Origin of the sequence: Glaciibacter superstes DSM 21135, from assembly GCF_000421145.1 — a bacterium.
GTDB classification, from domain to species: Bacteria; Actinomycetota; Actinomycetes; order Actinomycetales; family Microbacteriaceae; genus Cryobacterium; species Cryobacterium superstes.
This window is the reverse complement of sequence record NZ_ATWH01000002.1, coordinates 283,828-341,138: the sequence shown is the minus strand read 5'-3', so window position 1 is coordinate 341,138 and position 57,311 is coordinate 283,828. Positions and strand designations below refer to the sequence as shown.

55 protein-coding genes (2 of these 55 only partly in view) are annotated in these 57,311 nt (G+C 64.6%); 15 read left to right on the top strand and 40 right to left on the bottom strand.

All coding sequences use genetic code 11. From position 1 onward, the window contains the following. The 4 genes from K323_RS0103865 to dusB form a co-directional block, all read right to left on the bottom strand. Positions 1-605, bottom strand: the beginning of a protein-coding gene (locus K323_RS0103865) for an ABC transporter substrate-binding protein (RefSeq protein ID WP_022883973.1). 1,030 nt of this gene lie to the left of the window's left edge; only the first 605 of its 1,635 coding nucleotides appear in the window; it begins with the start codon at positions 603-605; its stop codon lies off the left edge, out of view. A 149-nt stretch (positions 606-754) separates the two neighbouring features. Next, a complete protein-coding gene (dnaG, locus tag K323_RS0103860) occupies positions 755-2,617 on the bottom strand; it encodes a DNA primase (protein ID WP_026851194.1) in 1,863 nt (620 codons plus the stop codon). Between the two features lie 63 nt (positions 2,618-2,680). Then, on the bottom strand, positions 2,681-3,967 hold the full coding sequence (locus tag K323_RS0103855) for a deoxyguanosinetriphosphate triphosphohydrolase (RefSeq protein ID WP_026851193.1): 1,287 nt from the start codon (positions 3,965-3,967) through the stop codon (positions 2,681-2,683). A gap of 7 nt (positions 3,968-3,974) precedes the next feature. Next, positions 3,975-5,150 carry a tRNA dihydrouridine synthase DusB gene (dusB, locus tag K323_RS0103850; protein WP_022883970.1) on the bottom strand — a complete coding sequence of 392 codons (1,176 nt, stop codon included), beginning with the start codon at positions 5,148-5,150 and terminating at the stop codon, positions 3,975-3,977. A 36-nt stretch (positions 5,151-5,186) separates the two neighbouring features. Here dusB and K323_RS0103845 point away from each other — a divergent pair, with 36 nt between their 5' ends. After that, on the top strand, positions 5,187-5,681 hold the full coding sequence (locus K323_RS0103845) for an aminoacyl-tRNA deacylase (protein ID WP_022883969.1): 495 nt from the start codon (positions 5,187-5,189) through the stop codon (positions 5,679-5,681). Positions 5,682-5,811: 130 nt separating this feature from the next. Here the strand turns inward: K323_RS0103845 and K323_RS29720 are convergent, their stop codons facing one another. The 4 genes from K323_RS29720 to recO all read right to left on the bottom strand — a co-directional run bounded on the left by K323_RS29720 (position 5,812) and on the right by recO (position 8,312). Next, entirely contained in the window at positions 5,812-5,970 is a 159-nt protein-coding gene (locus K323_RS29720) for a hypothetical protein (RefSeq protein WP_022883968.1), read from the bottom strand. Then, positions 5,967-6,683, bottom strand: a complete 717-nt coding sequence (locus K323_RS24130) for a DsbA family oxidoreductase (RefSeq protein WP_022883967.1) — start codon at positions 6,681-6,683, stop codon at positions 5,967-5,969. Before K323_RS24130 ends, K323_RS29720 begins: the two co-directional genes overlap by 4 nt. 61 nt (positions 6,684-6,744) lie before the next feature. Beyond that, on the bottom strand, positions 6,745-7,593 hold the full coding sequence (locus K323_RS24125; RefSeq protein ID WP_022883966.1) for an isoprenyl transferase: 849 nt from the start codon (positions 7,591-7,593) through the stop codon (positions 6,745-6,747). Beyond that, positions 7,590-8,312, bottom strand: coding sequence for a DNA repair protein RecO (gene recO / locus K323_RS0103825; RefSeq protein ID WP_022883965.1), 723 nt, complete (start codon positions 8,310-8,312; stop codon positions 7,590-7,592). The genes K323_RS24125 and recO overlap by 4 nt, the downstream gene beginning before the upstream one ends. 161 nt (positions 8,313-8,473) lie before the next feature. Between recO and K323_RS0103820 the strand changes: the two genes are divergently transcribed. Next, positions 8,474-9,175, top strand: coding sequence for a hypothetical protein (locus K323_RS0103820; RefSeq protein WP_157509332.1), 702 nt, complete (start codon positions 8,474-8,476; stop codon positions 9,173-9,175). A gap of 34 nt (positions 9,176-9,209) precedes the next feature. On the opposite strand, the gene K323_RS0103815 is transcribed toward K323_RS0103820, so the two are convergent. From K323_RS0103815 to K323_RS24115, 7 genes are all read right to left on the bottom strand, one after another. Further along, positions 9,210-9,578: a nuclear transport factor 2 family protein gene (locus tag K323_RS0103815; RefSeq protein ID WP_022883963.1), complete on the bottom strand. Its 369-nt coding sequence runs from the start codon at positions 9,576-9,578 to the stop codon at positions 9,210-9,212. Between the two features lie 18 nt (positions 9,579-9,596). Beyond that, on the bottom strand, positions 9,597-11,366 hold the full coding sequence (gene leuA / locus K323_RS0103810) for a 2-isopropylmalate synthase (protein ID WP_022883962.1): 1,770 nt from the start codon (positions 11,364-11,366) through the stop codon (positions 9,597-9,599). Between the two features lie 311 nt (positions 11,367-11,677). After that, complete coding sequence (locus tag K323_RS0103805) at positions 11,678-13,075, bottom strand: ABC transporter permease (protein ID WP_026851190.1); 1,398 nt, start codon at positions 13,073-13,075, stop codon at positions 11,678-11,680. Continuing rightward, positions 13,072-13,833 (bottom strand): ABC transporter ATP-binding protein, encoded by a 762-nt coding sequence (locus tag K323_RS0103800; protein ID WP_022883960.1) that lies wholly within the window; start codon positions 13,831-13,833, stop codon positions 13,072-13,074. Before K323_RS0103800 ends, K323_RS0103805 begins: the two co-directional genes overlap by 4 nt. A gap of 124 nt (positions 13,834-13,957) precedes the next feature. Beyond that, positions 13,958-14,641 (bottom strand): response regulator, encoded by a 684-nt coding sequence (locus K323_RS0103795; protein WP_026851189.1) that lies wholly within the window; start codon positions 14,639-14,641, stop codon positions 13,958-13,960. 5 nt (positions 14,642-14,646) lie between these two features. Then, positions 14,647-16,512, bottom strand: coding sequence for a sensor histidine kinase (locus K323_RS28740; RefSeq protein WP_022883958.1), 1,866 nt, complete (start codon positions 16,510-16,512; stop codon positions 14,647-14,649). Between the two features lie 192 nt (positions 16,513-16,704). Beyond that, positions 16,705-17,475, bottom strand: a complete 771-nt coding sequence (locus K323_RS24115) for a lysoplasmalogenase (RefSeq protein WP_022883957.1) — start codon at positions 17,473-17,475, stop codon at positions 16,705-16,707. Between the two features lie 116 nt (positions 17,476-17,591). Between K323_RS24115 and K323_RS24110 the strand changes: the two genes are divergently transcribed. From K323_RS24110 to K323_RS0103770, 3 genes are read left to right on the top strand one after another with little or no spacing between them, the layout of a single operon-like run. After that, positions 17,592-18,821 (top strand): sensor histidine kinase, encoded by a 1,230-nt coding sequence (locus K323_RS24110; protein WP_022883956.1) that lies wholly within the window; start codon positions 17,592-17,594, stop codon positions 18,819-18,821. After that, entirely contained in the window at positions 18,809-19,468 is a 660-nt protein-coding gene (locus K323_RS0103775; RefSeq protein WP_022883955.1) for a response regulator, read from the top strand. The genes K323_RS24110 and K323_RS0103775 overlap by 13 nt, the downstream gene beginning before the upstream one ends. Before the next feature lie 53 nt (positions 19,469-19,521). Further along, positions 19,522-20,340 (top strand): DUF4097 family beta strand repeat-containing protein, encoded by an 819-nt coding sequence (locus tag K323_RS0103770; protein WP_022883954.1) that lies wholly within the window; start codon positions 19,522-19,524, stop codon positions 20,338-20,340. A 15-nt stretch (positions 20,341-20,355) separates the two neighbouring features. On the opposite strand, the gene K323_RS0103765 is transcribed toward K323_RS0103770, so the two are convergent. Beyond that, positions 20,356-21,138, bottom strand: coding sequence for an isocitrate lyase/PEP mutase family protein (locus K323_RS0103765; RefSeq protein WP_022883953.1), 783 nt, complete (start codon positions 21,136-21,138; stop codon positions 20,356-20,358). After that, positions 21,135-22,073 carry a cytochrome P450 family protein gene (locus K323_RS0103760; protein WP_022883952.1) on the bottom strand — a complete coding sequence of 313 codons (939 nt, stop codon included), beginning with the start codon at positions 22,071-22,073 and terminating at the stop codon, positions 21,135-21,137. The genes K323_RS0103765 and K323_RS0103760 overlap by 4 nt, the downstream gene beginning before the upstream one ends. 94 nt (positions 22,074-22,167) lie before the next feature. On the opposite strand from K323_RS0103760, the gene K323_RS0103755 reads away from it, so the two are divergent. Further along, complete coding sequence (locus K323_RS0103755; protein WP_022883951.1) at positions 22,168-22,884, top strand: ArsR/SmtB family transcription factor; 717 nt, start codon at positions 22,168-22,170, stop codon at positions 22,882-22,884. On the opposite strand, the gene era is transcribed toward K323_RS0103755, so the two are convergent. The 8 genes from era to hrcA all read right to left on the bottom strand — a co-directional run bounded on the left by era (position 22,881) and on the right by hrcA (position 30,041). Continuing rightward, positions 22,881-23,780, bottom strand: a complete 900-nt coding sequence (gene era / locus K323_RS0103750; RefSeq protein WP_022883950.1) for a GTPase Era — start codon at positions 23,778-23,780, stop codon at positions 22,881-22,883. The two genes, K323_RS0103755 and era, sit on opposite strands and share 4 nt — an antisense overlap. Continuing rightward, a complete protein-coding gene (locus K323_RS24105) occupies positions 23,773-25,092 on the bottom strand; it encodes a hemolysin family protein (RefSeq protein WP_022883949.1) in 1,320 nt (439 codons plus the stop codon). Before K323_RS24105 ends, era begins: the two co-directional genes overlap by 8 nt. Continuing rightward, positions 25,089-25,556: an rRNA maturation RNase YbeY gene (gene ybeY / locus K323_RS0103740; protein ID WP_022883948.1), complete on the bottom strand. Its 468-nt coding sequence runs from the start codon at positions 25,554-25,556 to the stop codon at positions 25,089-25,091. Before ybeY ends, K323_RS24105 begins: the two co-directional genes overlap by 4 nt. Then, the gene (locus K323_RS0103735; protein WP_245570920.1) at positions 25,553-26,569 is read right to left on the bottom strand and encodes a PhoH family protein; all 1,017 of its coding nucleotides are present in this window, start codon (positions 26,567-26,569) and stop codon (positions 25,553-25,555) included. Before K323_RS0103735 ends, ybeY begins: the two co-directional genes overlap by 4 nt. A 67-nt stretch (positions 26,570-26,636) precedes the next feature. Then, a complete protein-coding gene (locus K323_RS0103730) occupies positions 26,637-26,993 on the bottom strand; it encodes an HIT domain-containing protein (RefSeq protein WP_022883946.1) in 357 nt (118 codons plus the stop codon). A gap of 19 nt (positions 26,994-27,012) precedes the next feature. After that, positions 27,013-27,795, bottom strand: coding sequence for a 16S rRNA (uracil(1498)-N(3))-methyltransferase (locus K323_RS0103725; RefSeq protein WP_022883945.1), 783 nt, complete (start codon positions 27,793-27,795; stop codon positions 27,013-27,015). Between the two features lie 8 nt (positions 27,796-27,803). Next, positions 27,804-28,910 carry a molecular chaperone DnaJ gene (dnaJ, locus tag K323_RS0103720; protein WP_022883944.1) on the bottom strand — a complete coding sequence of 369 codons (1,107 nt, stop codon included), beginning with the start codon at positions 28,908-28,910 and terminating at the stop codon, positions 27,804-27,806. Between the two features lie 108 nt (positions 28,911-29,018). Beyond that, positions 29,019-30,041: a heat-inducible transcriptional repressor HrcA gene (hrcA, locus tag K323_RS0103715; RefSeq protein ID WP_022883943.1), complete on the bottom strand. Its 1,023-nt coding sequence runs from the start codon at positions 30,039-30,041 to the stop codon at positions 29,019-29,021. A 166-nt stretch (positions 30,042-30,207) separates the two neighbouring features. On the opposite strand from hrcA, the gene K323_RS0103710 reads away from it, so the two are divergent. Further along, positions 30,208-30,654, top strand: a complete 447-nt coding sequence (locus tag K323_RS0103710; protein WP_084697017.1) for a DUF4870 domain-containing protein — start codon at positions 30,208-30,210, stop codon at positions 30,652-30,654. A 140-nt stretch (positions 30,655-30,794) separates the two neighbouring features. Beyond that, complete coding sequence (locus K323_RS0103705) at positions 30,795-31,169, top strand: DUF4870 domain-containing protein (protein WP_022883941.1); 375 nt, start codon at positions 30,795-30,797, stop codon at positions 31,167-31,169. 9 nt (positions 31,170-31,178) lie between these two features. On the opposite strand, the gene hemW is transcribed toward K323_RS0103705, so the two are convergent. The 4 genes from hemW to K323_RS0103680 form a co-directional block, all read right to left on the bottom strand. Further along, complete coding sequence (hemW, locus tag K323_RS0103700) at positions 31,179-32,417, bottom strand: radical SAM family heme chaperone HemW (RefSeq protein ID WP_022883940.1); 1,239 nt, start codon at positions 32,415-32,417, stop codon at positions 31,179-31,181. 5 nt (positions 32,418-32,422) lie between these two features. Continuing rightward, positions 32,423-33,070, bottom strand: a complete 648-nt coding sequence (locus K323_RS0103695; RefSeq protein ID WP_022883939.1) for a DUF1990 domain-containing protein — start codon at positions 33,068-33,070, stop codon at positions 32,423-32,425. A 4-nt stretch (positions 33,071-33,074) separates the two neighbouring features. Beyond that, a complete protein-coding gene (gene lepA, locus K323_RS0103690; RefSeq protein WP_022883938.1) occupies positions 33,075-34,925 on the bottom strand; it encodes a translation elongation factor 4 in 1,851 nt (616 codons plus the stop codon). Between the two features lie 407 nt (positions 34,926-35,332). Next, positions 35,333-35,623 (bottom strand): hypothetical protein, encoded by a 291-nt coding sequence (locus K323_RS0103680; protein WP_022883936.1) that lies wholly within the window; start codon positions 35,621-35,623, stop codon positions 35,333-35,335. 172 nt (positions 35,624-35,795) lie between these two features. Here K323_RS0103680 and K323_RS0103675 point away from each other — a divergent pair, with 172 nt between their 5' ends. The 4 genes from K323_RS0103675 to rpsT all read left to right on the top strand — a co-directional run bounded on the left by K323_RS0103675 (position 35,796) and on the right by rpsT (position 38,852). Next, a complete protein-coding gene (locus tag K323_RS0103675) occupies positions 35,796-37,058 on the top strand; it encodes a sensor histidine kinase (protein WP_022883935.1) in 1,263 nt (420 codons plus the stop codon). Further along, positions 37,055-37,681 carry a response regulator gene (locus K323_RS0103670; RefSeq protein WP_022883934.1) on the top strand — a complete coding sequence of 209 codons (627 nt, stop codon included), beginning with the start codon at positions 37,055-37,057 and terminating at the stop codon, positions 37,679-37,681. The genes K323_RS0103675 and K323_RS0103670 overlap by 4 nt, the downstream gene beginning before the upstream one ends. 39 nt (positions 37,682-37,720) lie before the next feature. Continuing rightward, positions 37,721-38,470: an alpha/beta fold hydrolase gene (locus K323_RS24100; protein WP_033372357.1), complete on the top strand. Its 750-nt coding sequence runs from the start codon at positions 37,721-37,723 to the stop codon at positions 38,468-38,470. Between the two features lie 118 nt (positions 38,471-38,588). After that, positions 38,589-38,852: a 30S ribosomal protein S20 gene (gene rpsT / locus K323_RS0103660; RefSeq protein WP_022883932.1), complete on the top strand. Its 264-nt coding sequence runs from the start codon at positions 38,589-38,591 to the stop codon at positions 38,850-38,852. A gap of 75 nt (positions 38,853-38,927) precedes the next feature. Here rpsT and K323_RS0103655 read toward each other — a convergent pair whose 3' ends face one another. From K323_RS0103655 to pabB, 6 genes are all read right to left on the bottom strand, one after another. Further along, positions 38,928-39,614 (bottom strand): ATP-dependent endonuclease, encoded by a 687-nt coding sequence (locus tag K323_RS0103655; protein ID WP_245570911.1) that lies wholly within the window; start codon positions 39,612-39,614, stop codon positions 38,928-38,930. Between the two features lie 21 nt (positions 39,615-39,635). Beyond that, positions 39,636-40,676 (bottom strand): DNA polymerase III subunit delta, encoded by a 1,041-nt coding sequence (gene holA, locus K323_RS0103650; RefSeq protein WP_022883930.1) that lies wholly within the window; start codon positions 40,674-40,676, stop codon positions 39,636-39,638. A gap of 27 nt (positions 40,677-40,703) precedes the next feature. After that, positions 40,704-43,157 carry a ComEC/Rec2 family competence protein gene (locus K323_RS24095; protein WP_022883929.1) on the bottom strand — a complete coding sequence of 818 codons (2,454 nt, stop codon included), beginning with the start codon at positions 43,155-43,157 and terminating at the stop codon, positions 40,704-40,706. Further along, positions 43,154-43,858, bottom strand: coding sequence for a helix-hairpin-helix domain-containing protein (locus K323_RS0103640; RefSeq protein ID WP_022883928.1), 705 nt, complete (start codon positions 43,856-43,858; stop codon positions 43,154-43,156). The genes K323_RS24095 and K323_RS0103640 overlap by 4 nt, the downstream gene beginning before the upstream one ends. Positions 43,859-44,050: 192 nt before the next feature. Continuing rightward, on the bottom strand, positions 44,051-46,645 hold the full coding sequence (gene leuS / locus K323_RS0103635; protein WP_022883927.1) for a leucine--tRNA ligase: 2,595 nt from the start codon (positions 46,643-46,645) through the stop codon (positions 44,051-44,053). A 97-nt stretch (positions 46,646-46,742) separates the two neighbouring features. Continuing rightward, the gene (gene pabB, locus K323_RS0103630) at positions 46,743-48,155 is read right to left on the bottom strand and encodes an aminodeoxychorismate synthase component I (protein WP_022883926.1); all 1,413 of its coding nucleotides are present in this window, start codon (positions 48,153-48,155) and stop codon (positions 46,743-46,745) included. Positions 48,156-48,236: 81 nt separating this feature from the next. Here pabB and K323_RS0103625 point away from each other — a divergent pair, with 81 nt between their 5' ends. After that, positions 48,237-48,899 carry a DedA family protein gene (locus tag K323_RS0103625; RefSeq protein ID WP_026851182.1) on the top strand — a complete coding sequence of 221 codons (663 nt, stop codon included), beginning with the start codon at positions 48,237-48,239 and terminating at the stop codon, positions 48,897-48,899. A gap of 127 nt (positions 48,900-49,026) precedes the next feature. Here K323_RS0103625 and cydC read toward each other — a convergent pair whose 3' ends face one another. The 4 genes from cydC to K323_RS0103605 are packed head-to-tail and all read right to left on the bottom strand — an operon-like array spanning position 49,027 to position 54,851. Further along, positions 49,027-50,736, bottom strand: coding sequence for a thiol reductant ABC exporter subunit CydC (gene cydC / locus K323_RS0103620; RefSeq protein WP_026851181.1), 1,710 nt, complete (start codon positions 50,734-50,736; stop codon positions 49,027-49,029). After that, entirely contained in the window at positions 50,723-52,393 is a 1,671-nt protein-coding gene (gene cydD, locus K323_RS24090) for a thiol reductant ABC exporter subunit CydD (RefSeq protein WP_033372356.1), read from the bottom strand. The genes cydC and cydD overlap by 14 nt, the downstream gene beginning before the upstream one ends. Further along, positions 52,380-53,414, bottom strand: a complete 1,035-nt coding sequence (gene cydB / locus K323_RS0103610) for a cytochrome d ubiquinol oxidase subunit II (protein ID WP_022883925.1) — start codon at positions 53,412-53,414, stop codon at positions 52,380-52,382. The genes cydD and cydB overlap by 14 nt, the downstream gene beginning before the upstream one ends. Positions 53,415-53,438: 24 nt before the next feature. After that, on the bottom strand, positions 53,439-54,851 hold the full coding sequence (locus K323_RS0103605) for a cytochrome ubiquinol oxidase subunit I (RefSeq protein ID WP_022883924.1): 1,413 nt from the start codon (positions 54,849-54,851) through the stop codon (positions 53,439-53,441). A gap of 92 nt (positions 54,852-54,943) precedes the next feature. On the opposite strand from K323_RS0103605, the gene K323_RS0103600 reads away from it, so the two are divergent. Both K323_RS0103600 and K323_RS0103595 read left to right on the top strand, forming a co-directional pair. Beyond that, entirely contained in the window at positions 54,944-55,363 is a 420-nt protein-coding gene (locus K323_RS0103600) for a BlaI/MecI/CopY family transcriptional regulator (protein ID WP_022883923.1), read from the top strand. 28 nt (positions 55,364-55,391) lie between these two features. After that, positions 55,392-56,333, top strand: a complete 942-nt coding sequence (locus tag K323_RS0103595; RefSeq protein ID WP_026851180.1) for a M56 family metallopeptidase — start codon at positions 55,392-55,394, stop codon at positions 56,331-56,333. Positions 56,334-56,441: 108 nt separating this feature from the next. Here the strand turns inward: K323_RS0103595 and K323_RS0103590 are convergent, their stop codons facing one another. Next, on the bottom strand, positions 56,442-57,311 hold the 3' portion of the coding sequence (locus tag K323_RS0103590) for an ABC transporter substrate-binding protein (RefSeq protein WP_022883921.1). The gene runs 57 nt beyond the window's last position; the window shows 870 of its 927 coding nt (coding positions 58-927); its start codon lies off the right edge, out of view; its stop codon occupies positions 56,442-56,444.

Here is a 57,311-nt window from a genome sequence, read left to right as displayed (position 1 = left end):
AAGGCATTCGCGTCGACGATCTCGTCGTCTGGCGTGACGCTGTCGGCGGAGAAGGACTCCTCGTCGACGATCGGACCCGCGGGGCTGGAGAGCACCTGCGCGAATGTCTGGTCGTTCGGCTGTTTGAGGTGAAAGACCACCGTCGTGTCGTCTGGCGCGTCGATGGTGTCGATGTTGTAGAGCAGCGACGACGGGCCGTTCTCGTCAGCGATGGCGAGGTTACGCTCGAAGGTGAACTTCACGTCAGAGGAAGTCAGGTCGTTGCCGTTCGCCCACTTGAGGTCGGGCTTCAGGGTGACCGTATAGTCGGTCGGCGAGGTGAACTCCGCCTTGGTGGCGATGTCCGGTTCGACATCTGGGCTGCCGTACGGCGTGTTCATGAGGAACGGGAACACCTGGTTCTGCACGGCGAATGAACCGTTGTCGTACGATCCAGCCGGGTCGAGCGTGGTGACCTTGTCGGTGGTGCCAACCGTGATGGCGGCGCTGCCACCGTCGCCGCCGGTGTCTCCACCGCTGGCGCAGCCGGAAAGCACGAGCGCGGCGGCTGCGAAGGCTGCCGCGGCAGCAATGGCGCGCTTCCGGTTCGTGGATGCGGATGTCATATCCGTAAACCTCTTCCTATTGTGTCTCCTGCACTCATGCGCGCCGAGGCGCCATTCGTGCATTGGGTTATGCCTAGAACTAGCACAGATTGTTCACTTTGCCCTAGCCAAACATGGCATCTTTACCGAGCTGCAACGTTGCCGCGCGCTTATTCCTCTCGCAGGCTGCGCCGTTCGGTCTCCACCCGCACCAGTTCCCGCTGCACAGCCACGTAGATCTCCCGATTGGCCGCATCCGTGCGTTGCAGCCTTCCGAGCAGGTCGGCCTTCTGCCGAAGCAGGTCGCGGTCGACGAGGGCGACGGCGATGTCACGCACGTAGCGTCTGACGTCGCCTTCCGTGCGCTCAGGCAATGGCGCGACCGCCAGCTGTTTCACCAGGTTCGCGAGCGGTTCCGGCACGTCGGCGACCACACGGCTGATCCAGTCTGCAGCGCTGGCATGATCGGCGTTCGCTGCGACCCCGTCACGCACGATGGCGAGGGACTGGTTCGTGAAGGTCGTCTGGGCTGCCCTGGTCATCAGGTCGGCGCCGATGACATCCGGATGCTGCAGCATGGCCATCAGGCCGTCGCGTTCCAGGCGCGTGGTCGGGTCTGTCGGGAGCTCCACGATCGAGAACGGCGGTTCAGGTTGGGGCTCCGGGTTCCGGTCCCCCGACCTGCCCTGGGGCGCCGCGTCCGGCGTGCGGGAACGAGACTGCGCTGTGCGCACCGCCCTGGTGACCTCGGCGAGGTCGACGCCGAGCATGCGCGACAGCTGGTGCGTGTAGCCAGGGCGCAGCGCTGGGTCACGGATGTCGCTGACCACCGGCGCCGTCGCGCGGAGAGCTGCGACCCGACCCTCGACAGTGTCGAGGTTGTACTGGCCGAGCAGCTGCCTGATCATGAACTCGAACATGGGCTTCTTCGAATCCACCAGGCGGCGCACCGCATCGTCGCCACGTTTCAGCCGCAGGTCGCAGGGGTCGAGGCCCTCCGGAGGCACGGCAACGTAGGTCTGCGCCGCAAAACGCTGTTCCTCACCGAACGCACGTACCGCGGCCTTCTCGCCGGCGGCATCCGGGTCGAACGTGAAGATGACCTCTCCAACGCGGCTGTCGTCACCGAGAACCCGGCGCAGCACCTTGATGTGGTCGACGCCGAAAGAGGTTCCGCAGGTGGCAACGGCGGTGGTGACGCCGGCCAGGTGGCAGGCCATCACGTCGGTGTAGCCCTCGACCACCACCACCTGGTGGCTGCGGGAGATGTCGCGTTTGGCAAGGTCGAGCCCGTAGAGCACCTGGGCCTTGTGGTAGACCGGCGTCTCAGGGGTGTTCAGGTATTTCGGGCCTTTGTCGTCTTCGAGAAGCTTGCGCGCACCGAACCCGATGGTCTGGCCGGTGATGTCGCGAATCGGCCAGATCAGACGGCCGCGGAACCGGTCGTACACACCCCGGTCGCCGGCCGAGACCAGTCCAGAGACGGTGAGTTCCTCCGTGCTGAAACCCTTCGATCGCAGGTGATTGGTCAGGCTGTCCCAGCTTTTTGGAGCGAAACCGATTCCGAACCGCTCTGCCGCAATCTGGTCGAAGCCGCGCTCGCCGAGGAAGTCGCGTCCGACCTGGGCGCCAGGGCCGGCGAGCTGTTCTACGAAGAAGTCGGCAGCGGCCTGGTTCGCCGCCAGGATCCGTGCACGATTGCTGTGATCGGGGGCGGCACCCTGCCCGTCTTCGTAGTGCAGTTCGAAGCCCGCCCGGCCGGCGAGGCGCTCGACGGCCTCGGTGAAGCTCACGTGGTCCATCCGCTGCAGGAAGGAATAGACATCGCCGGACTCACCGCAGCCGAAGCAGTGATAGAAGCCCACCTGCGGCCGCACGTGGAAACTCGGACTGCGCTCATCATGGAACGGGCAGAGGCCCTTCATCGAACCGACGCCGGCAGACTTGAGGCTGACGTAGTCGCCAACGATGTCGGCGATATTCGTGCGGGCCTTGACCTCCTCGATGTCGCTCTGTCGAATCCGGCCTGCCATAGTGCGAATCCTAGCTTTCTCTGGGGTAGTCGAAGGGGCCGCGGCCGAAGTTGAGGTACCCGATCAGTCCTGTACGAGCCGTTCGTGCCAGGCCAGCGCTGACTGGTCAGTCAGGCTGGCGACCTGGTCGACGACAACACGCTTCCTGGCGGCATCGTCTGCGGCGCCGCGCCAGTCCTCGCCGAACCCGGGGTCGAGGTGCGCATCGCCGGAGTTGAAGAGAATTTCGGCCAGGTCTGTGAGCACATCGCGCTGCCGGGAGTAAATCGGTTTACGGGTATTTGTCGACATCACAAACGCGGCGACGATGCCCTTCAGCACTGCGATCTCGGCCTTGATCTCGCGTGGCACCACTACGGCACCCCCGAAACGGATGAGGTCGTCCTGTCTGAACGCAGCCCGCGTCGCCTGCACCGCTGCACCGGAAAACCGGCCGATCAGCTGGCTGGTGAGGTTCTTCAGGCGTCCCTGGTCACGCCGCCCGTCGTTCCAGTCATCGAGCCAGACATCCAATGAGTCCAGGCGGTCGAATGCGGCGATTAGTTCATCGTGGCCGATCTCGCCACCGATCCACTCGTACATCGACGACACCAGGTCGTTATGCTCGACCCGGCTGCCGAGCGCGCCGACGTCGACGTAGCCGTTGAAGACGGCGTCTTCGAAGTCGTGAACCGAATAGGCGATGTCGTCTGAGAGGTCCATGACCTGCGCTTCGATGCACAGCCGGCGCTCCGGAGCACCCTGGCGGAGCCATTCGAACGCGGCGATGTCGTCGTCATAAAAGCCGAACTTTGCCCGGCCGCTCGGGTCGGACACCGACGCGTTCTCCGGCCACGGGTACTTGCAACTCGCGTCGAGACTGGCGCGGGTGAGGTTCAGCCCGTAGCTGCGGCCGTCATCGCCGAAAACCTTCGGTTCCAGCCTGGTCAACAGCCGGAGTGTCTGGGCGTTGCCCTCGAATCCGCCGATGTCGTCTGACCAGCTGTTCAGGGCTCGTTCACCATTGTGCCCGAATGGCGGATGGCCGATGTCGTGGGCAAGGCAGGCGGTGTCGACGATGTCTGGGTCGAGCCCAAGCCGAAGAGCAAGCTCGCGGCCGATCTGAGCGACCTCGAGGGAGTGAGTGAGGCGGTTGCGGGCAAAATCGAGCCCGGCGGTCGGACTCAGAACCTGGGTCTTCGCGGCCAGCCTGCGAAGCGCGCTGGAATGCAGCAGTCGTGCGCGATCACGCGCGAAGTCGCTGCGCTGCGAATGGTGCTGCTCCCCAAGCCAGCGTTCCGCGTCGAATTCGCCGTATGCGGACGTGCCGCTCCCGGACGTCTCGGCCCGGGAAGCGTCAGTTTTGGACATCGCAGACTCAGCCACCGCTGGTATCCCCTTCGCCCTCGGTGAGGTTCACTCGCTCCGCACCCGCGAGCGTTCGCGATTGCAGCCAGTCCTCTGGGAGCGCCGGTTTCTTCGGGGTACCCGCTCGCCCGCGGGGACCTTCGGCCCCGACGCCGGGATAGGGCTGCTCCCAGTCGAGCGTGCCCAGAAGATCATCGAGCTGAGCGAGCGATTCGACGGTGGCCAGCCTGGCGCGCAGGTCTCCGCCGACCGGATAGCCCTTGAAGTACCAGGCGACATGCTTACGGATGTCGCGGCAGCCGCGTTCCTCGCTCTCGAAGAACTCCGAGAGAAGCTCTGCGTGCCGCCGGAAGGTCGCCGCAACCTGGCCGAGCCCCGGCTCAGCCTTGGCCGGTGCCCCTGGTGCTGCTGGTGCGCCGAACGCCGCTGCCAGGTCGCCGAACAGCCACGGACGGCCCAGGCAGCCGCGCCCAACGACAACACCGTCGCATCCGGTCTCTTCGACCATGCGGAGTGCATCGTCAGCCGACCAGATGTCGCCGTTGCCGAGAACAGGGGTACCGGTGATGACGTTCTTCAGCTTCTCGATGGCTGACCAGTCGGCCTGGCCCGAGTAGAACTCGGCCGCGGTACGTGCGTGCAGTGCGATCGAAGCGACACCCGCGCCCTCAGCCGCTTTGCCCGCCTCCAGGTAGGTGAGGTGGTCGGAATCGATGCCCTTGCGCATCTTGATCGTCAGCGGGATCGGCCCTGCGGCTCTGACGGCCGCCTCCACGATCTGCCGGAAAAGCTCGAGCTTCCACGGAAGGGCCGCTCCCCCGCCCTTGCGGGTGACTTTCGGCACCGGGCATCCGAAGTTCAGGTCGATGTGGTCTGCCCGGTCTTCTGCGACGAGCATGGTCACGGCTTCAGACACCGTCTTCGGGTCGACGCCGTAGAGCTGGATGGAGCGAGTGGTCTCACTCTCATGATGCGTGATCAGGCGCATGGACTCTCGCGTGCGCTCGACCAGCGCACGCGACGTGATCATTTCGCTCACGTAGAGACCGGCGCCGAACTCACGGCAGAGCAGACGGAATGCCGTGTTCGTGATGCCGGCCATCGGGGCAAGCACAACGGGCACGTCGAGGTTCAGGGGGCCGATCTTCAGCGGCGCCGCCTGGCGTATCGTGGAAGGGAAAGTCATGATTACCTCAATTCTCCCAGAAAGAGCGAGCCGAACATGGACGAGAGCCTGCAGGATGTGGAAACCACCGGACACGAGCGGGTGTTGAGGGATGCTGCGAGGCGATCACTCGAGGTTCGCATCGTCGAACGGCCCGCGGCAGGCAGTCTCCATGAGGCAGCAGAGCTGATGGGAGTCGAGCCGTCCGACATCGTGAAGACCTTGGTGGTGAAGCGGCATGACGGCGGCTACCTGTTCGCGCTGGTTCCGGGCGGACGCAAAGTCTCCTGGGCGAAACTGCGCACCGTGGTCGGGGTGAACAAGCTCTCGTTGCCTCACGAATCGCTGGCTCTCGAGGCGACCGGCCATGAGCGGGGAACGATCACCCCGCTCGGAAGCCGCGTCGCTTGGCCGGTGTTCGCCGACGCGACCCTGGTCGGGCGTGAGGTTGCCATGGGTGCCGGTGAGCACGGCTACGGCGCCTTCGTCGACGCTGATGCGCTGCTCGCCTCGTTCGAAGCCACGATCGCCGACATCAGCGACCCGGAGTAACCACCCGCATCCCGAACGTCCCTGACCATTCGACGGAGATTTCGCTCCAGCGCGGTGTTTCGAGCCGATTCGCCCCGTCTTTGGGCAGAATCTCCGTCGAACGGGTATGCGGTTGAAGGTGTGGTCGACGTTAGATCGCGCAGGAACCGCCACCGCAGCATCCGCCGGCCTCGGCCTCACCCAGCATCGCGATGATTGGGCGGCCATCTGCCGTCCGTGCGGCGTCTTGCGGGTCGGTGACGTTGATGTCGACTGTGGCAGTGTCGATGGTGCTGGTGGTCTCGCTCATGCGGTCTGCTCCTCGGTTGTGGATGTGGTTGTTGTGGTGTCGACGTCGGTGGTCTCTTCTGCCCAGACCTGCCTGAGCACGTCGGCGAACGTCTCAGGATCCTGGGCGCCCGACACGCCGTACTTGCCGTTGATGACGAAGAAGGGCACGCCGTTGATGCCGTACTCCCCCGCGAGTGCCTGGTCGGCTCGAACTGCGGCGAGGTGTTCGTCGGCGGTCAGCGAACGCACGATGTCGTCGCGATCGAGTCCGACCTCGGCTCCGAGATCGGCGAGGTCTTCGATCCGGCCGACATGCCTGCCCTCGACGAAATAGGCCTTGAGCAGCCGCTCAACCGCCTCGAGCTGAACGCCGTGCGCCTTCGCGTAGTGCAAAAGCTGGTGTGCCTTGACGGTGTTGGTGTGTTGGAGGGCGTCGTAGTCGTAGTTGAGGCCGACGTCGGCGGCGATGCCGGTGACGCGGTCGAGCATCCCCTGCACCTGGTCGGCCGGCATCCCCTTGTGCTTGGCGAGGAAGTCGATCTCGCTGCCGTCGAAGTCGACAGGGGTATCGGGCGAAAGCTCGTAGCTGTGGTACTCGATGACCACGTCTGGCGCGCCATCACCCGTTGCGGCGCCGAAAGACGCTGCGCCGCTTTCGAACTTGCGCTTGCCGATGTAGCACCACGGGCACGCGATATCAGACCAGATGTCTACTTTGATGGTTTCCGTCATTGTCTTTTCACTCACTCTGGTGCCAACGCGAAGCATCCGCTCCGGTATTCCCGCCGCACGATCAGGTGGTCTGTGTGTCCGTCGGGGCATCGGCAGCGCCACCGAAGCGGCGGGTGCGGGAGGCGTAGAGGTCGATGGCGTGCCAGAGGTCGACTCGGCTGAAGTCCGGCCACAGGGTGTCGAGGAACACCATCTCGGCATAGGCGCTCTGCCAGAGCAAGAAGTTGCTGGTGCGCTGCTCCCCCGAGCTCCGCACGAACAGGTCGACATCGGGCAGGTCGGGCGTATAGAGGTGTCGCTGGATCGACTTCTCAGTGATTCCTGACGGTTTCAACCGACCGGCCGCCACCTCTTCTGCCAACTGGCGCACGGCATCCGTTATCTCGTTACGCCCTCCGTAGTTCACGCACATGGTCAGGGTGAGAACGTTATTGCCGACGGTCAGGCGTTCCGCGAACTGCAATTCTTTGACAACGGATGCCCACAGCCGCGGCTTTCGCCCTGCCCACCGCACCCGCACGCCCCACTCGTTCAGCTGGTCTCGGCGCCGGTGCAGCACGTCGCGGTTGTATCCCATCAGGAAGCGCACCTCAGACGGCGACCGTTTCCAGTTCTCGGTGGAGAAGGCGTACACGCTGAGGTGCTTCACGCCGGCCTGGATGGCACCGGCGACGACGTCGAGCAGCACCTCCTCGCCGGCCTTGTGGCCCTCGATGCGGGTGAGTCCCCTCGCGTTGGCCCAGCGGCCGTTGCCGTCCATCACGATGGCGACGTGCTCTGGCACCGACTTCGCCGGGAGGTCAGGCGGGTAGAGACCGGTCCAGTCCAGCGGCCGGAAAGCGACGGCGTCGCGGTGTGTGTATGGCTTCTGCGTGGCGTTCCTTCCCGATCCGGAGTTCTTCCCGCTCATCGGCTGACGTGCTCCAGCGAACGGAGGCTGCGTTCCAGGTGCCACTGCGTGTAGGCGGAGACGATGCCGGTCGCCTGTGCCTTGGTGCGCTCTTCCGCCGCCTCTGCATACACCCAGTCGCCGGTGAGGAGCGCGCTCAGGAGAGTGATGGCCTCCGTTCCCAGACGCGGCGAACCGGGAGGGGCGCAATCGTCGCAGACGATGCCACCGAGCTGCACGACGACCGCTGAGTGATCCCCGACGGCAGCGCAGCGCGAACAGTCCTGAAAGCTCGGGGCCCAGCCTGCCATCGACAGCGCGCGCAGAAGGTAGGAATCCAGGGTCAGGCTGGTGCCGTGCTCTCGACGAGACAGTGAGCGGAGCGCGCCGACCAGCAGGAGGTACTGCTGGAGCGACCCTTCCGCCTCTGTGAGCTTGTCGGCCGTCTCCACCATGGCGCTTGCCGCGGTGTAGCTGCCGTAGTCGGCGGTGATCTGTGCTCCATAGGAGCCGATGGACTCCGCCTGGGTGACGATGTCGAGGCTGCGGCCCTCGTACAACTGCACGTCGGCGACCATGAACGGTTCGAGGCGTGCACCGAACTTCGAAGCGGTGCGGCGAACGCCCTTGGCAACTGCGCGCACCTTGCCGTGCTGCCTGGTGAGCATGGTGACGATCCGGTCGGCTTCGCCCAGTTTGTGGGTTCGCAGCACGACGGCTTCATCACGGTAGACAGGCACCTCTCCATTATCGGTCCCCACCCTGCGATTGCAGTGTGCCGACAGGCATGTGAGAGGAAGTGTCGTGACCGCAGCGCTTTTCACCAATCCGCGATACCTCTGGCCTTTCCGTTGAACCGGGAGGAAACTGGACAGAAGCAGATGATTATGTGGAGGTCTCGATGAAACCGGCACGGAAATCACAACAGGTGCACACTGATACCCCGTGGCTGATGCCCGTGCTCTCCAGGGGCAAGCACCGCACAGCGCGATCTGGCGGATGCTTCATGGAATTCGCCTCCTACCTCGCTGGCGAATCGTGGAGCGACCATCCGGCCTGCACCCATCCGACACTCGCGTCCCTGGCCAGAATGGTGAACGACTGCACCACCGACAAGGCCAGGTCACGGCTCACCGGCCTGATCCCCTCGGTGATCGGGTTGAACGGCGACGATCCACGCATCAAGCTGCTGGTCGCACTGCGCGCCGCCACGGCGGCATTGCCCGTCGCCAACGGGGAGCGCCAACGGGGACTCGCCGTCGGCATCCTGAGTTGTGAACGGCAACTGACGCTCACCGGCGGCACTGACCCGGGCACCGACGTCATGATCCGCACCGCGTTCAGTCAGGCGCCTGACACCCTGAAATGGGCCCACGAGTTCATCGAATCGTTCGGCAACTGGTCGCACACCAAGTTCACCGAACGAGAGGCGGAATCGGTTCTCCGGGTGGCGGTGCAGGGCATCGCAGAGGCCTGCATCGACAACCCGGATGAGCGCCTCTTCGACCTGCTCTCCGGTGCGATCGACGACGTCGCGAGGGCCATCCCCGTGGCAACAACGGTCGAAGCAGTGACCGAGTGGCGGATGCCGGTGCTCCGCTGACGCCTGCCACGACACCTGTCGCGACACCCACAAATCAGGCTTCGGGGTCTGGCTCGGTCATCCACCACTCGGTGAAACTGGTGGCGCGCCCGTCGTCGGCGAAACGGATGACCCAGAGGTTGCGGTAGTTCGCGCCGCCGCTGTACACCGCCCTTCCTTCGATGACGGTGACCTCAGCCGTCACCCCGAGAAGAGACCAGTCGAACGTGGTCTCCCCCGGGTCGTCTGCCGCGGAGAGCCAGCCGGCGACGATCTCGTCGTGGCCGATCCAGGGCTCGGCATACGGTTCGGTGCGGTACTGCGCATCCTCTGTGAACAGTGAACGGATGTCGTCGGGTTTGTTTGATTCCCAGGCGACACGGTAACGGTCGACCCACGCTTCCACGGACTCGAACTGCACCATCACGCTTTGCCCTCTCGCCTACACTGCTGCGGCCAGTTCCCGATCTCCGGAAGCAACGCGGATGCCGCGGTTGACGGCGGAGACGACAGCCTTCAGCGAGGCGGTGGAGATGTCGGCATCAATTCCGACTCCCCAGTAGCGGGTGCCGTTGACGTCGAGTTCGACGTAGGCGGCTGCAAGTGCGTCACCTCCGGCCGACATCGCGTGCTCCACGTAGTCGTACAGCGTGATGTCAATGCCCCGCGCGGCCAGAACGCCGATGAATGCGGCAATCGGGCCATTGCCAGAACCGGTGGCATTGGCCACGTCGTCGACATCGCGCAGGTCGACTGTCAATTCGACCGATCCAGACAGGTCGCTCGCGGTGCGGGTCGAATAGAGTTCGAAACGCCCCCACTTCGACTCGGCCTCTGTGTGCCTGGCGGGCAGGTACTCGTCGGTGAAGATCTCCCAGATCTGCTCACTGGTGACCTCACCGCCTTCCGCGTCGGTCTTCGCCTGCACGACGCCGGAGAACTCGATCTGAAGCTTCCGCGGCAGGTCGAGGGAGTGATCGGTCTTCAGCAGGTAGGCGACGCCACCCTTGCCGGACTGCGAGTTCACCCGGATCACGGCTTCGTAGCTGCGACCGAGGTCCTTCGGATCGATGGGCAGATACGGAACCGCCCACTCCAGTTCGTCGACGGTGCGGCCGCTTGCCGCGGCATCCGTCGCCATCGCTTCGAAGCCCTTCTTGATGGCGTCCTGGTGCGAACCGCTGAAGGCGGTGAAGACCAGGTCGCCGGCCCAGGGGCTGCGTTCGTGCACCGGCAGCTGGTTGCAGTGCTCAGCGGTGCGCTTGACCTCGTCGATGTTGCTGAAGTCGATCTGCGGATCGATGCCCTGGGTGAACAGGTTGATCCCCAGGGCGACCAGGTCGACGTTGCCGGTGCGCTCGCCATTGCCGAACAGGCAACCCTCGATGCGGTCTGCACCGGCCAGGTACCCCAGTTCGGCGGCGGCGATTGCCGTTCCGCGGTCGTTGTGCGGGTGCAGCGAGAGGATGATGTTCTCGCGGTGCGCGAGCCTGCGGCTCATCCATTCGATCGAGTCTGCGTAGACGTTCGGCGTGGCCATTTCGACGGTGGACGGCAGGTTGATGATGACGTTGCGCTCTGCGGAAGGCTCGAACACCTCGATGACCTGATTGCAGATGTCGAGGGCGAATTCCAGCTCGGTGCCCGTGTAGCTCTCCGGCGAGTACTCGTAGTAGACGGTGGTGCCTGGGACCGTTTCTTCCATTGCCCGGCAGATGCGGGCACCGTTCAGGGCGATGTCGATGATGCCCTGCTTGTCTTCGCGGAACACCACGTCGCGCTGCAGCACGCTCGTCGAGTTATAGAGGTGCACGATGGCTTGCTTTGCGCCGAAGATCGACTCATAGGTGCGCTTGATGAGGTGCTCACGGGCCTGGGTCAGCACCTGGATGGTGACGTCGTCGGGGATCGCGTTCTCTTCGATCAGGCTGCGCACGAAGTCGAAATCGGTCTGGCTGGCCGACGGGAATCCAACCTCGATCTCCTTGTAGCCCATCCGCACCAACAGGTCGAACATGATGCGCTTGCGCTCTGGACTCATCGGGTCGATCAGCGCCTGGTTTCCGTCTCGCAGGTCGACCGCACACCAGCGCGGCGCCTGGGTGATGTGCTTGCCCGGCCAGGTGCGGTCAGGCAGTTCAACGCGGAATTGCTCGTTGTACGGGCGGTATTTGTGGACCGGCATGGATGACGCGGCCTGATTGTTCTTCATGATCTGTGTTCTCCTCGCGAATGGTGGTCAGCCGACGACGAACTCCGCGACGAGGGAGGCCTCAGATTAGGACTCGTCGCGGCAGCTAAGAAGGAGCGCACCAAACAACACAGAAACAGGCTAACACCAATCGGACAGTGTGATGCTTACGATCGGGCAACGGATGCCGCGGCGCTGTGAGTTCCGCTGCCCGGGAATCGCCGTTTGCTCCGAGAATCGCCGGCACAGCGGGTCATCTCGGCGCAAACGGCGACAGTGGGCGGTATCCGTGGGCGAACGGCGACAGTGGACAGAGCGAAGGGCCGCCGGCGTCAGTCGGCAGCGAGGGCGACGACCGGCGACACCGTGGTGGCCCGGCGGGCGGGCGAGACAGACGCGGCCAGCGTGAGCGCAGCGGCACCGACCACGCACAACACGACCAGAAGCCACGGGATGCTCGGGGCGATCACACCGACTCCGTCCTGTGCGCCGAGGAGCGACTGCGCACCCGCCCAGCCATAAAACACGCCGAGAATAAGGCCCAGCCCGACGGCGGCGATGGTCATCTGCGTGCTTTCGGCCAGAATCATCCGTCGCACCTGCTTCGCAGTGAAGCCGAGCGCGCGCAGCAGACCGAGTTCCCGCGTGCGCTGGAGAACGCTGAGCGCCAGGTTGTTGACCATGCCGACTGCGGCGATCAGTGCGCTGAAGCCAATGAGCACGGAGAAGATCGCGACGGTGACAGCGACGACCTTGTCGACACCCTGGTACACCTCAGGTTGGGCGGCCTGTGCACGGGCCATCATGTCCTGGTAACTCGCTCCGGCGACAGCGAACATGGTGATCAGCGTCACGCCGATGACGAGCCCGATTGTCGCCCTGGATGACCGCTCCGGGTAGCGCAATGCGTTGGCCGCTGCCAGGCGTGCTGATGCGCTTCGCCCGAGCAGCCTGCCGGTCAAACGCAGGATCGACGGCATCACCAGGTGTGAGCCGAGGATCAGCCCGCTGAATGACAGCATCCCGCCGACCATCCCGACCAGGATTCCCAACGGGGAGATCAGTCCGAGCAGGACTCCCCCGCCGAGCAGCAGTAACCCGGTAACGCCGAGTACGACAGCGGTTAAGTTCCTGCCGGTGCGGCTGAGAGTCTCCTCGCGTGAGAGTTCTCCCGACGCTCCGACGGCCTGCATCGGGCTGACGGTGAGTACACGGCGGGAACCGACCCACGAGGCGAGCCAGGTCGACAGCACCACGATCAGGATCGGTGCGGCGATGAGCGGATCGAACAGCGGGTAGTCGAGATCTGGCACAACAGACTGTGCGACGGCGATGCGCACCGTTCCGATCGACATGGCGGTTCCGGCCAGCGCGCCAATCGAGGCTCCGACAACCCCGACCCAGAAGCCTTCGGCGGCGACTGCGCGTCGCTGTGCCCTGGCGCTCGACCCGATCAGGCGAAGCAATGCGATGGTACGGGTGCGGCCGGCGATGATCGTGGCAAACGTGTTCACTGTCACGATCGACCCCACATACACGGCGATCACGATGAACACGAAAGCCACGATCGCCAGCATCATGCGCACCGTTGTGCTGCGTCCGATGTTGTCGGCGGAGATCATGAAGCTGAGCGCACCGGTCACCTGGATGAGCACCACTCCGAATGCCGAACTCAGGGCGGCAACCAGAATGCTGGAACCGTGTTCGCGGCCTCGTCCCATCGCCCTCATACCCTCTGCTCCATTCCGAGCATGATGCGCGAGATCTCCTCGGCGCTCGATCGCCCTCGTTCTTCGACAACCCGTCCGTCCGCGAGGAAGATGATGCGGTCGGCGTGGCTCGCTGCAATCGGGTCATGGGTGACCATGGCGATGCTCTGGCCATAGCTGGCACTCGCGGCGGCGAGGAGCGCGAGCACCTCGCGGCCGGAACGGGAGTCGAGGTTGCCGGTGGGCTCGTCTGCGAAGACCAGGTCGGGCTTGGTCGCCAGCGCGCGCGCGATCGCAACGCGCTGCTGCTGCCCGCCCGAGAGCTCGTATGGTCGGTGGGTGAGCCGGTTGGCCAGCCCGAGAGAATCGATGAGCTGTTCGATCCAGTCCTTCTCCACAACAGTCGGGCGGCGTCCGTCGAGCTCGAACGGAAGCACGATGTTGCCGCGCACATCGAGCGTCGGCACCAGGTTGAACGCCTGGAAAACGAAGCCGACGCGTCGGCGGCGCAGCACGGTCAATTCCGAGTCACCCATGGCGGTGATCTCAGTGTCGGCCAGCCAGGCGCGACCATCCGTCGGAGTGTCGAGGCCGGCCATGATGTGCATCAGCGTCGACTTGCCGGAGCCACTGGGACCCATGATGGCCGTGAACTCGCCACGACGGATGCCGATGGAGACGTCGTCGAGCGCGGTGACGGTGTTCGGGGCGCTTCCGTAGGATTTTGTGAGGTTGGTGACCCTGGCAACCAGGCCGAGTTCTGATGGTGTGATTTCCATACTTCAACGCTAGGAAGTCGCCCGGAATGGCGAATCCCGCCACAGGTGTATCCGGCATCACTCTGAAGGATGATTCATCGCGATACTCGGCTCTGCCCTCTCCCAGTGCTCGAGATGCGAGCGGTCAGACCGTGAGTCGGTGTTCGAAGGCGAACACGACAAGCTGAACGCGATCGCGCAGAGACAACTTCGCGAGAATACGACTGATGTGGGTCTTCACCGTGGCCTCGGAGAGGTATTCCCCCGCGGCAATCTCCGAATTGCTGAGGCCCCGTGCGGCGAGCAGGAAAATGTCGCGCTCCCGGCTGGTGAGGCTGGCAAACGACGGCGGTTCGTCCGGCCGGGCCGCAGCGCGCGCATCGAAGTGCTCGAACAGTTCACGCGTTGCGGATGCCGCGATCACAGCGGTTCCGGCGTGAACGGTACGAATCGCGGCGAGCAGAAATTCGGGGTCGGCATCTTTGAGGACAAATCCGCTCGCCCCTCCCCTGATCGCTCGCGTGGCGCTCTCATCGAGGTCGAATGTGGTGAGCACGATGATCCGCGGAGGAGCGCTGCCGCTCCTGTCAGCCGCGGTCAGGATCTTCTCCGTCGCCTGAATTCCGTCCATGACCGGCATCCGGATGTCCATGAGGATGACGTCCGGCTGATCTCGTGCCGCCATCAGCACACCCTCTGCGCCGTTGCCGGCCTCCCCGGCGAACTCGAGGTCGGCCTGGGATGAGACCAACATCCGGATACCCGCTCGGAACAGCGCCTGGTCATCGACCAGACCGACGCGGATACGGTCGGCCCCACGATCATTCATGCCGCTCACGCAGACTCCCTAGTTGTCGGCGCGCCACCGGCCGGTGCGTTGCCAGTCGCTGCACTTCCGGTCGGCGATGCGACGGCGGGTACCCGCAGGGAGACAACAAATCGCTCGCCTGCGGCATCCGTCGTCAGCACGCCACCTGCCAGCAGCGCACGCTCTCGCATACCGGGAATCCCATGGCCGACATCGGCTCCGGCCGCTGTCTGGGCACCCAACCGAACGGCGTTGTCGATTCCCACCGCGATCGTGTCATGTTCCCAATTCACGTTCAGCTGCACCTTCCGCTCCCGATCGCCGTGACGAAGCGCATTGGTGAGCGCTTCCTGAATGACGCGATACACCGCGAGCTGGGCGCCGGATCCGAGGGGCCGCGGCGTGCCGGTCACCGTCCAGGCGATGCTGAGGCCCGCACCGCGCATCTGCTCGACCAGCCGGTCCAGGTCGGCGAGTACCGGCTGTGGTCCTCGGGTTTCGTCCTGCCTGAGCTGTGCAAGGAGGATTCGAACGTCTCCGAGGGCTTCTCTCGCCGTGGCGGAGATCGTCGTCAGTGCGGTGTCGACCGCTGCTGGATCGCTCGACCTGACGTACCGTGCGCCGTCTGCCTGGGCGATGACGACGGCGAGCGAATGGGCGACGACATCGTGCATGTCACGGGCGATTCGATTGCGCTCCTGCTCCACGACAACAGTGCGCTCAGCGAGCCGCTGCTCTTCGATCGCGAGTTTCTCCAGCTCCCGGCTCTCGATGGCCTTCCGCCAGGTGCGCACCAGGAGGCCGACGGTCCACGCAAGGCCGAGCACGCCGAGCGATGCCACCAGGGTGGCCGCGAAACCCACCACCAGTTGGCCGAACCGCGCGGTGCCGAATGCGATGTCCGGCAGGATGGAGTTCGTGAAGCCCGCGGTACCGCCGAGAATCACGATGTAGATCGCCCCGACGAGGGCGCCGAACCCTGCCGAAGCCAGTCCGAGCCACCGTGTGATGCTCTTTCCATATGCAGCAGACGTGTAGAGCACGGCAAGCACTGCAAGGTCACTGTTCAGAACGCTGAGTCCGAGCGTCATCTGCAGGATCGCCGCAACCCAGGCGAGCGACAACGCCACCGCCGGTGCAATGCGCCTGAATCCAACCGCGAGGGAGAACACCAGGAGCACAACAAGCGCCACGGGATTCGCATCGGCCTGCGTTGACGTGCAGAACAGGAAGAACGCGATCGCGATTCCCGCGTCGAGCACAATCTGACTCGGCGTCATTCGCCGAAACACGTCGGTTGTCGCAGCCGTGTGCGCGTTGGTGGCCACCACCTCTGGTCGTATCAGCCACGCTTCCAATTGCGGCGCAGAGGCTACGCGTGCCGGCACCGATGAACGCTCGCGGAGCGATACGCCGATGCACCACGAGCCGACCAGAACGACTCCCAGCAGCTGCCCCACCAGGAGAAACGCGAAGAGGAATTGGAAGGAAAGGAGACCGTCGGGCCTCTCTTCACCGATGCCGATGAGTATGACCGCTGTGGCCATCCAGACAGATACGAGAGCTGCCGAGAATCCGAGCCAACGCACGATCCGATTCCCGAATGCCCCGGCCGCAAAGAAGACAACGACCCCGGCAAGCGGATACACCCAGACCTGCGAGAAGAGATCCGCAGACGAGACAGTGAGCTGACCGACAACGGCGAGTCCTCCTGCGGCCAGGGCCCAACCAGGCGTCACCCGTGAAATGGCTATCGAGGCCGTCAGCAGGATGGCGACGCCGGCTGCTGGCAGCGTCCCCGACGGCAACGAAACGAAGATCCAGGCACCAAGCACGACCAGAGAAATCGTGGGTTCGAGCAACCACCGATAGCGCACAGCGAACTCGGGCATTTCGGGTCTCATCGCGGACACAGTTGTTTCCTGCGATCTCGATTTGCTCGACGTCCCTGGCACGATTCCACAGTACGGCGCGTGGAGCCTGCGAGCCGCGTCAGGTGCCCCGAAGTCAGCCTCCGGTCCGCACAAATCATCCTCGAGATGTAGTCAACGCCTGTAATCGACGCCTGTAATCGACGCCTGTAATCAACGCCGAGACCCCGGCCGTTGTGCTGTGGCGACGGCAGCACGCGCAACGCCCAGGACGATCAGGCCCTGCCCGGCGATGTAGCTGAGCATGATCAGGACATCAGGTTGCCAGAGCCCGGCATCCGGTACGAACCTGTTCACGGCGAGCAGGGAATCCGACAGCAGGAAGAGGGCGGCGCCGATCGCAACCGTGGGACCACATCTGGTGGCCGCAACCGCCATTGCGCCGATCACCACGCCGTAGAGGAGCACCGGTACCAGCATCCCGCCCAGATGCGGCCAGAGCAGCGCCATCAGCCCGGCGAACCAGAGCAGGTACACCAGCGCGGCCGCCCGAACGCGACCGTGGCCAAAGTAGCGCACGAACAGGACGACATAGGCGACATGCGCGAGGAGGAAGGTGCCCAATCCCACCAGGAACCAGGTCTGCCCTTCCACCATCAGGGCAATGTCACCCACCCACCCGAGACCCAGCCCGACCAGAGCCATAACCACCGGGCGAGAAAGAGTACGACTACTGGGCGAGGGCACTGTCCACACCAGCGCGAACGCCAGGCTCAGGAGGATCAGCGGCTTGGTCGCCGTCGACAGCCACGTCTGGTCTGAAATCAGCCCGGCCAGGTGCAGGATGCCGATGGCGACGAAAGGAATGAAACCAGCAAGCTGAAGGCCGGTCCTCTTCGCGGGCTCCGCTGTCCGGATGGGCTCCTCTGTCAGGCTGGGCACCTCTGTCAGGCTGGGCACCCCCGGCTCTGGTTCTTGCTTCATGACGGACGCCTCCTGCCCTCACCCTAGAGCGCAGACCGAACCCCGGGGGTTATCCCCCACAGAAGTCTGCAGGTACCGGGGCGAGATCCTCTGCCCGACGCCGTACCGTGAGTGACATGAGAAGAGCGCTCACCTTCACCTGGGCTGCGGGCATCGACCTGTTGCTCGATGCCGTCCTTGGCACACTCTGGTTTGCTGCCCTCTTTGCCCTCCTCATCACGGGCGTTGCGACCTTGCCTGCGCTCGGCTTCGGATTGATTTTTCTCGGCCTGGCCGCCTCCCTCACGCGCTTCACAGGATGGGTTGAACGGGTACGGGCAGATGCCCTCCTGTCCACACGCATCACCGTCCCCGTTCGACCGGTTTCCACTCAGACAGGCTGGAAGCGCCCATTCGCGCAGGCAATCGAGGATCTCCGCGACGCGAACACGTGGCGTGTCCTCCTGCACCACTTCGCCAGCATGCTGCTCGGCACGCTCGCCGTCACGATCGTGTGGGCCGGACTCATCACTGCCGTCGACCTGGTCCTGGGCAGCAGGACGTCGTTCACTGCCCCTCTTCTCGACACCGTTGGCCGCCTGCCGAGCACGGTGATCGCCATCGTCGCCCTCGCCCTGATCGGAGTCCTGGTCTATTTCGCCGGCGTGTTCGACCGCACGGTGCTTGCGCCCCTGCTCGGCTCGCCGAAAAGCGCCGCGCTTCGACAGGAGATCGACACCCTCGCCGGCGAACGTCAGGCCGCGGTGGATGCAGCGACCATCGAACGCACACGGATCGAACGCGACCTACACGACGGCGCACAGCCCAGGCTCGTTGCGGTCGCAATGACACTCGGCATGGCGAGGTCAAAGCTGGACACCGACCCGGCGACGGCCCGAATGCTGCTCGAGCAGGCGCACGCTGATGCAAAGCTGGCCATCACCGACCTCAGGCAACTGGCCCGCGGCATCCACCCGGCTGTTCTTACCGATCGCGGCCTTGACGCGGCGCTTTCTGCGCTGGCTTCCCGGTGCAGCGTGCCGACGAGGGTCGACGTCCAACTCCGGGAGCGGCAGAGCGCCGAGATCGAGGCTGTGGTCTACTTCACAATCGCCGAGGCGCTCACCAACGTCTCCAAGCATTCTCTGGCGAAGAACTGCCAGGTCTCCGTCAGCTGTACCGACGGCATCCTCTCCACCACCGTGACCGACGACGGCCGCGGAAGCGCGGCGGTCGGCGACGATCTTGTGCGCGGAGGCCTCGCCGGGATCGATGCGCGGGTACGCGCGGCCGGCGGGACCCTGACCATTGACAGCCCAGCAGGCGGGCCGACCAGACTGACTATGGAGCTGCCATGCGCATCGTGATTGCCGAAGACTCTGTACTGCTCCGTCGGGGACTCGAACTGCTTCTCACCGACGCCGGTCACACCGTGCTCGGCGCCGTCGATACTGCCCCGGCACTGCTCCGGGCCGTCGCGGAGCACGAGCCCGATCTGGCGATCGTTGATGTGCGCATGCCGCCGACCTTCTCCGACGAGGGCATCAGAGCCGCTGTCATCGTCCGGTCGCAGAACCCGGGTGTGCGCGTGCTGGTGTTGTCCCAGTACGTCGAGGAACGCTACGCGGGAGAGCTCATCGCCGACCGGTCCGCCGGCCTCGGCTACCTCCTCAAGGACAGAGTCGCCGACGTCGACACCTTCCTCGCCGCGGTGTCGGACGTTGGATCCGGCGGTACCGTGCTCGACCCGGAAGTTGTCGCCCAGCTTGTGGTGCGCTCTCGGCGCACCGATGGACTCGATCGCCTCACCGAGCGCGAACGCGTTGTGCTCGGGCTGATCGCGGAAGGGCGCTCCAACAGTTCCGTAGCCCGCGAGCTCTCCGTGACGGAAGGCTCTGTCGAAAAGCACATCTCGGCGATCTTCACCAAGCTTCGCCTGTCCCAGGAAGACACCGGCAACCGCCGTGTCCTCGCCGTCCTTCGTTATCTCGAGAGCGACATCCGCTCGCTCTGATCAGGAATCATCCACCCCATCGACCAGCCCGCAGTCAGCATCAGGAGAACACCATGTCGGATTCGACGCCCACCTCACCCGCACCATCGTCCCCAGCCCTGCGGCGCACCCTGCTGATCGTCGGTTCAGTTGTTGTCGCCGGTCTCATCGGCGGCGTCGTCGTGACCAGCGTGTCGGCCGCCACCAGAACGGATGCCTCGCGAGAGATCACGATCGACCAGGACTTCGAGGCTGTCGACCTGACGGCCGAAGTCGCCGATGTCACGGTTGAACACGGCACCGTCACGGAGCCCGTGCTCACCTTCGAGCAGAACAATAACCGACGAAACATGACATTCGATGTCGAGGTGGTCGGCAAAACGCTGCGAGTCAGCGTCATCGAGCACGGCGGAGGCTGGTGGCTGCCGGGTGACTTCAGCAGATCACCACACCTGACCATCGTGCTCCCCGATTCGCAGACCGGAGTCGACTTCACCGCCGACAGCGATGTCGGGGACGTCTCACTCGCCGGCGACTTCGGAAATGTCGAGTTCGTTGGAACCGCGGGCGACCTGCGCCTGGCCGGCTCGGCGGACAGTGCCAACCTGGAGACGACGGCCGGTGAGATCACCGCGGATCGCTATCGTGTCTCCGGCGACTTCCGCGCCGAATCCTCCGTCGGCGACATCACGGCAGAGCTGGCGTCCGCTCCAACCGGCGTCACACTCGTCTCCAACGTCGGTGAGCTCGAGCTTCGCCTCCCACGCGGACAGTATCGGGTGGAAACATCGACGAACGTCGGAGACATGCACGTCGACATCGCGGACGACCCCGATGCTGACACCCTGGTTCGCCTCGAGACCACCGTCGGCGACATCTCGGTACACCACTGAACTGGTGCGCTTGCGTCACCAGGACTGCAGTGCGGAGTAAGACGGTATCCCCGCTCCGGAGACCTGACGGCCGGAACGGATGTCGGCGGCCAACGCTTCAATCGCTCCCAGAGCGCCGCGGAAGAGCAACGATCCGCAACTCACGCGCGCGACCCCAAGACGGGCGAGGTCTAGAACAGTCGGCCCGCCCGGCTGATAGAGAATATTCAACGGCGCCGGCACGGCTTCAGCCAGGTCGGCGATCACGCCTGATTCGCTCACACCGGGAACAAAGATGCCGTCGGCCCCGGCATCGCAGTACCTCAGAGCCCGTTCCAGGGCGACGCTGAACGAGTCATCGTCCTGTTTCACCCAATACGGGTCGGTCCGCGCATTGATGAAGAACACCGGAGCTGCAAGCCTGATTGCTTCGATCTTCTGCACCTGCAATTCCACCGGTGCGAGCGTTTCGTCTGGCCGGCCGTCTTCGATATTGACTCCGACGATGCCGAACGATGCGAGTTCCGCAACCAGGTCGGCGACAACAGCCGGATCATCATCGAAGCCAGCTTCTATGTCGACCGTGACGCCGGCACCGAGCCGGCCAAGCAACCGGGCAAGGTCAACGGTCTCGTCCCGCGCGGACCCTGTGCCATCGGATTTTCCCGCCACGGCGGACACCCCGAGGCTGGTGGTGCCGATGAAATCGAAGCCAGAACGCTCGAGCACGCGCGCTGACGGAAGGTCCCACGCGTTCGGCAACAGAATCGGGTCCCCAGGAACGTGCAGGCGGTGAAAACGCTCTACCGGGTGCATCATGCCTCCCCACTGTTCCGGCGGTCAGCACTGTTCCGACGGCCAGCTCTGTTCCGAAGGTCGGCCCGAATCGCGGACACAACCCCGGTCGCGATATCGATCGATTCCGAGATTCCCGGACAGCGCCTCTCGCCGAAACCGAAGGTGAGCGGCGGCTGCCCGTCGTACTGTTCGGAAGCACCGGAGAACTCGGCGGACGTCACATCGATTTCGACGATCCGGCCGACGGAATCCTGTCGGCGCAGCACGGCAACCGGTGGGGCGAGACGCAGCACCTCATCGAGAATCGCCTCGACGGACATCCCCGGGTCCGCGCGCGCTGCCCACCCCACCGCGCGCTCGATCAGCCGCCCAGTGGCGTCATATGACTGAATGAGAATACTGACACGCGCGAGGGCTGTGTCGACACCCGGAGCGTCCGCTGTTGCGGCGGCGAGAAGTTCCTGCACCGCGGCATCCGTCGCCTGCGTGCCTTCGCCCGTGAAATACGATGGCGCAACAACGCCGACCAATGCCGGCATTCGCTCCGGCTCGGCGAAGCCCAGTGCTTCAGCGAGAACGGCGACCGGCACGTGGAAGGCGATCGCATCGATGCAGTTCGACGCTCCGGCATCGGAGTTCGCACATCTCGCCCTGGTACGAACCGCGGCCATCTCGGACAGGTCGCACGCGGCGAGCCCAGACAGTTCGGCCTGCACGCGTTCACGCCGCATCTGGTGTGCATCGCCGTTGGCGAAACGCGACGCCGATGCTCGCAGCCAGGCGAGCGTGCCTGGCACGCCGTCCTGCGGCGGCTCCGGCACGGTGTACGCGGGATCTGTGAGCACGGCGACAATTCGCTCGCGGTCGGTGATTCGGTCAGTGATTCGGTCGGTGATTCTGATGTCCTGCGCTAGCCCTTGATCACTGTTCGCCGTATCCACTCCGTTGGTGCTCATTGCCTCACCCTCAGTTCCTGGTCTGCTGTGTATCTACGGTAGGTGCGGAACAGTTCGGCCCCGGCCGAAGTATGCGCGTTCTAGGCTGATCTGTATGGAAGGCGACGCGCAGATCTCTCACCCCGCGATGCTCATCGGCGACCCGGCAAGGGCTGCCATGCTGATGGCCATGCTCGGAGGCCGATCGCTGCCGGCTTCCGACCTCGCGGCCATTGCCGGGGTCAAGCCGTCGACAGCCAGCGAACACCTGGCCAGGCTCACTTCTGCCGGCCTGGTCACCGCGACCCGATCAGGAAGACACCGGTACTTCACGCTCTCCGGACCGGACACAGCGAACGCGATCGAAGCTCTCTCTGCGATCGCCCCGCGACACACGGTGCAATCGCTCGCACAGTCGAAATCGGCCGCACAGCTCGGCTTCGCCCGAAGCTGCTACGACCACCTTGCCGGTGCTGCCGCTCTCGCCATTGCCGACCGCCTCATCCACGATGAGGCCATCGCCCCGCTCGAGAACGGTGCGAACGGAACCGTCGCCGCGACCGGGCATCCGATCTTCACCGCGCTCGAGATGGATGTGGAACCGGTGGTTGCTTCACGCCGCCCGCTGGTTCGCGGCTGCCTCGACTGGACCCAGAGGCGCCCGCATCTGGCCGGGGCGCTGGGAGCGCGATTGTTCACGTCGATTCTCGAGCACGGCTGGGCTGAACGCGCACGCACCGGCCGCGGGATCCGTTTCACCGCGCTTGGCCGCAGCGAATTGCGGCGGCTCGGCGTTGTGCTTGACGATGAAAGCTCTCCTGCTGCGCGCTAGAAGCCGAGCCGGCCAAGCTGCTTGGGATCGCGCTGCCATTCCTTCGCGACCTTGACCCGCAACGATAGGAACACCCGTTTTCCGATCAGCGGCTCGATCTGTTTGCGGGCGCGCACTCCGACATCTTTCAGGCGGCCGCCGGACTTGCCGATGATGATGCCTTTCTGGCTGTCTCGCTCAACGAAGAGGTTGGCGTAGATCTCGACCAGGTCCTGGTCGTCGCGTTCGATGATGTCGTCGATCGTCACCGCGATCGAGTGCGGCAGCTCGTCTGTGACTCCCTCGAGCGCAGCCTCGCGAATGTACTCGGAGATTCGTGATTCGAGGGTCTCGTCCGTCACGGTATCGGCCGGATACAGCGGCGCAGACGACGGAGGAAGAAGTCGCAGCAGTTGCGCTGTCAGCGTGTCGAGCTGGATGCTGCTGGTCGCCGAAATCGGCACGATCGCCTCCCACTCCCGCAACTGCGACACAGCGAGCAACTGCGCCGCGACCGTCGTCTTTGAGGCCGCATCGATCTTGGTGACGATCGCGACTTTTTTGGCACGCGGGAACTCATCGAGCTGCTCGTTGATGAACCGGTCACCAGGACCGATCGGCTCATTCGCCGGAATGCACAGCCCGATCACGTCGACGTCGCCGAGTGTCGCCTGCACCAGCGAGTTCAAGCGTTCGCCGAGCAGGGTGCGCGGCCGGTGGATGCCGGGTGTGTCGACGAGGATCAGCTGGCCGTCCTTTTGGTGAACGATGCCCCTGATGGCACGCCGCGTCGTCTGCGGCTTCGATGAGGTGATCGCCACCTTCTCCCCCACCAACGCATTGGTGAGGGTCGACTTTCCCACGTTCGGACGGCCGACGAACGACACGAACCCCGCTCGGTATTCTTGTTCAGTCACGTCTGGTGGCTCCTTCGTCGTCCGGCATGGTGAGGAATGCCGATTGGGCATCGATGAGCGCTTCGTCACGTTCAACCAATACTGTGCTGATCCGTTTGCGGCGACCCTCTGTGCGATCTGCTGTCAGGATGAGACCGCTGACTCTGGCCACAGAACCGGCAACAGGCAGTCGTCCGAGCGCCTTCGCCAGGAGTCCGCCGATCGAGTCGACATCGTCGTCATCGAGATCGAGGTCGAAGAGTTCGCCGACCTCGTCGACGGCGAGCCTGGCGCTCACGCGGTATCGACCGGAACCGAGGTCTTCAACCTCGACCACATCGCGGTCGTACTCGTCAGAGATGTCGCCCACCAGCTCCTCGATCAGGTCTTCGAGCGTAGCAAGGCCAGCGATTCCGCCGTACTCGTCGACGACCATCGCCAGGTGGTTCGACTCCAGTTGCATCTGACGAAGAAGATCATCTGCCTTCTTCGACTCCGGAACAAACAGGGCGGGCCGGGCGAGTTCACCGATTGTCAGGCCTTCAGCGTTGATCGGCCGTTCGTAGACCAGCCGGGCCACGTCGCGCAGGTAGAGCACGCCGATGACGTCGTCCACCTCGCCGTCGATCACGGGTACCCGCGAGAAACCCTTGCTCAGGAACAGGCCCATCGCTGCGCCGAGCGTGGAATCCGCTTCGATCGTCACCATGTCGGTGCGGGGCACCATGACCTCGCGCACCACTGTCTCGTTGAACTCGAAGATCGAGTGGATGAGCTCGCGGTCCTCTTCTTCGAGCACTTCGAGTTCCGCGGCCTCGTCGACCATGCTGAGCAGCTGGTCTTCAGAAGTGAAGCTGACCAGTCTGGCCCGCCCGGGAGTCACCCGGTTGCCGAGGGCGACGAGGGCGTTGGCGATTGGACCGAGCAGCAGTCGCAGGAAGTGCACGAGGGGCGCGGTCAGGCGAAGCAGCGTAGCCGGATGCGCCCGACCGACGCTGCGCGGGCTTGCGCCGACCAGCACAAATGACACCGCCGTCATGATGAGAGCCGACAAGAGCAACGCGAGCCAGATCTGCTCGATCGTGGTCGCGAAAACCAGGGTGACCAGGACTGCAGCAGTGGTTTCCGCGATGATCCGCATGAAGTTGATCGCGTTCAGGTGCGCACCGGTGTCTGCAGCGATGGCCTCGAGCGACTTCTTCGCTCGCGATTCGACGGCGAGCTCGGCGATGTCCGCCCGTGACAGCGCCATCAGCGCAGCATCCACGGCGGCCATCAGGCCGCCGAACGCGACCAGCGCGACGGCGACTCCGACGAACCAGCCGACGATCATGATCGGCTGCGTTTCTCCTGCATGGCAAATCCGACGAGGATGTCACGCTGGATACCGAACATCTCCTTCTCTTCATTCGGTTCGGCGTGATCAAATCCGAGAAGGTGCAGGATGCCGTGGGTCGTCAACAGCAACAGCTCGTCGAGCGTCGAGTGGCCGGCTGTTTCGGCTTGAGCCTGCGCGACCTGCGGGCAGAGCACGATGTCTCCCAGCAGGCCGGCCGGAGTCTCTGCGTCTTCCGTGCCAGGGCGGAGCTCGTCCATCGGGAAACTCAGCACGTCGGTCGGGCCGGGTTCGTCCATCCACTGCACATGCAGCTGCTCCATGGCGCCTTCATCGACCAGCACGATCGCGAGTTCGGCGTCTGGGTGCACGTGCATGGCGTCCAGCGCGAAGGCGGAGAGACGCAGGAGGGCCGCCTCGTCGACCGGGATGGCCGACTCATTGTTGATTTCGATGCTCAACTGGGTCTCCGTTTCACAAAGCGGTCGTGCGGACCACTGTTTCTGCGCTCGGCGCGGTTGGCGAACTCGCGCGCCTGCTCGCCTTCGAACCGCTGCGCCTGCTTCTTCTCGTCGTATTCGGTGTAAGCATCCACGATCCGCCCGACGAGCGAATGCCGCACGACGTCTGCACTGGTCAGCCGAGCGAAGTGGATGTCGTCGATGTTCTCCAGCACCCGTGTCACCAGTCGAAGCCCGCTCGTGCCGGCAGGCAGGTCAACCTGGGTGATGTCGCCGGTGACCACCATTTTCGAGCCGAAACCGAGTCTGGTCAGGAACATCTTCATCTGTTCCGGCGTCGCGTTCTGTGCTTCGTCGAGCACAACGAATGACGAATTGAGGGTTCGACCGCGCATGTACGCGAGTGGCGCCACCTCGATCGTTCCTGCGGCAAGCAGCTTCGGAACCAGCTCAGGATCCATCATCTCGTTGAGTGCGTCGTACAGTGGCCGCAGGTACGGATCGATCTTGTCGGTCAGCGTTCCTGGGAGAAATCCCAGTCGTTCTCCGGCTTCGACCGCCGGGCGAGTCAGGATGATGCGGTCGACTTCCTTGCGCTGCAGTGCCTGCACGGCCTTCGCCATGGCCAAATATGTCTTTCCGGTACCCGCCGGACCGATTCCGAACACGATGGTGTTCTCATCGATCGCGTCGACGTACTGCTTCTGCCCGATGGTCTTCGGCCTGATGCTCTTGCCCCGTGAACTGAGAATCGCCTGTCCGAGCAGCTCGGATGGGCTCTGGGTGCTGTCAATACCGAGCATGCGAGCAGAAGTCGTCACGTCTGCTTCGCCGAAGTCCTGTCCATCCCTGATCATGAGTTGCAATTCCTCGATAAGTCGACGAACAGCCTCGACCTGTTCGGCCTGGCCGCTGAGAGTGATTTCGTTTCCGCGCACGTGCAGAGTGACCAGCGGGTACTGCTTCTCAATCGTGCTGAGGAACCGGTCCTGGGGCCCGAGGAGCCGCACCATGGCAATTCCATCGATGTGGATGCGCACATCGACGGCCCCTTCGGAATTTCCGGTGCCGCCACCGGCATCAAGCTGAGCCAAGCGAGCCCTCTTCCAAGTGACCGCCCAGCACATGTGCGTGCACGTGGAACACCGTCTGACCGGCCTCTGCTCCGGTATTGAACACCAATCGGAACTGCCCGTCTGTGCGTTCGTCGGCGACACCACGGGCGACGTCGATCAATTCGACGAGGAGCTCGGGGTCTCCGGCCGCCAGTTCAACGACGTTGCGGTACTCCTGTGTCTTGGGCGCGACGATCACGTGCACCGGAGCCTGCGGGGAGATGTCGTCGAACGCAATCACCCGATCGGTTTCAGCGACGATGCTCGCCGGGATCTCCCGCAGAGCGATGCGGGCGAAGATTGTCGGTTCGGTGGAAGCCATGCCTCTATCTTAAGCGGCCCTACCAGCGGCCGAGCGACTGGTTCAACACGGCCAGCGCGGCCGGTCCTGCGGTCGAGGTACGCAGAACCGTGTCGCCCAGCCGCACAGCGAGCGCGCCGGCTTCCGTCAGCGCTTCGAGTTCTGCCGGGGTGATACCGCCCTCAGGACCGACGACGAGGCAGAAGTCCGCGAGCGGATCGATCTCCACCGAATCGATCTCCACTGAATCGATCTCCACCGAATCGATCGCCAGCGCGGTCAGGCGAACGGATGCCGTCGGCTCGAGCACCAGCATCCGGCTGCCTGCCGCGCGGCGCGCGAGGTCGTTGGTGGTGGCCAATCCAGCGACACTGGGAAGCCAGGCGCGGATCGACTGTTTGGCCGCCTCACGCACGATGCTCGTCCAGCGGTTACGCCCCTTGATGCGCTTCGCGCCTTCCCAGCGGGAGACAGATCGAGACGCGGACCAAGGAACGACCTCATCGATTCCGAGTTCCGTCGCCGCCTGCACGGCGAGTTCGTCGCGGTCACCCTTTGCCAGAGCCTGCACCAGCGTGATTCGCCGTGACGGCGCGGGCACGATGCGTGCCTCAGTGATAACCAGCCGCAGTTCTGTGGCCGCCGCACCGGCAACCGTGCCCGAAACCATCAGCCCGCTGCCGTTGCCGATCAGAAGTCGTTCGCCCTCGCGCACCCGGCTCACGGTCACCGCGTGCCTGGCCTCGGTTCCGCCGATGCTGACCGTTGACCCTGGCGTGCACTCTCCGGGATCAAGCGACTCATCGAGGAAGAAGTGGGCCATGGGAGCGCTCAGCCGAGGAAGCGGTCGCGGAGCTTGGCGAACAGACCCTGCTGAAAATGACCGAGTATGGGTTCAGGCGCCTTGTGCCTGGCAGCGAACTGGGAGATGAGATCGCGATCCTTGTGGTCGAGCCTGGTGGGAGTGACCACCTGAACGCCGATCCGCAGGTCGCCGCGGCCGTTGCCGCGCAACTTGGTCACTCCTCGATCTTTGATGGTCAGGATCTCGGCGCTCTGCGTGCCGGGATGAAGCTCGACGTCGATGTCGCCGTCGAGTGCTTTCAGGGTCACGTTGGTCCCGAGGATGGCATCTGTCATCTGCACTTCGAGCGTGCACAACAGGTCGTCGCCGTTGCGGCTGAAGACATCGTGGTGACGCACTTTCATTTCGAGATAGAGGTCACCATTCGGCCCGCCGGCCGGTCCGGCCTCGCCGCTTCCCGGCATCTGCAGGCGAAGACCGGTATCCACCCCGGCGGGGATGTCGACGGCGACAGTTCGGCGTGCCCGCACGCGACCCTGACCCTGGCAGGTGACGCAGGGCGTTGCGATGATGGTGCCGTACCCGCGGCAGGAGCCACAGGGACTCGACGTCATCACGTTGCCGAGCAGCGATCGGACAGCACGCTGCACGCTGCCTGTGCCATGGCAGATGTCGCAGGTGACGGGCGACGTTCCCGGTTGGCAACACGAACCGTTGCAGGTCTGGCAGACGATGGCAGTGTCGACCTCGATGTCCCTGTGGGTGCCGAAGATGATCTCGTCAAGGTCGACCTCGACGCGAATGAGGGCGTCCTGCCCGCGCTCGCGACGAGACTTCGGGCCGCGGCCCGCGCCCCCGGCTCCTCCGCCGAAGAAGGTCTCGAAGATGTCACCGAAGTTTCCGAAGCCGGAGTCACCGAACCCGCCGCTCTGGCCGCCCATGTCATATTGCTGCCGTTGTTTCGCGTCGCTCAGGACGTCGTACGCGTGCGTGACCGACTTGAATCGCTCTGAGGCATCCGCCCCCGGATTGACATCTGGGTGTAGCTCGCGAGCCAGTTTGCGGTACGCCTTCTTGATCTCGTCTGTGGTGGCGTCGCGGGAAACGCCGAGTACTTCGTAGTGGTCAGCCAAACGTGGCTCTCCTCAGTTCTGTAACAGTTGCAGTCGTGTGAAACGGTGATGGTGATAAGTCGGTGATGGTGATAAGTCAGTGATCGTGATAAGTCAGGGGCAGGGCGATCAATTCTCGCCGAGCAGGCGTGAAAGATACCTGGCAACAGCGCGCACGGCCGCCATGTTGTTTGAGTAGTCCATTCGAGTCGGCCCGAGCACTCCCAGCCGGGCCAGGTCGCTACCGTTGGACAGGTAACCGCTGGTCAGAACTGATGTCTCGGCCAGGCCGAACGGCGCATTCTCTCGGCCGATGCTCACCGCGACGCCGTGCTGGTCTGTTGCCATCTCGCCGAAGAGTCGCAACAGCACCACCTGTTCCTCGATCGCCTCGAGTACCGGGAAGATACTTCCGGTGAAGTCTTCCTCCGTTCGCACCAGGTTCGCGGCTCCCGCCATGACCAGCCGCTCCTGCCGGTTGGCGCCGATCTGGTCGACCAGGTTCTCTGCGATCAAACCGATCACCTCGTGAAGGTCCTTCGGTCCGAATGCGTCCGGATGCTGGAGCACGGCCGCAGCTTCGCCCATCGCGCGCCCACCGACGGCGACGTTCAAGCGTGCACGCACATCGCCGAGCACGCCATCGTCGACGGTGTGCGGCAGGTCGATCACTCGCTGTTCGACATGACCGGAGTCGGTGATCAGCACGCTGAGCAGCCTGGTGTCGCTCAGCGGCACCAGCTCGATATGGCGCACCTTCGCCTTCGACAGGGAAGGGTACTGCACGAGCGCGACCTGATGCGTCAGCTGAGAAAGCAGTCTGACACTGCGCGCGAGCACCTCATCGAGGTCTGCGGACTGGCCGAGGAAGGTCTCGATGGCCTGACGTTGCGCCTGGCTGAGCGGACGGATGCCGGCCAGGTGGTCGACGAAGAGCCGATACCCCTTGTCTGTGGGGATGCGCCCACTCGACGTATGCGGAGCAGCGATCAGCTCTTCCTCTTCGAGAAGTGCCATGTCATTGCGGATGGTTGCGGCAGAGACACCGAACGCGTGACGATCGACGATCGATTTCGATCCGACCGGTTCCCGCGACGCGACGTAGTCCTGCACGATCACGCGCAAGACCTCAAGACTGCGATCAGACACCATCGACGATCGCCTCCCTTGCTCACCGGTTGTTAGCACTCGCAATGACTGAGTGCCAATCATATCGTGACATCGGGCATCAGGGTCATTGCCTACGGCCCGGCGGCGCAGTAGCTTAGGCACATACCGACACCTCGATCCCGAGTACCACCGTCTGAAAGGCATGATGATGAGCGATCCAAACGCCCAGGCCCCCGGCGATCCGAATCTGGGCCAGCAACCACCCCAGCAGCCATACCAGCCGGCGGCACCTGCCGCCGGAGCGCCGCTCACTGAGGCCCAGGACAAGCAATGGGCATCGTTCGCCCACCTGGGCGGGATCCTGAGCTTCCTGCCGTCGCTGATCATCTACCTGGTTTTCAAGGACCGGGGGCGGTTCACCGCGACGGAGGCGAAGGAGGCGTTGAACTTCCAGATCACCCTGGTCATCGCCTATGTGGTGATCTGGTTTGTCACTGGTCTGGTCGCGATGGTCACGTTCGGCATCGGGTCCCTCATCGGCCTGCTGGTGTGGGTGGTGTGGATCGGCGGCGTGATCTTCTCGATCCTCGGCTTCGTGCAGGCCAAGGATGGCAACCACTACCGCTACCCGTTCAGCATCCGCTTCATTAAATAGCGAGGCATTAAATAGCGAGGCATCACGTAACGCGGTGGCGCCAGATCCCGCGCCCCGCAAACGGGTGCCGCTATTGTGGTCACTGCACGACACCCGTCATTTCGACTGCTCAATTCGAGCGCCGACAAATAGGAGACTGAATGTCTGACGCAACTCCCCCTCCCGCCAACCCATACCAGGCACCGACGCCGATGAACCCGTCCGACGAGAAGTTGTGGGCGACGCTCATCCACATCGGCGGAATTCTGTTCGGCTTCCTGCCAGCCCTGATCGGTTACCTCGTCTTGAAGGACAGGGGCCCGTTCATCCGCCAGCACACGGCCACGGCACTCAACTTCCAGATCACCCTGCTGATTGCGTACATCGTCGGCAGCATCCTGTCGATTGTGATCGTCGGCATCTTCATCATCATCATCGCCTGGATCCTCGCGATCGTATTCGGCATCATCGCCGCGATCGCCGCGAACAAGGGCCAGCCATACACCTACCCGATGTCGATCAAGTTCGTCAGCTAACTCAACGGTTCAGTGCGCTGGTGAGTCGCTGAGCAGCCGACGCACCACCGCATCAGCGAGAAGCCGCCCTTTCCGGGTCAGTTCGATTGTTCCGGAGAGGGCGGCTTTCGCGTTAACCAGTTCGTCGGCGATCAATCCGGCGACGTGCGTGCGTGCGGCAGATGATAGTGACGCCACCGGAATACCTTCACGGATGCGGCTGAGCAAAAGCACGCGCTCCGTCTCACGGGTGGCGGCGTCGAGTGTTTCCCGCCCGGCCGCGGGTGAGTGACCGGCGAGGATGCGGTCGGCATAGGCGGCCGGATGCTTGACGTTCCACCAGCGCACTCCGCCGACGTGGCTGTGTGCGCCTGGCCCCACCCCCCACCAGTCCTGGCTGCGCCAGTATGCGAGGTTGTGTCGTGACCTGTGCGCGACATCCGTCGCCCAGTTGCTGACCTCGTACCAGTCGTAACCTGCCGTCCCCAAGAGGTCGTCTGCCAATTCGTAGAGGTCGGCCTGGTGATCTTCGTCGACCTGCGCCACCTCGCCACGCCGGATCTGCCTGGCCAGTTTCGTGCCGTCCTCGACAATCAGCGAGTAGGCGCTGATGTGGTCTGGCTGCTGGCTGATGGCATGTTCGAGGCTCACCTGCCAGTCGGCGAGCGACTCCCCCGGCGTGCCGTAGATGAGGTCAAGGCTGACGTCGAGGCCGGCCTCACGCGCCCACTGCACGACAAACGGGATGCGTTCTGGGTCGTGGGTGCGCTCGAGTGTGGCCAGCACGCGAGGCACGGCAGACTGCATGCCGAACGACACCCGAGTGAAACCGGATGCCGCCAGCTCGGCCAAGTAGGCGGCGTCGACCGAGTCTGGGTTCGCCTCGGTCGTGACCTCGGCGCCGTCGGCGATGCCCCAGGTGTCGCGAACTGCCTGCAGCATCCTCACCAGGTTCTCGGCAGGGAGAAGTGTGGGAGTACCACCGCCGAAGAACACCGTCGCGGCCGGCCGCGAAGGCACGCCGGACTCCGTCAGGATGCGGCCGCCGGACTCGACCTCCATGACCGCCTGGCTGGCGTAGTCGCTTTGCTTTACACCACGCAGTTCGGTGGCGGTGTAGGTGTTGAAGTCGCAGTAACCGCAACGCACCCGACAGAACGGCACGTGGAGGTACACGCCGAAGTCGCGTTCAGTGGAGCCGACGGCGGCCGAAGCGGGAAGGAGTCCGTCGAGCGGAGCCGGATCGGCGAGGGGAAGGGCGCTCGGCATCTCGCCTACGCGGCGCCGGCGGGGTGAAGTGCCCGCAGGTACCGTTTGGTGAACTTCTCCTGTTGGGTCCGAAGGATCGGCCAGGCCAGGCGGTAGTACCAGCTGCCGGCACGAGAGAAGGCCCGCACGGTGAGCCAGACGGAATCGTCGTCATGCTTTTCGACGATGAACGACTCCTCCCCGCTCTCCGGGTGGCCCTTCAGCGTGCCGTATGCGAAGCCGATGCGGTTCACTTCATCGATCACATAGACCACACGCAACGGAGCAGTGATAGTGAATGGACCGAACGGAATCTTCAGCTTCGCTGTCATGCCGTTGACAATGTATGGCGTGCCGTCTTCGGTGAAGATTGCCTCATTCAGCGGGTGCTGCTGCTCGCTGGCCGGCGAACCGTCCTCGTTGAACACGATTCCGGCGTATTGCACGCCGGTTCCGGCTTCCAGTTCGGTGACCCGGATGCCGCTGCCACGCTGCACCCCCCAGGTCATCAGAGACTTCGTCGCCAGTTCGAAGCGTTCGGTGCCGCTGCCGAGGCGAACAGAGCGCTCTATAGGGCGGTAGCCCTTCGGTGGGTAGCTGAGCAGGTCTTCTGCCAGGGTGCCACCGATCGCCCCGTAGGTGACCGAGGCATCCGTGAAGGTTTCGCGACGCATCCGTCTAGTCTTTCTTCTTCTTCTCCGTGTCGCCTGAAAGGGCGGCGATGAAGGCGTCCTGCGGCACTTCGACCCTGCCGACCATCTTCATGCGCTTCTTGCCCTCCTTCTGCTTCTCCAGCAGCTTGCGCTTACGGCTGATGTCGCCGCCGTAGCACTTGGCGAGCACGTCTTTGCGCATCGCGCGAATGCTCTCACGGGCGATGATGCGCGCGCCGATCGCGGCCTGGATCGGTACTTCGAACTGCTGCCTGGGGATGAGCTCACGCAGGCGCCCGGTCATCAGCACGCCGTATGCGTAGGCCTTGTCGCGGTGCACGATGGCGCTGAACGCGTCGACCTGCTCGCCCTGCAGCAGGATGTCGACCTTCACCAGGTCGGCTTCCTGGTCGCCGATCGGCTCGTAGTCGAGGGAGGCGTAACCGGCGGTACGGCTCTTGAGGTTGTCGAAGAAGTCGAAGACGATCTCGCCGAGCGGCATGGTGTAGCGGATCTCGACGCGGTCTTCGCCCAGATATTCCATGCCGAGCAGGGTGCCGCGCCTGCTCTGGCACAGCTCCATGATCACGCCGACGTAATCTTTCGGGGCGAGGATCGCGGCCTTGACGACGGGCTCTTCCACTTTGGCGATCTTGCCGTCAGGGAATTCGCTCGGGTTGGTCACTGTGACGGTCTTCTTGTCGTCTGTTGTGACCTCGTAGATCACGCTGGGGGCGGTCGCGATCAGGTCGAGATCGAATTCGCGCTCAAGTCGTTCGGTGATGATCTCGAGGTGGAGGAGACCGAGGAAGCCGCACCGGAACCCGAAACCGAGGGCGACGGATGTCTCGGGCTCGTAGACGAGGGACGCGTCGGAAAGCTTCAGCTTGTCGAGGGCGTCTCGCAGCACGGGATAGTCGCTGCCGTCGATCGGGTAGAGGCCGGAGAAGACCATGGGCTTCGGCTCCGTGTAGCCGGGAAGCGCCTGCGTGGCCGGCTTGGCCGCGGTGGTGACGGTGTCGCCTACTTTGGACTGGCGCACGTCTTTCACGCCGGTGATCAGGTAGCCGACTTCGCCGACTCCGAGGCCCTGGCTCTCAGTCGGCTCTGGAGAGCTGACCCCGATCTCGAGGATCTCGTGGGTCGCTCGGGTTGACATCATCTGGATCTTCTCGCGCGGGCTGAGCTTGCCGTCGATCATGCGCACATACGTGACCACGCCCCGATAGCTGTCGTAGACCGAGTCGAAGATCATGGCCCTGGCGGGAGCCGATGCGTCGCCTGTGGGTGCCGGAACGAGTTCGGTCACCCGGTCGAGGAGCTCGCTGACACCGACGCCGGTCTTGCCTGAGACACGGAGCACGTCGTCTGGGCTGCCGCCGATGAGGCTCGCGAGTTCTTTCGCGTATTTGTCTGGGTCTGCGGCCGGCAGGTCGATCTTGTTCAGCACCGGGATGATGGTGAGGTCGTTCTCCAGCGCAAGATAGAGGTTCGCGAGGGTCTGGGCCTCGATACCCTGGGCCGCGTCGACGAGGAGGAGCGCACCTTCGCAGGCGGCCAGGCTGCGGGAGACCTCGTAGGTGAAGTCCACGTGGCCGGGGGTGTCGATCATGTTCAGTGCGTAGGTGTTGCCGCCGAGTTCCCAGGGCATACGCACGGCCTGGCTCTTGATGGTGATGCCGCGTTCGCGCTCGATGTCCATCCGGTCGAGGTACTGGGCACGCATGGAACGTTCGTCGACGACTCCGGTGATCTGCAGCATCCGGTCGGCCAGGGTGGACTTGCCATGGTCGATGTGCGCGATGATGCAGAAGTTGCGGATCTGAGCGGGGGCAGTTGCGGCCGCTTGAAGCGCCAGGGAAGCTCGAGGTGACATGGTGCCCCAATTGTCCCATGGGTGGCGGTCCCCCCGACACCGTGCGGAATTCCCTCCTCGATGGTTGAGGTGCGCAGAGAGCGCCAGCGAACGAAGCCTCGAAACCCCCACGCGAAGCTGCGGCTCTCCGATTAGGCGTCGCTGGGCAGAGTTCTCCCCGATGGCTCAGCCGGCTTGCTTCTGGCGTTCGGTGTTCCGGGTGTCAGCCGTGAGTGGGTTTTTGGAGGGCATCGGGCGGAACACTTGGTCGGGGTCGATGCCCACTGGTGGGCGAAGGTAATAGTCGCCGCCCTTGCGGATGATGTTCCAGTGGTTGGTTGCGCGTCGCGAAGCGGCGCGAAAGGCGGCAACCAATCAACCGGCAGACTGTGAGCTCGCGCGTTCCAACGTGGGAAGCACGTTCCGTTTCAAGAAGCGCAAGGGAAGCGCGCGAGTTCCCGGGTTTTCCTGGGGACGGGCTGCCGCCTTTCGCGGGACTGCGTCCCGCGCATGCCGTCTGGGCGACGCCAGACCTTGAAGTATCGGGCATCATGCTGGCTCTTCGCCCTGGCCAGGATCCCGTCCTGATCCAACTCGTCACGGAGACGCCGTGCCAAACGGTGCACCTGATCCGCATTCAACGCGACCCCGCCCGTCACCGATACCGATGCCGCGACCGTGGTGGCGGCCTGTCGGAGTTGATCGGTGAGGATTCCCATGCATTGATCATCCCACAAATCTCCCACATTCGAAAGTATGTTCGGGTAATTCTTTCAACCTTCTTTGCCAGAACTCTGAGGTGTGGACACAGTGCGCAACAGAAGCGTAAAGCCTGGCATCCGTCGTTTGATTGATGCCGAGGCAGGGGCCCGCTGGCTAGGCTGAAAGCACATGTCCACTTCAGACGCGACCATCGGTAGCCGGCTCCCCCACTCGGCGCTGACGCCGGTGTTCACCGGGCTCCGCATCGGCCTGCACGTCCTGATCACCGTGCTCACCCTGTTCGTTATCGTGCGCGCGTCGTTCGGGGTGTGGCCGTGGCCCGGATTCATCGTCGCGCTTGCCGGTCTCTTCCTCGGCGCATACGTCGCCGGCAGCTACCTCGCCCGCACTCGGCCGTCGACCTGGATCGTCCCGGTCTGGCTGGTGCTCCTGATGGCGCTCTGGCTCCTGCTCACCCTGCTCTCCTCCGACGCCGCGTACATCGTGTTCCCCCTGTTCTTCCTGCAGTTGCATGTGCTGCCGCTGCGCTGGGGCATCCCGGCCGTGCTCGTCAGCGTTGTCCTGGCCATCGGCGTTCTCGGCCTTCACTTCGGCTGGAACGTCGGCGCCATCTTCGGACCTCTGATCGGCGCCGGCGTCGCGGTCGCGATCGGCCTGGGCTATCGAGCAATGCTGCGCGAGGCAGAGGAACGGCAGGCACTCATCCGCGACCTCATCGGGGCCCGCGCCGAGCTCGCCTCCACCGAACGAGAAGCCGGAACACTCGCGGAACGCGAGCGCCTCGCCCGCGAGATCCACGACACGCTCGCCCAGGGACTCTCGAGCATCCAGTTACTTCTCCACGCAGCCGAACGAACGATGACGGATGCCGGGGCTCTCGGCCATGTGCGCCTGGCCAGAGAGACAGCGTCCACGAACCTGCAGGAAGCGCGCCGGTTCATCCGTGAACTCACTCCTCCCGCACTCGACACGCAGACGCTCCCCGGCGCGCTGAAGCGGCTGGCGGAATCGGCGACGACATCGGGAATGCAGACGAGGGAATTGCAGGCCCCTGAGACCACGCTGGTCAGCCTGCAGGTCACTGGCGATCCCATTCCACTGCCGATGCGGCTCGAATCGACCCTGCTGCGCATCGCGCAGGGCTCCCTGGCGAATGTGACCCAGCACGCAGCGGCGACGCGGGCAGAGATCACACTCAGCTACATGACCGATGAGGTTGCCCTCGATATCGTCGACAACGGACGCGGCTTCCAGGTATCGACGATCGACTCCGACCGGCCGGCGGATTCCTTCGGCCTCGTGGCGATTCGCCAGCGGGTCGAACAATTGGGTGGAACACTGACAATTGAGTCCAAGCCCGGCAAGGGAACCGCCATCGCCGTCACTTTCCCACTGTCGGCAGAGAGCCTGACCGAGGAGGACGACCAGTGATCCGGATCCTGCTGGCCGACGACCATCCCGTCGTGCGTGCCGGGCTCCGCGCCCTGTTCTCCGCCGAAAACGACATGGAAATCGTGGCGGAAGCCTCCACAGCCGAAGAAGCGATCAGTCTCGCGTCCGCAGGTGGAATCGATTTGGTCCTGATGGACCTGCAGTTCGGCGGCGGGATGCAGGGATCTGAAGCAACCAGGCGCGTTCGCCTGCGACCGGATGCTCCGCGAGTGCTTGTGCTGACCAATTACGACACCGACGCTGACATCCTCGGCGCCGTCGAGGCGGGGGCGGCCGGGTACCTGCTCAAGGACGCTCCCCCTCGAGAACTGATCCAGGCCGTGCGTGCTGCGGCCGCGGGCGAAAGCGCCCTCGCTCCAGCCGTCGCCTCGAGGATCGACACCAGGACCAGGGCGCCGGAGACTCAGCTCACCCTGAGGGAAGCCGAGGTACTGAGCCTGGTCGCCGCCGGCCACTCCAACCGGAAGATCGGGCACGAGCTGTTCCTGAGCGAGGCGACGGTGAAATCCCACCTGGTGCACATCTTCACCAAACTCGGCGTGAGTTCGCGCACCTCCGCTGTGGCGCGCGCGAGAGAATTGGGAGTCATCAGGGCACAATGACGGCAGGGCACAATAACGGCAAGGGCAATGATGGCAAGCATGAGTGACGACGCGATTCCGATCGTGCTGGTGCACGGCATTCGTACTTCCGCAAGCATGTGGCGCTTCCAGTCAGAAGCCCTGCGCTCCGACGGGTATGAAGTGCAAACGGTCGACCTGCCAGGGCACGGTGCCCGGATGGGCGAGCCATTCACCGTTGATGGCGCGGTCGGGGCCATCGATGACCGGATCGCAGCGTTCGACAGGCCGGTTCTCCTTGTCGGCCTCTCGCTTGGCGGCTACTACGCCATCGAATACGCGTCCAGGCATCCCGAAAGGGTTGCCGGACTGGTGGCCGCAGGATGCTCAACGGTGCCCTACGGACCACCCCTTGAGGTCTATCGCAGCCTGGCCAGGGGAATCCGTCGCCTGCCCGATCATGGAATGTGGCTGCACACCGCTTTCGTGCGTCGTCTCCTCCCGCCGCAGGGCGCGATCGACGTCCTCGCCGGAGGCGTCGCCCTCGACGTCATGGATGCCGGACTGCGTGCCACCAGTACTCTGAACCCGCTGGCAGGCTTGTCGGCATATGACGGACCGGTGTGGCTCGTGAACGGACAGTTCGATCATTTCAGGGCGGACGAGAGGCGGTTTCTCGCGGCCTGCCGGGACGGTCGGCTGGTGATTGTGCCCGGGGCGACCCACCTTGCCAGCCTCGTGCGGCCGATGCCGTTCACCGATGCCCTCCGCCGTGCGGCAGCCGAGCTGTCGGCGCGGCGAAGTGTCTCGATTGCTCGGCGTGCCAAATAGCTGGTATCGTAGGCTCTTGGCTTGCGTGTCGGGTCCCACCCCGCGCGAATTTCGCCGCGAAGCGCCCTCTTTCGCCCAGCGGCACATCCAACATATTCTCGAACGAAAGCGTACAAACGTGGCAAACATCAAATCGCAGATCAAGCGAATCGGCACCAACAAGAAGGCTCAGGAGCGCAACAAGGCGGTCAAGAGCGAGGTTCGCACCGCGATCCGTGCGACCCGCACCGCCGTCACTTCCGGCGACAAGGACCAGGCTGCGACCAGCCTCGCGCTCGCCTCCAAGAAGCTTGACAAGGCCGTGAGCAAGGGTGTCATCCACAAGAACCAGGCCGCCAACAAGAAGTCGGCGATCGCCAAGTCGGTCTCAGCCCTCGGCTAATTCCGCACCCCGTATTCAGCGAAGCCCTCGTCGATTCGACGGGGGCTTCGCTGTTCCCACCTACGTCCGCATGCCTCATAGCTGCGCGAGGAGACGCTCCAGCGGGCGCGGCACTCGCGACAGGTCCACGCCGTCCACTAGCGCCTGGGCATAGTGAATCTTTCGGCCCTTGATTGTTCCCATGAAGCGACGTAACTGTTGCTCTGTCGCTCGTTCGCGCTGCGCCGGTTGCCGCTGAAAAGTTCGGAACAGACCGAGGTCGCCTTCCTGCTCAACGATCCGCTCCACCCCTTCGAAGCCGAGTGAACGAATCAATTCGTCTTCCAGGTCGGCATGACAGACGAAGAAACCGAGTCGTTCCATTTGTTCCTGCGTGATGTCAGCGCCAAAACCGGCTCGCTCCAGCGCGCTCCCGAAGTAACGTGCCTCCCCCACGTCACAGAGACCCGCCACCAGGACGTCAAGCCGGTCCGGACTGAACAGGGCAAGAAACCGTCCGATGCTCATCGCTCCGCCGATCGGGACGACGCACACCCCCTCTGCCGCCAGGTCACGGCCAAGACGGACAGCGAGAGCTTCGACGGCGACTCGGTCGCTGGCGCCTTCGACGAGCACGGCGGTGCGCAACCCGAGATCGGCTGGCAGGGTGCGAGCGGCCGCTTCGGCGGCCGCGGCGCCCTCACCGTCAGCGGCCCAGGCGGTCACCGCGGCACGAAATCGCTCCATGCCCTCATGACGCGCTGTCACAACTCGCTCTGTCACGGCTCGCTCATCCTGGCGTGACTAGGGAATCATCCCGCGACGGGCGATGACGCCGATGAGGCGCTCGAGCGCGAAGACCGGATCCCGGCTGGCGCCTTTCACCGCGGCATCCGTTTCGGCCAGCATCTCGATGCAACGCGCCAGACCCTCGTCACTCCAGCCGCGGAGGTCACGCTGCGCGCGCTCCACCTGCCAGGGTGCAATGCCGAACTGTGAGGCCAGCTGCCCCGAGCCACCCCTGACTCCGAAGAGTTTGGCCATCGTGCGGATCTTCATTGCGAAAGCAGCGACGATCGGCACGGGATCTGCTCCGGAAGCCAGTGCATGCCGCAGCGTGATCAAGGCCTCACCGTGGCGACCCGCAATGGCGGAGTCCGCCACCTTGAATGCGTTCGTCTCGACCCGGCCACCATAATAGCGATCCACCGTCGATTCGGTGATCTCCGCGCTGGTGTCCGAGATCAGCTGCTGGCACGCTGCAGAGAGCTCGGCGAGGTCGTCTGAGAAGGCGCCGACCAGCGAACGCAGGGCTCCTGCGGTGATCTTCTTGCCGGCCGCTTTGAAGTCCGCCGACGCGAAATCGTATTTGTCGGTGTCTTTCTTCAGCTCGGCACAGACGACCTCGATTGCACCGCCCTGGCCGCTGCGAATCGCGTCGAGGAGCTTCTTGCCGCGCACTCCCCCGGCATGGCGCAAAACCACGTATGCACCCTCTGCCGGGTTCTGCAGGTAGTCGATTGCCTCGGTCAGGAAGGTGTCGCTGCACTTCTCCACAGCGGTGACCCTGATCAGCCTGGGCTCCCCGAACAGGGAAGGACTGGCCAGGGTCAGCAATTCACCGGGCGCATAGCTGTCGGCGAGAAGGTCGCTGACCTCGAGGCTCGGGTCTTCGAGCTTCAGGAAGTCACGGAGCTGGCGAATCGCCCGTTCCGCCAGGATCGTCTCGGTGCCGGAGACGAGCACGACGGGTGCAGGGCGTACCTGGCTCCACGACAACTGCGGGATCGCAACCGACTTCGACCGGGCGGGCGCACTCGTTCGTGCGGCAGTTCGTGTGGCCACTCGGCTCCTTTCGCGCTGGTCTCCAGCCTAGCCGGGGCCACTGACGGCCGGTGTCGCCTCAGGTTCGGGAGGCGACCTCTCCGTCCAGATGGTGAGCGAGCCCGCCGCTGCTGACGACCCGTCTTCTGCAGCAGGGGCGACCACAAGCATCCCCTGTTCGTCGGTGCGCAACGCGAGCGTGCCGACCGACGCCAGCAGTTCCAGCAGGGCATCCGTCGGGTGGCCGTAGCCGTTGTCCGCTCCGACCGAGATCAGACCGACCGTCGCTCCCAGTCGCTCATACAGCCTCGTGCTCTGATCTCGCGAGCCGTGATGAGCAACCTTCACGACGTCGACCGGGCCGGGGTGCGATTTCGCCAGCATGGCTTCCTGTGATTCCTCCCCCAGATCACCGAGAAACAGTGAACGGATGCCGCGGCCGTCGAACTCGACGGTCACGCTCCCTGCGTTGCCCGTCTGTGCATTGCCCGTCTGTGCACCTCCGGTGCCCGGTACCGGCCAGAGCACTTCCCAGCGCAGGCCGCCGAGCGTTCCGGTGTCTCCCTTCTGCGCCTCTGCCACCGTCGCGCCACCGGCAACCAGACGATCGTGCAATCGTGCGTCTTCGGCATTCTCCGGTGTTCCGACGATGGCGGCACCGACGCGCCCGATCACCGCATCAATGCCACCAACATGGTCGAGGTCGTAGTGGGTAAGCACAAGAAGGTCAATCCGATCGATGCCCAGCGTGTCAAGACACGCCGCGAGCGGCTCCGGGACCGGCCCGACGTCGACGAGGGCGTGCAGATCACCGTCACGGACCACCACGGCATCACCCTGGCCGATGTCGCAGGCGGCGATCTGCCAGTCGGCGGGGAAGGAGGCCGCACGACCGATGGCAGCGCCGACCACGGCGCCCGAATACAGCCCGATGGCAGTGATGAGCAACGCCGTCGCGGCAATCGACCATCGCGTCGAACCGGCCTCCGGATTCCGGAGGGCGAGCGCGATCACAAGCGCCGTCACAACCAGTATGGCGAGCACACCGGCAACGCCGCCCCACCACGGCAACCGGCTGCCCGGCAGGTCGGCGCACGCTCGTGCGACCGCCGCGATCCACGCCGACGGCAACCAGGCCACCTGCAGGCATCCGGCCGCAACGCCGGGCAGCCAGGGAATCAGGAGGCAGGCGACCAGTCCGACCACGGTCGCAACGGGTGCGGCAGGGCCGGCCAGCAGGTTTGCCGGCACCCCATAAAGCGGGATCGAGGGTGTGAGCAGGATCAGAACCGGCTGGCAGGCCAGCTGCGCCGACAGCGGAATCGCGATCACGGCTGCAAGCCCAAGCGGCAGCCATCGGCGAAGCAAGCGGGTAAGCGGCGCAGCGAGGATGAGGAGCCCCGCCGTTGCGAGCACCGAGAGCGTGAATCCATAGCTGCGCGAGAGCCAGGGGTCGCCCGCGACGAGGATCAGCACCGCCAGAGACAGTGCGGGGATCCCCCGGCCGGGCCGCCCAAGGCCGATCGCCAGCATGACAATGGTCGCCATGACGGCGGCACGAAGCACGCTCGGTTCCGGGGTGACCAGCACAACGAATCCGGCCAGCGTCACAAGCGACACCGCGATTCTCACGCCGCGCCGCAGGCCGGCGAGACCACCGAGCAGCATGATCGAGGCGATCACGATCACGCAGTTCGCGCCGGAGACCGCAGTGAGGTGGCTGAGCGCACTCGCCTTCATGTCTGCGTCGAGGCCCGCGGTCACGGCGCTCGTGTCGCCCGTGGCAAGTCCAGGCAGCAGGTCGCCGCCGTCACCGGGGAGCTCTGCTGACGCAGCGACGAACGAGGCCCTGAGCACCGATGCCCAGCCGAGCCACCAGCCAGGTGGGCCGACCGCTTTCGGCGCACCGTCGCCGAACAGCATCACCGCGGCGGAGTCGCCAGGTGGATTCTGCTGGATCGTGCCGTCGATCAGCACGCTCGCCCCGATTGCCGGCTCAGCGGCATCCGTCATCGCCTCGGTGAACACCAGCGCAGGAACAGCCACCTCGACCGACTCTCCACGAAGGTCGAGCCTGGTGATCGTGCCACGGAAGGTGATACGCGACGATGATCCTGCGAATGAGCGGCCCACCTGGGTCGCGGTATCGACCGTCACTGTCGCCGTGACGTGCAAGTGACCATCGGCCGCGGTACCAACGGCCTCAGGCGACCGCGCGGGAGCAGCGACGGCAATGACGGCTGCCACCAGCGCGACACCGGCGCAGCACACCGCCAGCTGCGTGGCGATACGACTCACCGGAATCGCACGCCGGAAACGCATCACCCCGCCCGAACGCATGACCCCGCCTGAACGCATCACAAAGGCACAGCCCGCCGCAGTGATGGCGCACACCCAGAGTGCGACGGACGTCGGCATCGCCACCTCTGGCAGCCCGATGAGGATGGCCGCACCGATCCAGGCAGCGACCGCGGGCAGAAACAACCGGAGGTCAATGTTCATACCGTGATCAGGTCCTTCAGCCCGTCAAAGGTCTTGTCACCGATGCCGCTGACATTGCGAAGGTCATCGATGCTGCCGAAGCGGCCGTTGGCGTCGCGGTAGTCGATGATGCGCTGCGCCAGGGTCGGTCCGATTCGCGGAAGGGTCTCCAGGTCACCCACCGTGGCCGTGTTGAGGTTGACGACCGTCGCGCTGCCATCTCCACCGGCCCCTGGCGCCGCACCGCCCGGCGCGGCGCCCGGTGCGACCTCCCCGATAGCGGGCACGGTGAGCTGTTCGCCATCGCTGAGGACCCTCGCCAGATTCACCCCACCTGGGTCAGCGGTGTCGAGTAACCCGCCGGCGGCCGCCACCGCATCCATCACCCGCGCGCCCTCGTGCAGTTCGAAGAGTCCAGGGCGCGACACGGCACCGAGCACGTGAACGAAGATGATTGCCCCTGCCGCGTCCGCCTCCGCATCTCCCACTACGCCATCGGGAGACCAGCTGCCGGTGGCGCCGGGGGTTGACACGCCTTCGCCCGGTGCCAGCACGCGCTGGTTGGCTTGCTGAGCGAGCGCGGACACCACGACGGCGACCACCAGCGCGACGATCAACAGCACGACGGCAGCGCCGACGCCGAGCCGCAACCGTGCTCGCTCGGGGACGCGCGCTCCCTGGGCGAGCCGGGCTAGCGGGTCGTTCGGCGCCTCTGGCTCCATTCCGGCAGGTTAGAACCTGCCGGCGAACGCCCTGGCGCTACCGGACCGATCTGTGGGAAGCCCATCGACAGGCCGCCCTGTTGAGGGTGGCTGTGGAGGGTGCTGTGCAGGGTGGCCTGCGCGGGCAGATCAGAATTCGCGGGTGCCGGACGTCACTCTGGCCGGCGCCTCCGGCTCATGCGCCGGAAGCGGTCAAGCGCGCGTGACGAAACTCACCAGCCGTGGTGCCCGCACGATCACGTTGACGATCTCCCGATCGCCGATCGAGCGGATGATCGCTGCGGATTGGCGAGCGGCCTTCTCCAGTTCGTCGCCGGCGATCTTCGGTGAGATCTCCAGCCGATCGCGCACCTTGCCGTCGACCTGCACGACCGCTGTCACGGTCTCCTCCACCAGCAGGGTCTGGTCGGCTTTCCTCCACTGCACGAGCGAAACGGATGCCTCGTAGCCCAGGTGAGACCACATGTCTTCTGCGGTGTACGGCGAGAACAGGTCCAGCGCCATGGCGGTGACCTCCGCGGCCTCGCGCACCGCGGCATCCGCTGGACCCGCGCCCGTGTCGATCACCTTGCGGGTGGTGTTGACCAGTTCCATCAGGCGAGCGACGACAACATTGAACTTGAAGGCCTCGGTGAGTCCGGGGGCATCGGCAAGGAAGCGGTGGGTGACCCGGCGCAACGCCAGATCCCCGGTCTTCCATTCGATATCGGGATCGCTGGTGACATCGCGCGCGATGCGCCACGCCCTGGCCAGGAACTTGGCAGAGCCCACCGGGGACACGTCTGCCCAGTCGATGTCGTCTTCCGGCGGTCCGGCGAAAGCCATCGTGAGGCGAACAGCGTCGACGCCATGCTCCTCAAGTTGGTCGCTGAGCTGAACGATGTTGCCCTTCGACTTGCTCATCGCCGCGCCGTCCATGTGCACCATCCCCTGGTTCAGCAGGGCGTTGAACGGTTCGGTGAAGCTCACGAGACCGAGGTCGAACAGCACTTTGGTGATGAAGCGGGCGTAGAGCAGGTGCAGGATCGCGTGCGTGACGCCACCGACGTACTGGTCGACGGGAGCCCATTTCTCGGCTTCCTTCGGGTCGAAGGCCTTCGAGTCGTCGTTGGGGTTCAGGAAGCGAAGAAAATACCAGGAGCTGTCGACGAAGGTGTCCATGGTGTCGGCATCCCGCTTCGCCGGCGTGCCATCGATCGGATTGGGCACGTTGACCCAGTCGGTGGCTCCGCCGAGGGGCGAGGTGCCCTTCGGCTTCAGGTCGAGGCCCTCCGTCGGCGGAAGCAGCACCGGCAGTTGATCCTCGGCGACCGGGTACTCTGTGCCATCCTCACCGTGGATGATCGGGATCGGCGTGCCCCAGTAGCGCTGACGGGAGATCAACCAGTCGCGCAGACGGTAGTTCTTCGACGCACGACCGGTGCCGGCGGCTTCGAGTTCTCCGGTGATGCGGGTGATGGCGTTGTTCTTGCTCAGCCCGTTGAGACTCCCGGAGTTGATCAGGCGTCCCGCTCCACCCAGCGCGACGCCCGTGGCGGCCGGATCCAGCGGCGGAAGTTCTTCGCTGCCATCGAGAATCTCGGGGGTGATCACTGGGATGGTGCCCGTGACGGGAGCGTTGGTGTCGACGACGACGCGAACGGGAAGTTCGAACGCCCTGGCGAAGTCGAGGTCGCGCTGGTCGTGGGCAGGCACCCCCATGACCGCTCCGTGCCCGTAGTCAGCCAGCACATAGTCTGCGGCCCAGATCGGCAGGCGCTCACCGTTGACCGGGTTGATCGCGAAGCGGCCGAGGAAGACGCCGGTCTTCTCACGGTCAGTAGTCTGGCGTTCCATCTCTGTGCTCTTCTGTACCTGCACGAGGTAGTCGCGGAAGGCAGCCTGGATCTCCGGGGTCGATCCTTCGGCGAGTTCGGACGCGAGGTCGGCATCCGGTGCGACCACCATGAAGGTCGCGCCGTGCAGCGTGTCAGGACGGGTCGTGAAGACCGAGACAGGTTCGTCCTTTCCCTCGATGACGAAATCGACGTCGGCCCCGATCGAGCGGCCGATCCAGTTGCGCTGCATGCTCAGCACCTTGGTCGGCCAGCGGCCCTCGAGCTGGTTGAGATCGTCAAGCAGGCGGTCGGCGTAATCCGTGATCTTGAAGTACCACTGCGTGAGCTTCTTTTTCACCACAACGGCGCCGCTGCGCTCGCTGGTGCCGTCGGCGAGCACCTGTTCGTTGGCCAGCACGGTCAGGTCCACCGGGTCCCAGTTGACCCAGCTGTCCTTGCGGTAAGCGAGACCCTTCTTGTACATCTGCAGGAACAGCCACTGGTTCCACTTGTAGTACTCTGGGTCGCTGGTGTGCAGCTCGCGTTCCCAATCGAATGACGCCGCATAGAGCTTCATGCTCTTCTTCTGCTGGGCGATGTTTTCGTAGGTCCAGCCGCGCGGGTCGATGCCGCGCTTGATCGCGGCGTTCTCCGCCGGCAAACCGAACGAGTCCCAGCCGATGGGGTGCAGCACGTTGAATCCCTGGTGCCGCCAGTAACGAGCGATCACGTCGCCGAGCGCGTACGCCTCGGCGTGACCCATGTGCAGGTCGCCGGAGGGGTACGGGAACATGTCGAGAATGTATTTGCGCGGCCGGGTGTCGTCCGGGTTCGCGGTGCTGAACGGCGCGAGCTCCTCCCAGACCGGCTGCCACTTCGCCTGGATCGCAGCGAAGTCGTAGCCTTCGGCGTCGTTTTCAGACGCGTGGTGCCCTGCGCCGGAGTGTGCGTTGTCGTGCTCGTGTGCCACGTGACTCTCATTCGGGGTGGTGATGGGAGATGATCCCTGCTCGCGCCGGCGTCGGTTGTGACGCCCAGTCTCCTAGGGTACTAAACCGGCGACCCGCTCACTCCGCACCGAGCGCGGCCAGGAGGGCTGCGGCCTTGATCCGGGTCTCCTCGACCTCCTCATGGGGGTCGGAGAGCGCCGTGATGCCGCCTCCTGTGCCGACGGATGCCCCACCAGGGTCAAGCACGATGCTGCGGATGACCATGGCCAGGTCGACGGCGCCGTCGAGACCGAAGTATCCGAATGCACCGGAGTAGATTCCCCGCGGGCCATCCTCGAGGCCGTTCAGGATGGACATCGCACTGATTTTCGGCGCCCCGGTCATCGACCCTGCCGGAAAACTCGACCGAACAGCATCGATCCCGGTCAGCCCGACGGCAAGCTGCGATTCCACGGTGCTCACCAGCTGGTGCACGTGGGCGTAGCTCTCCACGGCCAGCAGGCTCGAGACGACCACAGAACCGAGCTGGGAGACGCGACCGAGATCGTTGCGCATGAGATCGACGATCATCAGGTTCTCCGCCCGTTCCTTCTCACTCGATTCGAGTTCGGCCCGGAGGGCGGCGTCGGCAGCGGCATCCGTCGACCGTGGCCTGGTGCCCTTGATCGGGCGAGTCCGCACCGCGCCGTCGCTGCTGACAGACAAGAACTGTTCAGGTGACGCACTGAGCAGCGCCGTGTCGCCGAAGCGCAGCAGACCGCCGTGGTGGCTCGGGCTCCCGGCGCGCACGGCCAGGTAGGCGTCGACGGGATGCGGGTGCGTGTCAATACGTACCTCGTTGGTGAGGCAGAGCTGGTACGCATCGCCGTCACGGATGGACGACTGACAGCGACGGATGAGGTCGACGTACGACGTCTCATCGTGCCGCCACACGGCATCCGTTCGGTGTGGGGTCTCGGTTGCGGCGCCAAGCCGCGCGTGAGCGCTGGCTGCGCGCAGCACGTCGACAACCTCGCTCGCCCACTCGTCCACGTGGTTCGACGGCTCATCGTTCTCATCGAGTGCTATCAGGCTCACCACGCGAGACGCATGGTCGAAGACGAGTGCACGGTCGATGTGCAGCAGTGCGGCGTCGGGATAGCGGGAGTCGTGCACCGGCGTCTCGACAGTCTGCGCGCCGAGCTCGTAGCCCAGCCAGCCGACCCAGCCGAGCCGGAATCCGTCACCGTTGGCACCGTTCTCTACGGCGTGCGCTAGGTCATCGGCAAGGTAGTCGAATACCGTTGTCGGCGAGGTTCGCGCCAGCTGGCCTGGATCGCCGGGGACCGAAACGGTAATGGTGCCGAGAGGCACGGATGCCGTCAAAAACCGCGACCGCTCGCTCGCGGCACCGAGATAGCTGAATCCGCTTGTTGCATCAGGACCGGCATCCAGCCAAAATGAATACGCGCTGTCACGGTACAGGCTGGCGAAAGCCCGGGCGGGATCCCACCATTCCGCCAGGGGAATATGACGGATCCGGGCTGGCACGGTCCCAGCCTACGCACTGCGCGCCCGAATCTCGGCGCATTCGAGGTTTCGCCGAGAGAGGAGGGTCGTAGGCTGTGACGGGTGAACGATATCCTCACCTGGATCCTCGACACCGTCTCGAGTGTCGACCCCGTGCTGCGCACGATCCTTGCCGGTGTCGGAATCATGCTGGAGACATCCGTTCTCATCGGACTGATCATTCCCGGCGACACCATCGTCATCGTCGCAAGCACGGCCGTGGCGAATCCTGTCGAGTATGTTGCGCTGGTACTCACCGTCATCGCAGGGGCTCTCGCCGGCGAGAGCATCGGGTTCGCGCTCGGACGCTACTTCGGTCCGTACATTCGCCGCAGCCGCCTCGGAAGGTGGATCGGCGAACACCATTGGGTGAAGGCCGAGAACTATCTCAGGCGCCGCGGCGGTATCGCCGTCTTTCTCTCCCGCTTCATCCCCGTGCTGCATTCGCTCATCCCGCTCACGGTCGGCATGAGCACCATGCGTTACCGCACCTTCATGGCCTGGACGGTGCCGGCCTGTGTGCTCTGGGCGTTCGCCTACGTGACCGTGGGCTCGGCTGCCGCGGGCAGCTACCGGGAACTGGCCGGGCGGCTGCATTACGCCGGATATGTCTTCGTCGGCGTGATCGCGCTGTTCATCCTCGTGGTGTTCGTCGTGAAGAAGTGGCTGCACCACCGCGAGGCGCGCCACATGGAGCGCGAGGAGTCGCCGGCCGACGAAGCGTGACGTGCTCCGAGGTGCCCGCCGCCCACGCGTGCCGCACCGGCACCCGAAAATGCTCTGGGCACCCGCAATTGTGAGTGCCCAGAGCATTTTCGGGTGCCGGCGTGGGCGTCCGGTCAACGAGAGGCGGCTACGGGGCCGGTGCCGGGGCTGCGAGCGTCAACCGCTTCGTGATCAGCTCTTCCGGGACCGGCGTGTGCGAGATGAGCAGGACTGCACGCTCCGGGCCGGCTGCGGCGAGAATGTCACGCACGAGCGCGTCACCCCTGTCCGCGTCAACATTCGCTGTCGGCTCGTCGACCACGAGCACCGGAAACTCGGCAAGCAGTGCGCGGGCAAGGGCAATGCGCTGCGCCTGCCCACCGGAGACCAGTGCCCCGCGTTCTCCCACCCGCGCATCGAGGCCGCCGCGCGCATCCGCCCACTCTGCGAGCCCCACCCGGTCGAGCATCGCGAGAAGCTCGGCATCCGTCGCCGTGTCCCTGGCGAACAGCAGGTTCTGACGGATGCTGTCGTCGAACAGCCATGGGCGTTGTTCGCACAGACCGACCACACGCCTCACCTCGGACTGCGGCAACTCTCTGGCCTCCACTCCCCCGAGGCGATACGAACCCGAATACTCAACGAACCTCACCAGTGCGTTCGCGAGGGTGGATTTTCCGGCGCCGCTCGGCCCGGCCAGGTGAACCCTGTCGCCCGCGGCGAGCCGCAGTGAGACACCGGCCACGGCCGGCAGCGAGACGCCGGGCCACCGCACCGAAAGATCGCTCAGCTCGAGGGCCGGTTCCAGCCCAACTCCAACCCCATCTGCAGCTGCATCCGCATCCGCATCCGCACGCACTCGATCATCATGGCGCTCGATCGGAATCTCTGCCGGGATGTCCGTCGGTACGGCGGTGGCAACCCGCTCGGCACTGGAGCACACCATCCGCCAGGCCCCCAACGCAGGAGCGACCATGCCGAAGACCTCGAAGACAGCCAGAGGAATGAGCACGATCACGGCGAATGCCGGCCCGTGGAGTCCACCCGGCGTGCCCAGCGCCGGCGTGCCGAAAGCCAGTGCCGCAACCGTCGCCGCTCCCGCGAACAGAGACGTTACTCCTGCCTGCACACCGAATCCCAGTGATCGCCGAATCGTCGCACGCCGCAGCCGGCCATCGATTTCATCCAGCGTGGCCAGACGGTCGTCGAGAGCTCCGAATGCCACCAGCACACCAAGGTTCTCTGTGATCTCGAGCACCTCGTTCGTGAGCGCACCGCGCAGGGGCGCGAGCTCACGCTCGGAGCGCGCGGAGATCGCGGCCGCCGACACCATGCCAACCGCGCCGGCGGCGAGCAGGCAGACGGCCAACGTCGCGCCTGCCGCAGGGAATATCAACCACACTCCCACGACGCTGCCCATCACGAGGATGCCTGAGCTCACCAACGGTTGCACCACCCGAAGTGGAAGGTCTTGTAGATCGTCGACATCCTTCACCAGCCGCGTCAGCAGGTCCCCGCGCCCGATCGACCCCAAGCCGGCAGGGGCCAGCGGAATGAGCCGGCTCAGCACGCCGACCCGCAGCTCGGCAAGTTGCCGGAAGGCAGCGTCGTGGCTGCTCAGCCGTTCCAGGTAGCGAAGCGCGGACCGTCCAAGCGCAAAAGCCCGCACACCGACGACCGCCATGGAGAGGAACAGGATCGGCGGCTGCTCTGCGGCCCGCGTGATGAGCCAGGCGGATGCCGCCAGAAGGGCGACCGCGCACGCGGCACTGGCGACACCGGCCACAAGCCCGGGCAGAAAACGGCGCGCGCTCGGCAGAGCAAGCCGCAATACGGAAGCAACATCAGGCGACGACACGGTTGTCCTCCTCCGAACGCAGTATCCGACCCAGCCTGACCACGTGGTCGGCTCGCACCAGCATTGCCGGCCGATGGCTGACCACGATCACAACGCGACCCTGGTCTGCGAGACGCTGCAAGCCGTCGATGAGCGCGAGTTCGGAGTGCTCGTCGAGGGCAGAACTCGGCTCGTCGAAGACGACGACTCCACAGTCGCGAACCTGGCTCCGGTAGATCGCCCTCGCCGCAGCCACACGCTGTGCCTGGCCCCCCGATAGCCCCGATCCGTTGACATCGAGTCGAATCTCGGGGTCGAGCGACGCTGCTCCTGCCCAGTCGAGCGCTCGCGCCAGCACCGCGGAGTCGACGCTGCGCTCGCCGAGCACCACGTTGTCTGCGACCGTTCCGCCGAACAGTCCCGGCTGCTGCCCCGCCCACGCCAGCCATTCCCGCCGATCCGCGGCGCTGACAGGCTCACCGCCAAGGCTCAGACGTCCATCGAACGGCAAGAACCCCTGCAGGGCCGCGACCAGGCTGGACTTTCCAACGCCGCTCGGCCCGGAGAGGACGCTGAGTTCTCCCGGGCGGAACACCGCATCGAACCCGTCGAGCACAAGATCCGTGCCCCGCTGAACCGACACGTTCTCCAGCTGCAGGGCACCGCGGAGTCCGCGCACCGCCCGAGCATCCGCGGCGCTCGGCGCTTCCAATGCATCCGGAGTGACAGGCGCATCGAGGATCTCAAACACCTCTTCCGCCGCAGCGACACCGTCTGCCGCGGCGTGGAACTGGGTACCGACGTTGCGGATCGGGAGGAACGCTTCCGGAGCAAGCAACAGCACGAACAGGCCCGTGGCGAGAAGCAGTTGACCGTCGACCAACCGGAGACCGATCGACACGGCGACCAGCGCAACGGAGAGGCTGGCCGCCAATTCGAGCACGAACCCGCTGAGGAACGACACCCGGAGCACGGCCATCGTGCGCTGGCGATAGTCTTCCGTCACGGCGCGCATGCGGGTCGACTGGCGGTGCTCCCTCCCAAAGATCTTCAGCGTGCCGAGACCCCCGACAAGATCGAGGAACCCGGCCCCGAGCCGCTGCATCGATTCCCACTGTCGCCGCTGCACGGCTTGGGTCGCCCAGCCGATCAGCACCATGAATACCGGGATCAGGGGAAGTGCCACGATGACGGTGATCCCGCTCGGCAGGTCGTGCCAGAGCATGACCGCAACGAGGACGGGCGTGGCGATCACCGTGAGCAGCAGCTGCGGAATGTAGCGGGCGAAGTAGTTGTCCAGTGCGTCGAGGCCGGTGGTGACGACGGTGGCAACCGCCGCATCCTTCCGTGTTGCCAGCCAGTCTGGCCCTCGCTCTGCGACGGCGCGCATCACCTGGCCGCGCAACTGGCTCTTGACCGCTGCCGCACCGCGCGTGGCGACGACCTCCTGCGACCAGACCAGCCCCGCACGAAGGATCGTGACCAGAGCCAGCCAGGCGATCATCGCGGCGATCTGTGGGAGAGGCCGCCCATCGATGGCCCCAGCGATCGACTGGCTGAGAAACCACGCGAACGCGACGGTCACCACCGCCTGCAGCAGGCTGATCAGCGATCCGGCGACCAGAAACCGGCGTGCAGCAGACGCATAGCGCAACAGCCTCGGGTCAAGTGGTCGCATGCTCGTCGACCCTTTCCGGCCCCTGCGCACCCTCGATGTGCGCCCGGCCGATGCGCTTACGGAACACCCAGTACGACCAGCCCTGATAGAGCAGGATCACCGGCATCGCAATCAGTGCCGTCCAGCTCATCACTTGCAGTGTGTACGGCGTCGACGAGGCGTTCTCGATGGTCAGGCTGTTCGCCGGGTCGTTGCTGGCCGGCATGACGTCGGGGAACAGCGATGCAAACAGCGTTAGCACGGCCAGCGCGATCGTCGCCGCCATCAGTGCGAACGCCCAACCCTCTGCGCCACGCAGGTTGGCGACGAACGAGACGATCAGCGTGAGAGCGGCCGCACTGGCCAGAACAGCGGATGCCGTGGTGCCGTATGCCAGCACCGTCCAGGCCAGGAAGGCGGCGGCAACGACGATCGTCAGGATGCCGGATCGCACCGCCAGACGACGCGCTCGCTGACGGATGTCACCCTCGGTCTTCAGCGAGACGAACACCACGCCATGGGTGAAGAACAGCAACAGAGTTGTGAACCCGCCGAGTAGTGCGTAAGGGTTCAGCAGGTCGAACAGGGTGCCCGTGTAATTGTGCCCGGCATCCAACGGGACACCCTGCACGACATTGGCGAAAGCGACGCCCCAGAGCAACGCCGGTACCGCAGAGCCAACGACGATCATTCCGTCGAACCAGTTCTTCCAGCGCGGATGTGAGCGCTGGTGCCTGTACTCGAACGAGACTCCTCGAGCGATCAGCGCGAGCAGGATGAGGAGCAACGCGAGATAGAAACCGCTGAACAAGGTCGCGTACCACTCTGGGAACGCTGCGAACAGACTGGCGCCCGCCACGATCACCCAGGTCTCGTTGAGGTCCCAGATCGGGCCGATCGTGTTGATCAGCACCCGGCGGTCTGTGTCGTCCCTGCCGAGGAACGGCAGGCTCATTCCGACGCCGAAGTCGAAGCCATCCAGCACGAAGTACCCGATGAACATGGCCGCGATGATCCAGAACCACAGGACGTTGAGATCCATCATTGCCTCCTAGTAGACGCGCGTTCAGTAGACGGTGACGCGGTGAACGGGTTCGCCGGTTTCCGGATGCTGCGCTGGTGCGTCATCCGGCCCCGTTCGCACCGCTTTCAGAATGAGCCGGAACTCGACGACGGCCAGGGCGCCGTAGGTGAGGGTGAACGCGCAGAGGGAGATCAGCACTTCGAGCCCACTGACCCCAGGCGAGACCCCGTCTTCGGTCTTCAGGAGGCCGAACACCAGCCACGGTTGCCTGCCCATCTCGGTGAACACCCAGCCGACGATCATCGCGCCCAGCGAGAGTGGGAACGACCAGATCGCGGCCTTCCAGACCCAGCGGTTTCGCGGGTGCCGACCGCCACGGGTCACCCACAGGCCGATGACGGCAACGAAGATGTGCAGCAGGCCGAGCCCGATCATCCAGCGGAACGACCAGTAAGTGATCCAGATGATGGGCGTGTAGTCACCCGGCCCGTACAACTGCACGTACTGCGCCTGCAGGTTGTTGATGCCCTCGACGGTGCCGTCGAACGTGTGTGTGGACAGGAACGACAACAGGTACGGCACCCGTATGGAGAACAGTTCGTGCACGCCGTCCGGGGTGCCGAGTGTGAAGATCGAGAACGACGCATTCGCGCCGGTGGCTGTTTGGTACAGCGCCTCGGCCGCGGCCATCTTCATCGGTTGCGCATCCACCATGGCGAGGCTGAGCTGGTCACCCATCAGGGTGGTGCCGATGCCGGCGATCACCATCATCCAGAGTCCGAACTTCAGCGCGGGTCGCATCGTTTCCAGGTGTTGGTTACGTGCCAGATGCCAGGCGGTAACGGAGATGATCAGCCCGGACGAGACCATGAAGCAGGCGAACAGCGTATGCGGGAAGGCGGCAACGGCGATCGGGTTCGACAGCAGTTCGCCGATATCCGTCAGCTCTGCCCGGCCCTTCGCCTCGTTGATCCGGAACGCGACGGGATTTTGCATGAAGGCGTTCGCAGCAATGATGAAATAGGCGGATGCCGCGCTGCCGATCGCGACGAGCCAGATGGTGGCGAGATGGAGATACCGGGGTAGCTTGTCCCAGCCGAAGATCCACAGTCCGATGAAGGTTGCCTCGAGGAAAAAGGCCACAATGCCCTCGAAGGCGAGCGGTGCACCAAAAACGTCGCCCACGAAACGCGAGTAGTCAGACCAGTTCATGCCGAACTGGAACTCCTGCACGATTCCGGTGACCACGCCCATCGCGAAGTTGATCAGGAAGATCTTGCCGAAGAAGTGGGTGAGCTGCAGGTACTTCACCTGCCCAGTTCGTACCCACGCGGTCTGGAAGATCGCGACCGTGAGCGCCATCCCGATCGTCAATGGAACGAAGAGAAAATGGTAGATGGTCGTCAATCCGAACTGCCAACGAGAGAGCAGCAGTGGATCGAGCCATTCGTTCATGTCATCTCCGATCAAACTTTTCTACGTCTCGTAGAACTCTACTCTTCTACATGGTGTAGAGCGCAATTCGAATTGGCACTAAACTCGGGGACATGGCAAGCCTTGGTGAGTTGGAACGCGCGATGATGGATGTCCTCTGGGACACCGGGCTCGCGCTGAGTGCGAACGATCTCCGGGACCGTCTCGCCGGGCATCCGTCTGCACTCGACATCCGGAAGTCACCGGGCACCCGCAAAGAACTGGCCACGACGACCGTGCTCACCGTGCTCTCGCGGCTCGAGAACAAGGGGTTCGTGACGCGTGACCGTGAGACCCGGCCGCACGTCTACCGGGCCATCACCTCGCGCGCCGAGCACACCGCAGAGCTGATGCACGAGGTGCTCGGCTCTGTGCCCGACCGGGAAGCAGCACTCGCCCGTTTCATCGGCAATGTGAGCCCGCAGGAGGCCGACACGCTGCGGGCCCTGCTTGGCGCCGCACCGGTCGTTCCCGGTTCACGGACCGGCGACTGACGGTCCCGCCGATCCGACGCTGACCCGGGTGCTCTCCGCCGCCGTCATCCTCGCCGCCCTGGCCGTCACCCTGGCCTGGCCGGTGCCGATCCTGCTGTCGCGGGCGCGGTGGACCTGGCGCGCGCCCGGCATTGCGCTGGTGCTCTGGCAGTCCATCGCCCTGGCCGGTGGGCTGTCCATGCTCGGCTCCCTCCTGACCTGGGGACTCATACCGTTCGGGGACACACTGCCAGACGGCATCACCTCTCTGGTCTCTCACGCATTCGGCCAGCCGCTTCCGCCAGGGGTGGGTCTGGAGCATGTTGCAGCACTCTGCGGCGCCCTGTACCTCGGCCTGCACCTGACACTGAACCTGGCGGCGACGACCTTCCGCGCCGAGCGGCAGCGGCGACGGCACCATCACCTGGTCGAGCTCCTGAGTGAGCCGATGCCCGATCGTCCCGGCACACGGGTGCTCGATCACGCGGCTCCCGTGGCGTACTGCCTGCCGGGGGCGGTGCGATCGATCACGGTTCTCTCTGCCGGGCTCCTGGCGCTGCTCGACGCCGACGAACTCCGCGCCGTGATCGCACACGAGCGGGCGCACCTGCGCCAGCAGCATCACATCGTGCTGCTGGTCTTCAAGTCGTGGCACAGTGCGCTGCCGTGGTTTCCGATCGCCAATCGGGCAGAGAACGCCGTCGCCCTGCTCGTGGAAATGCTCGCGGACGACCAGGCCAGGCGGGTCGTCGACGACCGTACCCTGGCCAGGGCGATCGCACTGGTGGGCACTTCCGGCGAAGAACGACTCCCGGCACCCGGCGAACGGTTGGCACCGGACGACAACGGCCAACCGTTCGATCTGGTGACACCACGCGTGCGACGCCTGGCGGGGCATTCGTCGCCGTTGCCGGCGGCCCTGCGGGCCGGCATCCTCGGAAGCGCCGTTGCGTTGCTCGCCGTGCCGACCGCGCTGCTTCTCATCGTCTGACGCCTGCCCCAAACCGTTCGACGGAGATATGTGCGAATCAGTCCCGATTTGCGAGCAAAAGGGCCGATTCCGGCAAAACCTCCGTCGAACGGATGCCACAGGGGATTTCTAGAAGATCGCAGCTTCCTTCAACCAGGCCGCTGCGATCTTGTCTGCGGACTTCTTGTCGTTGACGCTCTCAGAGTTCAGATCGACCAGCACGTCGGTCGTGAGTGCCGCACTGACTGTGTTCAGCACATCGGCGGCCTTGTCGTCGACCTTCTCAGACACGACAGGCACAACGTTGTCCGGGAAGAACAGGCCGTCAGGGTCGTCGAGAGCGATCAGGCTGTTCGACTTGATGTTCGGGTCGGCCGTGTAGATGTTGGCCAGCTGGATGTCGCCGTCAACCAGGGCCTTCACGGTGAGCGGTCCTCCGCTGTCCTCAACAGGGACAAATCCGGCGATCTCGATGCCGTACTTCTCCTTGAGGGCTATCGGGCCGTATGGGCGGGTTTCCAGCTCGGAGTTGCCGCCGACCGTCATCGGTTCCGTGACGTTCTCCAGCGAAGCCAGGTCGGTCAGCTCGTACTGGTCTGCGAAGTCCTGCGTCACTGTCCAGGAGTTCTGGTCTGACGCCTCTGCGGCGTCGAGCACCCGGAGGCCTTCCGGCAGCGCTTCACCGAGAGCGGTGTGGACCTCGTCGCTGGTTCCGCCAGCAGCATCCTCGTCCAGGGCCTGCAGGAGACTACCGGTGTATTCGGGGAACACGTCGATCTTTCCCGCCTCAATGTCCGGCAGGTACACCTCACGCTGGCCGATGCGGAACTGTCGGTCGACCGTGAAGCCGTTCTCCTCCAGAGCCTGCGCGTAGATCTCGGCAATGATCTCGTTCGAGTAGTAGTCCTGCGACCCGACGATGAGAGTCTCCGAGTCACCGGACCCGGCATCACCGCCATCCAGCGGGTCACCGGATGCGCACCCTGACAGGGCTACGAC

Coding starts and splice junctions, on each gene's coding strand:
- dnaG (WP_026851194.1), bottom strand. CDS start 2,617: ATGGCAGGCCGGATTCGACAGAGCGACATCGAGGAGGTCAAGGCCCGC.
- K323_RS0103855 (WP_026851193.1), bottom strand. CDS start 3,967: ATGTCCAAAACTGACGCTTCCCGGGCCGAGACGTCCGGGAGCGGCACG.
- dusB (WP_022883970.1), bottom strand. CDS start 5,150: ATGACTTTCCCTTCCACGATACGCCAGGCGGCGCCGCTGAAGATCGGC.
- K323_RS0103845 (WP_022883969.1), top strand. CDS start 5,187: ATGGACGAGAGCCTGCAGGATGTGGAAACCACCGGACACGAGCGGGTG.
- K323_RS29720 (WP_022883968.1), bottom strand. CDS start 5,970: ATGAGCGAGACCACCAGCACCATCGACACTGCCACAGTCGACATCAAC.
- K323_RS24130 (WP_022883967.1), bottom strand. CDS start 6,683: ATGACGGAAACCATCAAAGTAGACATCTGGTCTGATATCGCGTGCCCG.
- K323_RS24125 (WP_022883966.1), bottom strand. CDS start 7,593: ATGAGCGGGAAGAACTCCGGATCGGGAAGGAACGCCACGCAGAAGCCA.
- K323_RS0103820 (WP_157509332.1), top strand. CDS start 8,474: ATGAAACCGGCACGGAAATCACAACAGGTGCACACTGATACCCCGTGG.
- K323_RS0103815 (WP_022883963.1), bottom strand. CDS start 9,578: ATGGTGCAGTTCGAGTCCGTGGAAGCGTGGGTCGACCGTTACCGTGTC.
- leuA (WP_022883962.1), bottom strand. CDS start 11,366: ATGAAGAACAATCAGGCCGCGTCATCCATGCCGGTCCACAAATACCGC.
- K323_RS0103805 (WP_026851190.1), bottom strand. CDS start 13,075: ATGAGGGCGATGGGACGAGGCCGCGAACACGGTTCCAGCATTCTGGTT.
- K323_RS0103800 (WP_022883960.1), bottom strand. CDS start 13,833: ATGGAAATCACACCATCAGAACTCGGCCTGGTTGCCAGGGTCACCAAC.
- K323_RS0103795 (WP_026851189.1), bottom strand. CDS start 14,641: ATGAATGATCGTGGGGCCGACCGTATCCGCGTCGGTCTGGTCGATGAC.
- K323_RS28740 (WP_022883958.1), bottom strand. CDS start 16,512: ATGCCCGAGTTCGCTGTGCGCTATCGGTGGTTGCTCGAACCCACGATT.
- K323_RS24115 (WP_022883957.1), bottom strand. CDS start 17,475: ATGAAGCAAGAACCAGAGCCGGGGGTGCCCAGCCTGACAGAGGTGCCC.
- K323_RS24110 (WP_022883956.1), top strand. CDS start 17,592: ATGAGAAGAGCGCTCACCTTCACCTGGGCTGCGGGCATCGACCTGTTG.
- K323_RS0103775 (WP_022883955.1), top strand. CDS start 18,809: ATGCGCATCGTGATTGCCGAAGACTCTGTACTGCTCCGTCGGGGACTC.
- K323_RS0103770 (WP_022883954.1), top strand. CDS start 19,522: ATGTCGGATTCGACGCCCACCTCACCCGCACCATCGTCCCCAGCCCTG.
- K323_RS0103765 (WP_022883953.1), bottom strand. CDS start 21,138: ATGATGCACCCGGTAGAGCGTTTTCACCGCCTGCACGTTCCTGGGGAC.
- K323_RS0103760 (WP_022883952.1), bottom strand. CDS start 22,073: ATGAGCACCAACGGAGTGGATACGGCGAACAGTGATCAAGGGCTAGCG.
- K323_RS0103755 (WP_022883951.1), top strand. CDS start 22,168: ATGGAAGGCGACGCGCAGATCTCTCACCCCGCGATGCTCATCGGCGAC.
- K323_RS24105 (WP_022883949.1), bottom strand. CDS start 25,092: ATGATCGTCGGCTGGTTCGTCGGAGTCGCCGTCGCGCTGGTCGCGTTC.
- K323_RS0103735 (WP_245570920.1), bottom strand. CDS start 26,569: ATGGTGCGGCTCCTCGGGCCCCAGGACCGGTTCCTCAGCACGATTGAG.
- K323_RS0103730 (WP_022883946.1), bottom strand. CDS start 26,993: ATGGCTTCCACCGAACCGACAATCTTCGCCCGCATCGCTCTGCGGGAG.
- K323_RS0103725 (WP_022883945.1), bottom strand. CDS start 27,795: ATGGCCCACTTCTTCCTCGATGAGTCGCTTGATCCCGGAGAGTGCACG.
- hrcA (WP_022883943.1), bottom strand. CDS start 30,041: ATGGTGTCTGATCGCAGTCTTGAGGTCTTGCGCGTGATCGTGCAGGAC.
- K323_RS0103710 (WP_084697017.1), top strand. CDS start 30,208: ATGAGCGATCCAAACGCCCAGGCCCCCGGCGATCCGAATCTGGGCCAG.
- K323_RS0103705 (WP_022883941.1), top strand. CDS start 30,795: ATGTCTGACGCAACTCCCCCTCCCGCCAACCCATACCAGGCACCGACG.
- hemW (WP_022883940.1), bottom strand. CDS start 32,417: ATGCCGAGCGCCCTTCCCCTCGCCGATCCGGCTCCGCTCGACGGACTC.
- K323_RS0103695 (WP_022883939.1), bottom strand. CDS start 33,070: ATGCGTCGCGAAACCTTCACGGATGCCTCGGTCACCTACGGGGCGATC.
- lepA (WP_022883938.1), bottom strand. CDS start 34,925: ATGTCACCTCGAGCTTCCCTGGCGCTTCAAGCGGCCGCAACTGCCCCC.
- K323_RS0103680 (WP_022883936.1), bottom strand. CDS start 35,623: ATGGGAATCCTCACCGATCAACTCCGACAGGCCGCCACCACGGTCGCG.
- K323_RS0103675 (WP_022883935.1), top strand. CDS start 35,796: ATGTCCACTTCAGACGCGACCATCGGTAGCCGGCTCCCCCACTCGGCG.
- K323_RS24100 (WP_033372357.1), top strand. CDS start 37,721: ATGAGTGACGACGCGATTCCGATCGTGCTGGTGCACGGCATTCGTACT.
- K323_RS24095 (WP_022883929.1), bottom strand. CDS start 43,157: ATGAACATTGACCTCCGGTTGTTTCTGCCCGCGGTCGCTGCCTGGATC.
- K323_RS0103640 (WP_022883928.1), bottom strand. CDS start 43,858: ATGGAGCCAGAGGCGCCGAACGACCCGCTAGCCCGGCTCGCCCAGGGA.
- cydD (WP_033372356.1), bottom strand. CDS start 52,393: ATGCGACCACTTGACCCGAGGCTGTTGCGCTATGCGTCTGCTGCACGC.
- cydB (WP_022883925.1), bottom strand. CDS start 53,414: ATGGATCTCAACGTCCTGTGGTTCTGGATCATCGCGGCCATGTTCATC.
- K323_RS0103605 (WP_022883924.1), bottom strand. CDS start 54,851: ATGAACGAATGGCTCGATCCACTGCTGCTCTCTCGTTGGCAGTTCGGA.
- K323_RS0103600 (WP_022883923.1), top strand. CDS start 54,944: ATGGCAAGCCTTGGTGAGTTGGAACGCGCGATGATGGATGTCCTCTGG.